43 protein-coding genes (1 of these 43 running past the window's edge) are annotated in these 57,671 nt (G+C 43.0%); 24 read left to right on the plus strand and 19 right to left on the minus strand.

Annotated elements, in window-relative coordinates:
• Positions 1 to 541, plus strand: the 3' portion of a protein-coding gene (locus I6E83_RS05860; RefSeq protein ID WP_227680827.1) for a 2-amino-4-hydroxy-6-hydroxymethyldihydropteridine diphosphokinase. Its footprint begins 35 nt before the window's first position; only the last 541 of its 576 coding nucleotides appear in the window; its start codon lies beyond the left edge, outside the window; it ends in the stop codon at positions 539 to 541.
• Between the two features lie 22 nt (positions 542 to 563).
• Here the strand turns inward: I6E83_RS05860 and cysE are convergent, their stop codons facing one another.
• The 4 genes from cysE to dnaE form a co-directional block, all read right to left on the minus strand.
• A complete protein-coding gene (gene cysE, locus I6E83_RS05865) occupies positions 564 to 1,445 on the minus strand; it encodes a serine O-acetyltransferase (RefSeq protein ID WP_197100345.1) in 882 nt (293 codons plus the stop codon).
• Positions 1,446 to 1,869: 424 nt separating this feature from the next.
• Positions 1,870 to 2,739, minus strand: coding sequence for an RNA methyltransferase (locus I6E83_RS05870; RefSeq protein WP_197100346.1), 870 nt, complete (start codon positions 2,737 to 2,739; stop codon positions 1,870 to 1,872).
• A complete protein-coding gene (locus I6E83_RS05875; RefSeq protein ID WP_197100347.1) occupies positions 2,740 to 3,117 on the minus strand; it encodes an Hpt domain-containing protein in 378 nt (125 codons plus the stop codon).
• 178 nt (positions 3,118 to 3,295) lie between these two features.
• On the minus strand, positions 3,296 to 6,994 hold the full coding sequence (gene dnaE, locus I6E83_RS05880; protein ID WP_197100348.1) for a DNA polymerase III subunit alpha: 3,699 nt from the start codon (positions 6,992 to 6,994) through the stop codon (positions 3,296 to 3,298).
• Between the two features lie 447 nt (positions 6,995 to 7,441).
• Between dnaE and I6E83_RS05885 the strand changes: the two genes are divergently transcribed.
• Positions 7,442 to 8,572: a restriction endonuclease gene (locus I6E83_RS05885; RefSeq protein WP_197100349.1), complete on the plus strand. Its 1,131-nt coding sequence runs from the start codon at positions 7,442 to 7,444 to the stop codon at positions 8,570 to 8,572.
• A gap of 69 nt (positions 8,573 to 8,641) precedes the next feature.
• On the opposite strand, the gene I6E83_RS05890 is transcribed toward I6E83_RS05885, so the two are convergent.
• Positions 8,642 to 9,043, minus strand: coding sequence for a hypothetical protein (locus I6E83_RS05890; RefSeq protein ID WP_197100350.1), 402 nt, complete (start codon positions 9,041 to 9,043; stop codon positions 8,642 to 8,644).
• Between the two features lie 18 nt (positions 9,044 to 9,061).
• Positions 9,062 to 11,014, minus strand: a complete 1,953-nt coding sequence (gene ggt, locus I6E83_RS05895; protein WP_227680828.1) for a gamma-glutamyltransferase — start codon at positions 11,012 to 11,014, stop codon at positions 9,062 to 9,064.
• Positions 11,015 to 11,405: 391 nt separating this feature from the next.
• On the opposite strand from ggt, the gene I6E83_RS05900 reads away from it, so the two are divergent.
• The 3 genes from I6E83_RS05900 to I6E83_RS14920 are packed head-to-tail and all read left to right on the plus strand — an operon-like array spanning position 11,406 to position 16,024.
• Positions 11,406 to 13,433: a hypothetical protein gene (locus I6E83_RS05900; protein ID WP_197100351.1), complete on the plus strand. Its 2,028-nt coding sequence runs from the start codon at positions 11,406 to 11,408 to the stop codon at positions 13,431 to 13,433.
• Positions 13,434 to 13,485: 52 nt separating this feature from the next.
• Positions 13,486 to 15,099, plus strand: coding sequence for a hypothetical protein (locus I6E83_RS05905; RefSeq protein WP_197100352.1), 1,614 nt, complete (start codon positions 13,486 to 13,488; stop codon positions 15,097 to 15,099).
• Between the two features lie 40 nt (positions 15,100 to 15,139).
• Positions 15,140 to 16,024, plus strand: a complete 885-nt coding sequence (locus I6E83_RS14920; RefSeq protein WP_197100353.1) for an exonuclease domain-containing protein — start codon at positions 15,140 to 15,142, stop codon at positions 16,022 to 16,024.
• Positions 16,025 to 16,145: 121 nt separating this feature from the next.
• Here the strand turns inward: I6E83_RS14920 and I6E83_RS05915 are convergent, their stop codons facing one another.
• Positions 16,146 to 16,688 (minus strand): Spy/CpxP family protein refolding chaperone, encoded by a 543-nt coding sequence (locus tag I6E83_RS05915; RefSeq protein ID WP_197100354.1) that lies wholly within the window; start codon positions 16,686 to 16,688, stop codon positions 16,146 to 16,148.
• 240 nt (positions 16,689 to 16,928) lie between these two features.
• Between I6E83_RS05915 and I6E83_RS05920 the strand changes: the two genes are divergently transcribed.
• The 3 genes from I6E83_RS05920 to I6E83_RS05930 all read left to right on the plus strand — a co-directional run bounded on the left by I6E83_RS05920 (position 16,929) and on the right by I6E83_RS05930 (position 25,227).
• Entirely contained in the window at positions 16,929 to 17,615 is a 687-nt protein-coding gene (locus I6E83_RS05920) for a response regulator transcription factor (RefSeq protein WP_197100355.1), read from the plus strand.
• 14 nt (positions 17,616 to 17,629) lie between these two features.
• A complete protein-coding gene (locus I6E83_RS05925) occupies positions 17,630 to 19,261 on the plus strand; it encodes a sensor histidine kinase (RefSeq protein ID WP_197100356.1) in 1,632 nt (543 codons plus the stop codon).
• Between the two features lie 521 nt (positions 19,262 to 19,782).
• Positions 19,783 to 25,227 (plus strand): YadA-like family protein, encoded by a 5,445-nt coding sequence (locus tag I6E83_RS05930; protein ID WP_197100357.1) that lies wholly within the window; start codon positions 19,783 to 19,785, stop codon positions 25,225 to 25,227.
• 291 nt (positions 25,228 to 25,518) lie between these two features.
• On the opposite strand, the gene I6E83_RS05935 is transcribed toward I6E83_RS05930, so the two are convergent.
• Positions 25,519 to 26,700: an acyl-CoA dehydrogenase family protein gene (locus I6E83_RS05935; protein WP_197100358.1), complete on the minus strand. Its 1,182-nt coding sequence runs from the start codon at positions 26,698 to 26,700 to the stop codon at positions 25,519 to 25,521.
• Between the two features lie 210 nt (positions 26,701 to 26,910).
• The gene (gene maiA / locus I6E83_RS05940) at positions 26,911 to 27,558 is read right to left on the minus strand and encodes a maleylacetoacetate isomerase (protein WP_197100527.1); all 648 of its coding nucleotides are present in this window, start codon (positions 27,556 to 27,558) and stop codon (positions 26,911 to 26,913) included.
• Between the two features lie 121 nt (positions 27,559 to 27,679).
• Here maiA and I6E83_RS05945 point away from each other — a divergent pair, with 121 nt between their 5' ends.
• Positions 27,680 to 28,537 carry an IclR family transcriptional regulator gene (locus I6E83_RS05945; protein ID WP_197100359.1) on the plus strand — a complete coding sequence of 286 codons (858 nt, stop codon included), beginning with the start codon at positions 27,680 to 27,682 and terminating at the stop codon, positions 28,535 to 28,537.
• A 67-nt stretch (positions 28,538 to 28,604) separates the two neighbouring features.
• Here I6E83_RS05945 and I6E83_RS05950 read toward each other — a convergent pair whose 3' ends face one another.
• From I6E83_RS05950 to I6E83_RS05970, 5 genes are all read right to left on the minus strand, one after another.
• The gene (locus I6E83_RS05950) at positions 28,605 to 29,657 is read right to left on the minus strand and encodes a TRAP transporter substrate-binding protein (RefSeq protein ID WP_197100529.1); all 1,053 of its coding nucleotides are present in this window, start codon (positions 29,655 to 29,657) and stop codon (positions 28,605 to 28,607) included.
• A 139-nt stretch (positions 29,658 to 29,796) separates the two neighbouring features.
• Positions 29,797 to 30,372 carry a VOC family protein gene (locus I6E83_RS05955; protein ID WP_197100360.1) on the minus strand — a complete coding sequence of 192 codons (576 nt, stop codon included), beginning with the start codon at positions 30,370 to 30,372 and terminating at the stop codon, positions 29,797 to 29,799.
• Between the two features lie 124 nt (positions 30,373 to 30,496).
• Complete coding sequence (gene fahA / locus I6E83_RS05960; protein ID WP_197100361.1) at positions 30,497 to 31,798, minus strand: fumarylacetoacetase; 1,302 nt, start codon at positions 31,796 to 31,798, stop codon at positions 30,497 to 30,499.
• A gap of 268 nt (positions 31,799 to 32,066) precedes the next feature.
• Entirely contained in the window at positions 32,067 to 33,263 is a 1,197-nt protein-coding gene (locus I6E83_RS05965; protein ID WP_110922861.1) for an aromatic amino acid transaminase, read from the minus strand.
• 271 nt (positions 33,264 to 33,534) lie between these two features.
• Positions 33,535 to 34,464, minus strand: coding sequence for a LysR family transcriptional regulator (locus I6E83_RS05970; protein WP_110923089.1), 930 nt, complete (start codon positions 34,462 to 34,464; stop codon positions 33,535 to 33,537).
• A gap of 161 nt (positions 34,465 to 34,625) precedes the next feature.
• On the opposite strand from I6E83_RS05970, the gene hppD reads away from it, so the two are divergent.
• From hppD to nhaC, 4 genes are all read left to right on the plus strand, one after another.
• Positions 34,626 to 35,726, plus strand: a complete 1,101-nt coding sequence (gene hppD, locus I6E83_RS05975) for a 4-hydroxyphenylpyruvate dioxygenase (RefSeq protein ID WP_197100362.1) — start codon at positions 34,626 to 34,628, stop codon at positions 35,724 to 35,726.
• Positions 35,727 to 35,882: 156 nt separating this feature from the next.
• On the plus strand, positions 35,883 to 36,812 hold the full coding sequence (phhA, locus tag I6E83_RS05980) for a phenylalanine 4-monooxygenase (protein WP_197100364.1): 930 nt from the start codon (positions 35,883 to 35,885) through the stop codon (positions 36,810 to 36,812).
• Positions 36,813 to 37,122: 310 nt separating this feature from the next.
• Positions 37,123 to 37,467, plus strand: a complete 345-nt coding sequence (locus tag I6E83_RS05985) for a 4a-hydroxytetrahydrobiopterin dehydratase (RefSeq protein WP_197100366.1) — start codon at positions 37,123 to 37,125, stop codon at positions 37,465 to 37,467.
• Between the two features lie 52 nt (positions 37,468 to 37,519).
• Entirely contained in the window at positions 37,520 to 38,908 is a 1,389-nt protein-coding gene (gene nhaC, locus I6E83_RS05990; RefSeq protein ID WP_197100368.1) for a Na+/H+ antiporter NhaC, read from the plus strand.
• 139 nt (positions 38,909 to 39,047) lie between these two features.
• On the opposite strand, the gene I6E83_RS05995 is transcribed toward nhaC, so the two are convergent.
• Positions 39,048 to 39,413, minus strand: a complete 366-nt coding sequence (locus I6E83_RS05995) for a DUF3817 domain-containing protein (protein WP_110924387.1) — start codon at positions 39,411 to 39,413, stop codon at positions 39,048 to 39,050.
• A 231-nt stretch (positions 39,414 to 39,644) separates the two neighbouring features.
• Positions 39,645 to 40,820 carry a siderophore-interacting protein gene (locus I6E83_RS06000; protein ID WP_197100370.1) on the minus strand — a complete coding sequence of 392 codons (1,176 nt, stop codon included), beginning with the start codon at positions 40,818 to 40,820 and terminating at the stop codon, positions 39,645 to 39,647.
• Positions 40,821 to 40,971: 151 nt separating this feature from the next.
• Between I6E83_RS06000 and I6E83_RS06005 the strand changes: the two genes are divergently transcribed.
• From I6E83_RS06005 to fhuB, 3 genes are read left to right on the plus strand one after another with little or no spacing between them, the layout of a single operon-like run.
• Complete coding sequence (locus tag I6E83_RS06005; protein WP_197100372.1) at positions 40,972 to 41,736, plus strand: ABC transporter ATP-binding protein; 765 nt, start codon at positions 40,972 to 40,974, stop codon at positions 41,734 to 41,736.
• Between the two features lie 60 nt (positions 41,737 to 41,796).
• Complete coding sequence (locus tag I6E83_RS06010; protein ID WP_227680831.1) at positions 41,797 to 42,843, plus strand: ABC transporter substrate-binding protein; 1,047 nt, start codon at positions 41,797 to 41,799, stop codon at positions 42,841 to 42,843.
• Positions 42,840 to 44,993: a Fe(3+)-hydroxamate ABC transporter permease FhuB gene (fhuB, locus tag I6E83_RS06015; RefSeq protein WP_227680832.1), complete on the plus strand. Its 2,154-nt coding sequence runs from the start codon at positions 42,840 to 42,842 to the stop codon at positions 44,991 to 44,993. Before I6E83_RS06010 ends, fhuB begins: the two co-directional genes overlap by 4 nt.
• Positions 44,994 to 45,124: 131 nt before the next feature.
• Here fhuB and I6E83_RS06020 read toward each other — a convergent pair whose 3' ends face one another.
• Positions 45,125 to 46,036: a LysR family transcriptional regulator gene (locus I6E83_RS06020; RefSeq protein WP_197100374.1), complete on the minus strand. Its 912-nt coding sequence runs from the start codon at positions 46,034 to 46,036 to the stop codon at positions 45,125 to 45,127.
• Between the two features lie 158 nt (positions 46,037 to 46,194).
• Here I6E83_RS06020 and I6E83_RS06025 point away from each other — a divergent pair, with 158 nt between their 5' ends.
• Entirely contained in the window at positions 46,195 to 47,385 is a 1,191-nt protein-coding gene (locus tag I6E83_RS06025) for an MFS transporter (protein WP_197100376.1), read from the plus strand.
• Positions 47,386 to 47,425: 40 nt separating this feature from the next.
• Positions 47,426 to 48,565, plus strand: a complete 1,140-nt coding sequence (locus tag I6E83_RS06030; RefSeq protein WP_197100377.1) for an MFS transporter — start codon at positions 47,426 to 47,428, stop codon at positions 48,563 to 48,565.
• A gap of 132 nt (positions 48,566 to 48,697) precedes the next feature.
• Here I6E83_RS06030 and I6E83_RS06035 read toward each other — a convergent pair whose 3' ends face one another.
• On the minus strand, positions 48,698 to 49,861 hold the full coding sequence (locus tag I6E83_RS06035; RefSeq protein WP_197100385.1) for a TauD/TfdA family dioxygenase: 1,164 nt from the start codon (positions 49,859 to 49,861) through the stop codon (positions 48,698 to 48,700).
• 172 nt (positions 49,862 to 50,033) lie between these two features.
• Positions 50,034 to 51,032: a formylglycine-generating enzyme family protein gene (locus I6E83_RS06040; protein ID WP_197100395.1), complete on the minus strand. Its 999-nt coding sequence runs from the start codon at positions 51,030 to 51,032 to the stop codon at positions 50,034 to 50,036.
• 453 nt (positions 51,033 to 51,485) lie between these two features.
• On the opposite strand from I6E83_RS06040, the gene I6E83_RS06045 reads away from it, so the two are divergent.
• The 6 genes from I6E83_RS06045 (at position 51,486) to I6E83_RS06070 (ending at position 57,489) form a co-directional block, all read left to right on the plus strand.
• The gene (locus I6E83_RS06045) at positions 51,486 to 52,889 is read left to right on the plus strand and encodes a hypothetical protein (RefSeq protein ID WP_110924379.1); all 1,404 of its coding nucleotides are present in this window, start codon (positions 51,486 to 51,488) and stop codon (positions 52,887 to 52,889) included.
• Positions 52,890 to 53,047: 158 nt separating this feature from the next.
• Positions 53,048 to 54,100, plus strand: a complete 1,053-nt coding sequence (locus I6E83_RS06050) for a hypothetical protein (RefSeq protein WP_197100397.1) — start codon at positions 53,048 to 53,050, stop codon at positions 54,098 to 54,100.
• Positions 54,101 to 54,169: 69 nt separating this feature from the next.
• Complete coding sequence (locus I6E83_RS06055) at positions 54,170 to 55,324, plus strand: DUF6708 domain-containing protein (protein ID WP_197100399.1); 1,155 nt, start codon at positions 54,170 to 54,172, stop codon at positions 55,322 to 55,324.
• 121 nt (positions 55,325 to 55,445) lie between these two features.
• Complete coding sequence (locus tag I6E83_RS06060; protein WP_197100401.1) at positions 55,446 to 56,648, plus strand: DUF6708 domain-containing protein; 1,203 nt, start codon at positions 55,446 to 55,448, stop codon at positions 56,646 to 56,648.
• A 118-nt stretch (positions 56,649 to 56,766) separates the two neighbouring features.
• Positions 56,767 to 57,120, plus strand: a complete 354-nt coding sequence (locus tag I6E83_RS06065; protein ID WP_197100403.1) for a hypothetical protein — start codon at positions 56,767 to 56,769, stop codon at positions 57,118 to 57,120.
• 159 nt (positions 57,121 to 57,279) lie between these two features.
• Positions 57,280 to 57,489: a hypothetical protein gene (locus tag I6E83_RS06070; RefSeq protein WP_197100405.1), complete on the plus strand. Its 210-nt coding sequence runs from the start codon at positions 57,280 to 57,282 to the stop codon at positions 57,487 to 57,489.
• The last annotated feature ends 182 nt before the right edge of the window (positions 57,490 to 57,671 follow it).

A 57,671-nucleotide genomic window follows, 5' to 3' on the forward strand; every position in this document is an offset into this window, starting at 1 on the left:
GGATTTGAATTTAGCAATGCTAAAACAATGCCTGCCTGAACAGCTGCAAATGCAGTCTGTGACGGCGGTGATGTTGGCACTGGGTAGTAATTACCAAGCCGATAAGCACTTGCCACGTGTTCGTAAGGATTTAGCAGCCCTAGGCGAGATACTGTTATCAACGCCGTTTCAAAACCCTGACTTTACAGCGACTATCGAGCTACCAAAACCTGACTATACCAATCAATGTGCCTGTTTACGTTTGGCCAAACCTGTGACATTACAACAGTTGCAAGCGTTGTTTAAGCAGATGGAAGGTGAGTGCGGTAGAGAACGTTTGGTAGTAGCAAAAACGCTCGTCAAAAAAGTCACCATGGATATCGATATTCTGTTGATAGAAACCTTTATCAATAAAAATAGCCTAAGCGATAATTCATCGTCTAATCAAAAATCCGAATGGCTAATTATGGCAGATCGCTATCCATTTAAAGCGCATGAACGCGCAGGAATTGAGGAATTGATTTCAGTCAATTCATTATTGTTAGTAACAACAAATCAGTAGCAATGTCTTAAGATTTGAATTGTTACTTGTTTTCATCAGCCTCATCTTTGCCAATCACATCAAACTCTTCTAAGCACAACTTATCATATTCTTTTTTACAAAAACTAGGGTCGATTTTGCACATGGCGGCTTGTAGCTGATCGAGGCGGTTTTCTGATTGCTGAATGTGTTCTAGCATTTTAGCAAACGCTTCTGCAACGGGATCTTGTGAGGTTGGATCGATACCATAAGCCTGAAATGCTGTATCGCGTGCAGTAGCTTGTTTTGAGGTCGCTGTTTTTTCTTGTGACTTAGTATCTTGGAGCTTAGCATCTAGTGATTTTTCGGCAATTGGATTGCCTTTTTCATCATGATGATCGGAAATCATACGAGCCGCATTGCCAACCATGGTAGCGCCTGCGGGTACCGGTTTTACGACCACGGCATTTGAGCCGATTTTAGCGTTTTTGCCGACTGTAAATGGGCCTAAGACTTTCGCACCAGCGCCAACCGTCACGCCATCTTCTAGCGTGGGATGGCGTTTGCCATTATTCCATGATACGCCGCCAAGGGTGACGCCATGATATAAGGTGACATCGTTGCCAATCTCAGCGGTTTCACCAATGACGACGCCGACACCATGATCAATAAAAAATCGTTTGCCAATCTTGGCAGCAGGATGAATCTCGATACCAGTCACGATACGTGAGCCATAAGAGACTACACGTGCCGCTAGTTTTTGTTCGTTATTCCAGAGACAGTGCGCCCCGCGATGTAAGATAAGCGCATGGATGCCAGGGTAGGTTAATATAACTTCCAGACTATTACGTGCAGCAGGATCACGTTTGAATACCGCATCGATATCTTCTTTTAAATCCTTTTTGATGCTGGTAAGCGTCTTCAAAAATTTGGTTGGCAATGACATAAAGCGTCCTATCTATTTATCGGTAGAGTGTCGTTACTGAAATAGCGATCTCTTTCATTTATAGTTGTTAGATTTTAATCGTTATTAAGTCTGCATAAGTATTGGGTTGTACTTACGCTAAGGTCTTTCAAGTTATAGCAGTTTTACACGATAAAATATAGTGATGAGCTATTAAATACTCACAAACCCATCGATTAATATGAGTTTGTGAGTGTTGATTTTATATTTGGTAGTAGTCCTAGGGCATGTCATCAATTAGCACATTGATACATTTAGTGGCCTTAAAATGGCTAAATTTTGTCAAAACATCGTCAGAAATCTTGTCAATATGTTCATATTTACGGCGAGTTCTTCCTTGTTTGACTGCAATTTTTCTCATTTTAAGCCACACAATCTAAATAATGACACGCCCTAGATAAGTTATCTAGTTTTTCGACAGTTTGGCAATCAATGCACTTAGTAATTGATACTCTTTTTGATCAAGCTGTACACGCGAACCCAGTCTAGACAGTCGTGATGGCAATGACTTTAGATGTTCGCTATCTGCCAAACCGCGCTGAACCATGAGGTCAGTCATACGCTGAGTAAGCTGTAGTAATTGCTGCTGAGTGATGGCTGGCTCGTCCCACTGCTGACGCAAATGAATATCTATCATTGGCTGGGCAGTTGTACTGATATCTGTATTTGAATGATTAGCAGGCATTTTCGTGTGCGTCTGTGCGTAAGCAAAGATAAAGCTGGCGATCACTTGCACTGCTGATGCGACATTCAATACAGGATAAGCAGGATTGGCATCGATTTGAATATGATAATCTGCATAAGCCAACTCTTCATTGGTTAAGCCGCGATCCTCACGACCGAACAATATCGCGATATTTGGTTTACCGTGAACAGCGGTGTCTTGCTGATCAATAAAGTCAAACATGATTTTGGCTGCCTGTGTGGGTGTGACCACAGGGCGAGGCAAGTGACGGCTGCGACTGCTGGCAGCGAACACGAGCTGGCAGTCTGCAATAGCAGACTCAAGATTTGGCGTAATAGTCGCTGATGAAAGCAGCTCACTGCCACCTGCAGCGTGAGAGACACTGGTGTCATCAATAGGCAGTTTGGGCTCAACGACCGTTAGGTGCGAGAGCCCCATAGTGTGCATTGCGCGTGCTGCTGAGCCAATATTAGCAGGTAAAGTCGTATTGACCATGACGACTTGCACAGCGTCTAGGTAATCACTCACGCTATGCGCTGACGGTTCTGAGAGAGTTGATAACGCTTCAGATGATGGAGTCTCGCTACGCATTTATTGCTCCAATCTTAAGTTTATTTCTTGTTCAGCGCGTTCTAATGCAGCTGCGATGTCTTCAATAAGTGCGGCCTGCTCACCGATACGGCGCTCACGGCAGCACTCTTGCAATTGACTGCTAAGCTTGACCAGTTGTGTCGTCCCCAAATTAGCACTAGCACCTTTTAGAGCATGAGCGGTCTCATAGCCATTGGCATGATCGTTTTCTTGCTGAGCGGTTCGCAGCGTTGCGACACGTTTTTTACTGTCTATGAGATATACTTGTATTAAGTCGGCAAAGTCTTCTTCGAGCAGGTCACGCATGTCTTCAAACTGCTCATGATTGATAATTTCTTCAGTTTGTTGAGTCATATTGTTATTTGGGTTGTTTTCCATGGTGTTATGTCCAATTGTTAAAAGTTAAAGCAATAAGGTTATAGTCAAATCCTCTATAAATTGAATACGGTGTCAGCCTCGCTCAGCTTCCTTGTATCTAAATTATATTGAACAGACTATAAGATGTATTGAGCGTGCCCTTAATTAATGATAATAGCTTTTTAAGCTGAGGAAGATATTAACTATAATGAAAGTGTAAATTGTCTTCACTAATCATGTTTTTCAACTGCTGTAAATTATCATCGTTAGGGTAGATACGCCAATGCTCGGATAGTCCCACATTAGCAATACCAAACGCTTCATAAATACTCAGCCCAAGTGGTAGGCAATTATCATTAATAGAAGTATCCGTATTGCTTAAGGCGCTATTAGCATAATTTTGGTCGGTAGGGCTGCCATTGTCTACTGCCAGTAAATCATTACCGTTTTCATCGTACAAACTGCCACCCATCGCAGGATCGTAAGCGCCATTACCACTGTTACTGTCTTGCTCATCCTGATCGCTATTATAAGCCAAGCGCGGTGTAGGTATGATGTCAGCTTGTGCTGATTTGAGTAGTGGTTGTAGATGCATGAGCAACTTAATGTCGCTACCATGCACTTTAATGCTTATTTTTTTGAGCCAACGCAGACGTGCATCGACCATACTCATGGCACTATCAAGACGGGCAAAGAGACGACCCTCACGCTCACGAATGCTGCCTTTAATGATGACCACTTCGTCGACTTTTAGCTGATCTTTTACGCGGTTAAAGCGCTCTGCATAGCAGCTGACTTCTAACCTTGAGGTACCATCGTCTAAGGTAATGACGTTACGAGTACCAAAGTTGGCAATATCAATGATTAAGCCTGCAAAATAGCAGCTGCCGTTATAGCCAGTGTCTGTCAGTTTATCGAGTCGAGCACCTGACGTGTAGCGTTTGAGCTCTTCTAAGTATTCATTGATTGGATGACCTGTTAAGTACAGTCCCAAGGTGTTCTTTTCTGCTTTTAGGCGATGTTTGTCACCCCAAATTAGCTCTGGTGTCATGACGAGTGGCGGCGCGGCGACGACACCATCCATTTCACCAAACAAATCCATCATGCCAATTTCGCGGTTCTGGCGATCTTGTTCAGCGGCCTGTACGGCGCTTGGCAATTGACTCATTAAGGCACCGCGAATCTCGTAAGCTTCGTCGGCTGGCAAGTCAGGTCGCAAGGTTGCGGCAAAGTCGTCAAAGCAGCCCGCACTGACCAATGCTTCAAGCGTGCGCTTATTGACCTTTTTGATATCAACACGGCGACAAAAGTCATATAAGTCTTTAAACGGACCTTCGCGGCGGCGTGCATCCACGATAGATTCAACCGCACCTTCACCAACGCCTTTAATTGCGCCCAAACCATAAATGATATTGGTTGGCGTATCAGCAACAAAGTGCCATTCACTACGATTCACGGATGGATTCACCACGGTCAATTCAAAGTTTTCGCGGCAGTCATTGATAAAGAACACAACGTTGTCCGTGTTGTTCATATCCGAAGTTAAGACCGCTGCCATAAATTCGGCAGGGTAGTACTGCTTTAGATAAGCCGTCTGATAAGCCAAGACACCATAAGCGGCAGAATGCGAGCGGTTAAAACCGTAACCGGCAAACTTCTCCATCAAATCAAATACGCCACCTGAGGTGACTTCATCGATGCCTTGCGCGGTGGCACCAGTGACAAAGATATCGCGCTGTTTAGCCATCTCTTCTGGTTTCTTTTTACCCATCGCGCGGCGTAGCATATCAGCACCGCCCAAACTATAGCCTGCCATCACCTGTGATATCTGCATCACCTGTTCTTGATAGACAATAACGCCGTTGGTATTTTCTAATATCGGTTCAAGATTGGGATGGTCATAGATAACTTCCTCGCGACCATGCTTACGGTCGATATACATCTCTACCATGCCCGCATCGAGCGGACCTGGACGATATAGCGCACACATGGCGATGACATCTTCGATGTTGGTCGGCTGCAATTTGGCCAGATACTTTTTCATACCCATGCTTTCTAACTGAAAGACAGCAGTGGTTTTGGCGTCTTGCAATAGCTTATAAGCTTTTTTGTCATCTAACGGCAAATCTTCTAGGATCAATGCATCTTTGCCTTCTTTAACACGGCGCAAGTTGATGTTCTCAACCGCAGCATTGATGACGGTTAAGTTACGCAGACCCAAAAAGTCAAACTTCACCAGACCAACGGCCTCGACGTCATCTTTATCAAACTGACTGACGCGATGTCCTTCATCATCACAGTAGATAGCACTAAAGTCAGTGATCTTATTCGGGGCAATCAGTACACCACCCGCATGCTTACCGACATTTCGGCAGACACCTTCAAGCTTAATCGCCATTTCCCAAACTTCAATGGCATCTTCATAATCCATATTATCAGGGTTAGAGATTAAGTCCTTAAGCTGTGGCTCTTGTTCGAGTGCTTGACTCAGTGTGATACCGGGTGTTTTCGGAATTAGTTTGGATATTTTGTTGGCTAAAAAGTACGATTTGCTTTGTACGCGAGCCACATCACGCACCACGGCTTTTGCGGCCATGGTACCAAAGGTAATAATCTGCGAGACCGCGTCACGACCATAAGTTTGCGCCACATAATCAATGACTCGGTCACGACCTTCGATACAAAAGTCAATATCGAAATCGGGCATCGACACACGCTCAGGGTTCAAGAAGCGCTCGAATAATAGATCGTAGTGGATAGGGTCAAGGTCGGTAATGTTTAGCGCATAAGCGACCAGCGAGCCAGCACCAGAACCACGACCAGGTCCAACAGGTACGCCATTGGCTTTCGCCCAACGGATAAAGTCCATAACGATTAAGAAGTAACCCGGAAACCCCATTGAGAGGATAATCTCAAGCTCATATTCTAGGCGCTCGTCATACCTCTGGCGAAAGTCGCTCCAATGTTCAGTACGCTCGGCGACAGGGAATAGCTTATCTAAGCGATTATTCAGACCACGTACAGACTCTGCCCGAAAAAACGATTCAATCGTTTCACCTTCAGGCACAGGAAAGTCGGGCAGGACGTTAATGCCCAGTGTCAACGTCACATTGCAGCGGGTGGCTAAGCGTAAGGTATTGTCAATAACCTGTGGAATATCAGCAAATAGCTGCTCCATTTGAGCTTGAGTCTTTAGGTACTGCTCATCCGAGTAAGTCTGTGGACGATTGAGGTCAGCCAATACATAAGAGCCTGCAATACAGACACGTGCTTCATGGGCATCAAAATCATCTTGCTCTAAAAACCGCACATCGTTGTGCGCGATGATAGAGATGTGGTGTTTGGCACCCGAGTGAATAGCAGCCTGAATAAAGGCATCTTCACCTGAGCGACTGGTGCGCTTGATGGCGAAATATAATCGATCGCCAAACTGTGACTGCCACTCGGTAATCAGTTCATCAGCCTTCTCTGGCATCGAGCTAATCAATGCTTGGCCGACATCAGATTTTTCGGTAAATAATACAATCACGCCTGCCGCATGTTCCAAAATATGGCTGCGTTTCACGACTGGCACACCGTGATTGGCATCATCGGCACGCCCTTCGGTAAAGCCAAGGGATACGATACGGGTAATGTTTTGATAACCTTCATTGTCCATCGCTAGTAAGGTCAGTCGTGTGTCTTCATTTTCCATGATGACTTCGCTGCCGATAATAGGCTTGATACCAGCGCCTAGGCAGGCACGGTAGAATTTCACCGTGGCATAAAGGTTGGATAAGTCGGTCAAGGCCAGTGCACGCTGATTATCAGCCGCCGCCGCTTTAACCATCGGCTTAATACGCACGATAGAATCAGTAATTGAATATTCGCTGTGAATGCCAAGATGTACAAATGCCATAGAAGACTCTTACGGATACGATCGGAAAATAGGCTGATAAGAAATAAATTTCTAATTATCAATGACTTAAGGTTTTAAATTAGTATGAAAACGAAGTTGGTTACCATGTTTTCTTGTGTCAAATCAGGTCGTTAATAATAGCATTGTTTGCCGCAGACAGCCACTGATTGAATTTATCAATCCCTATGAAATGGGGAGTTTTCCTGACTAACATAATCAAAGAATTTGTAAGTGGTTACAGTATTAACCTAGTTGTAGGTAATAGGGACTATTATTCACCCATGATTATCTTGTATTAATTTCAAACTACTTAGAATATAAAGGTGAACTATAGATGCTTTTTGTACCAATAGTTGGTAGCATAAACATTTGTCCTTAAGTTTTTGAAATACAAAGCCAAATTAATTATATTGACTGTTTACGCAGTCGAACAAAGACGATAAAACTATGAGTAATATTACTAAACTGCCCGCATTTGGCGACATGTTAAATGCAGGTATACAAACTATAAAAAACTTAAGTACGCGGAACACCGTGGGACGCACTGTATTTTATAGAGAGTTTGAAAAGTTAGCACAGATTGTAAATGATCATAAAGAAATCAATTACATGAGTAATTATGATATACGCCATGAGTGTCATGATGGCTCGCCTTGTTATGACGACATTATTGATTTAATTTTATTGTGTTTATCGGCGATGGGTTTGGTCAAAGAAGATAAGTTCAGCTTGGTGCCAAATTTAAATCAAAATTTCGCTAACTTTATTACTTTTTATGAAAAAGTAACACCTAAAAATATGATACGTTTAGATCCATTTGGTAAAATCTATTTTTGGTTAGCGGGCAATAATTTTACTCAATATATTGGCGAAGGTATCCCAAATAGTGATTATATTTCCAATTTGGCACGGTTCGATAGTAAAGCTTTTGCTGATTTGCAAAAAGTAAATATTGCTGCTTATGGTAAAAATGGTGATGCACTTATTAATCATTTAATTGAAGAAACTCAGCGTCGAACTTCTATTTTTATGAACAACTATGCAGACGCCGCTGTAGGTAATGACTTCGTCAAAGTAACGCCTGATATGATCATGGCTCAACTTGAAAGCTTATCACCTTTGCAGTTTGAGTGGTTTTGTTTAAAACTAATTGAAAGATCTTTGGAGATTGAAAGTCCCGAAAGTAATTTAACCTCTCGTCATACTGGTCGCTCAAACGATAATGGTATTGATGGTCTTATCATTCAAGATTTCCCCGATGGCGAGGTTCATAATTACTATATCCAAGCCAAGCTTTATAGTACGGGTAATAATATTTCAAATGGAGATTTAAGGAATTTTGTAGGCGCATACCCACCGCAAAAAACCAATCATCATGGCTTATTTATTACCACGACGAGCTTTACTAAACCTGCGCAGGAATATGCTAATACGACGGATTCACACAGTTTAATACTCATTGATCAAATGAATTTAATAGAATTAATGATGCAGCATCAGGTAGGGTTGAAAGAAGTTAATGCTCGTCCTAAGTTGTTATTGGATAATGATTTTTTCAACAAAATAAAATTATATTAAATATCTATTAAGCTGTCAGATATATATCAATCATAAAAAGCCCCTTTATTTTAAGAGGGGCTTTTTTAACTAGCGGTTCTTATATGACTTTGGGATACCGTTGTGACAATCAAACTCTACTGAACCGACCATTAAGTCATATTTTTTCCAATAGCGACGCAGCTGCGGCGTGGTCAGCTCGTTTCCTTGACAGTCCTTTGGTAATAAGGGTGTGCTCCCGTCACAGATAAAATACAGTGTGCCTTTAGGCAAGTTGTTGTCTTCCCAGTATCCTTTTGCCGATCTTTCGGGCAGTGGCGAAAAAAGCAGTCTGTCTGTTGCTGGATTGATCTCTGTGGTACATCTTCCTACTGCATTGCCAGAGTCAGTTTCTAAATAGTCTTGTTCATACATAAACCGTGCACCCAAATCGATACAGGCAGTGAGGCCTAATATACTGGTCAATATTAGTGTGAGTTTGATTGTCTGCATAATACCCTCTATTTATGATTAATACCCAACCACAGCCGCATCAACGATACGTGGATCAGACGAGCCGTACACACCGTTTGGTGTAATCATAATAGATTGCGTTGAGCCCATGGCTGATTGTGGGCTAACAGTATGACCCATAGATTCGAGCTTTCTGATGGTATCGATATTCAATGCTTTTTCGATACGGATTTCGTCGGGCAACCATTGATCATGAATACGCGGGGCATGCGTGGCTTCTGCAATATTCATGTCGTGATCAATCACGTTAGAGATAACCTGCGTCACGGTCGTAATAATACGACTACCACCGGGACTGCCCGTTACAATATAAGGCTTACTGTCTTTGAACACGAGCGTTGGACTCATAGAAGACAGCGGTCGCTTGTCTGCTTCGACGCTGTTTGCTTCACCACCTAATAGGCCATAACCATTGGGCACACCAGGTTTGGCAGAAAAATCATCCATCTCATTATTCAATAAGATACCTGTGCCATCAGCGACTAGCCCAGTTCCATAAGAGAAATTCAACGTATAGGTGTTGGCGACGGCATTGCCGTCTTTATCCACGATAGAAAAATGCGTGGTTTGATCGCTTTCATAAGGTAGCGGGTTATTGGCTTTAATGGTAGCGGCTGGCGTGGCTTTATTGGGATCAATCAGTGTGCGCAGTTTATCGGCATACGGTCTGGCAGTTAGACCGCTCACAGGGACATCTACAAAATCAGCATCACCCAAATATTCGGCACGATCGGCATAAGCCAATTGCATGGCCTCTGCCATTAAGTGAATGGTCTGGGCGCTATTTTGTCCGTAGTCTTTGAGTGGATAGCGTTCTAATATGTTTAAAATCTGAATGATATGAATGCCACCAGAAGAGGGAGGTGGCATAGAGACAATCTCATAACCACGATAGTTACCTTTTACAGGCGTACGGGCCACGGCATTATAGTTGGCCAAGTCCTGTAGGCTCATACGGCCGCCTGCGTCATTGACGGCTTTGACAATTTTACTGGCCGTCTCTCCTTTATAAAATCCATCAGCCCCTTGTGCTGCTATCAGCTTCAGCGAGCGGGCAAGCTCTGGTTGCTTTAAACGTTCACCCGGTTGATAGGCACTGCCGTCGGGTTTAAAAAACACCTTTTTGGTGCTGGGCCATTTTTGTAAGCGGTCACTTAAGGCTGTGAGCGACTCGGACAATCCCGCTGTGACTTCGATACCGTCCTCTGCCAGTGCAATCGCTGGTGCCATGACTTGCCCGCGGCTCATCGTGCCGTGTTCATCTAACGCTTTGAGCAGCCCTGCCACTGTGCCCGGTACACCAACGGCTAAACCATGATAACGAGACAGGTCGCTGACAGCATTGCCTTCGGCATCAAGATACATGTCACGTGAGGCACTACTGGGTGCTTTTTCACGATAATCTAACGCCACTGTTTTGCCCTGTTTGGCATCATAAATCATCATAAACCCGCCGCCACCGATATTACCGGCACGTGGCAAAGTAACAGCCAATGCAAAACCAACGGCAACCGAGGCATCAACGGCGTTACCACCTTGCTTAAGAATCTGTAAGCCAATATCTGATGCTAGCGCTTCTTGAGTCGCAACCATGCCATTTTTAGCCCAAACTGGATGATGAATCGCATCCGCAGAGTAGATGGCTTGATCGCTATTTGTGTTATTAGTCGTGTTAGTCGTAGCGGTGAGCTTACTTGATTTGGCGGTCGTAATGCGTTTGGTTTCAGACAGTACGGTTGGGTTATCAGCCATTACGGCTAGGTTTATTGCACTGGTATTAATTGAAGTGTTATTAATAGAATTAGTCGATGCCACTGGTTCCAGCGCATGAGCAGATACAGACAGTAATAACGCCCCAGTAATCAGTAGCGTACTAGGGTTAAGTAATAATTTTTTCTTGAGTTTGGGTTGCTGAGTAGTGTGATGTGGACGTGAGGGCATTTGTGACATCGTAAAGTCCTTTTTATGAGAGAGGTTAATCAACAAGTATATAGACAAGCAATAGATAGATTATAGAGAGGTATGTCACGCAAAATAACAGAATAACATGAGAATAGGGAGTTGCTATCTACATATGTCTATAAAAATATGAAGAAATGGTGGTTTTAAAATATATTTTGTTCATTGTGCTACTGCTTTTTATTTCCATAGAGACAGATAGCTGTCTAATACGAGAGCGTTTTAAGTGTTCAGTGAATAAATAGGATGGTTAAACCCAATGATTTACGGAAACTAAATGAAAAATTGCGCTATTATCGCTAGCGAGTAACGTTTTGTGATATAAATAACCCTACCAATACGATACTTACAATTGTTTGTCAGCTTAGATTAAGGAAGTCTCATGTCACCGCCTATTTTTCATAAAAATGACCAACCAACTTTACCTCAATCATCCGTTCATCAGTCATCGAGCACTAGTAAGCGTCAGTCTATAATGATTGCTGGCTGTGCCATTTTATCTGTGGGTGCGACGACCATGGTGACAGGCTGTCAATCAAACCCGACCGTCTCATCATCTGCTGCCGTATCAGGAAAGATGATTGATTTTGAAACGGCAGATACCGCACAAAGCCAAGCACAGGGCCGTGCATTTAATGCCAGTTTACATGCCAAGTCTGAACGCTATGCCCAGCTGTTTGACCAAGAAAAATATCCCAGTACAGAGAATCAAGCCAAATCGCATTTATTGACCGCTATTCGCCAGCATCTAGCAACGGAGCATGTGTCAGTCTCACAAGCCAACTATCAAGCAGCGCCTTTTATCAGTCCAGACAGTATCGATGCTGGCGCTAGCAGTTTACTTAAGACTATTTTAGAGACCTATGTTTATAAAAAAGAAACCTCAGGCGACTATGAGTCGGACTACGACTCAGATAACGGGGACTTTTATGAATCTGAATCAGATTATGATAGTTATGTCGATGCTGCAGATGAAGTCGTCGTCGAAGAATATGCTGAGGAGTCAGATGACATTGCATATGATGAAAATGGTTATGACTGGTATGGCTACGATAAAGACGGATACAACGAGTACGGCTATGATGATGAAGGTTACGACCAAGACGGCTATGATGAAAACGGTTATAGTCGTAGTGACTATGCTGCAGAATCTTATGAAACTGATGATTATGAATCGGACGGTGCTTTTTCAAAGTTATCAGAATTAAACCCCAAAAGCATGACAGAGCAATATGAAGCCATGCAGATGGCAAAACAACAAGCAGAAATGGCTGGTACAGCAAGCGCGTTCCCCCCTGAGTCAGCAGCAGGCGTGATTGGCAAGCTACTCAATATGATGAATCGTACGCCTGAGCAGATAGCTGCATCAAATGAATATCAATATAAAAACCTCATGTTCAGCAGTGTCAGTCAATACAATCCTAAGCAGCGACAAATACAAAGCGTCTACAGCTATGATTATGTGACACCAACGATTAGCGCATCGGTACAAATACCACTCGCGCTTGATTTTGACAACAGTCGTATCACGGTCGATCCTTCAGTCATTATGCCCATCATGGCAATTGCCAATCCTGACCATACGCCACTACCTAATGAGATGGCATCGCATACCGTCAGTTTTGGGTTGCCTGAGAGCATTACAGAGCAACTACCGCCAGCAGTACTTTATGATGCGGCGATTTCTGCGATACAGGACAGTATGGCAGAGCTGGCGCCTGAACATTTTAGTGCGGTCGATATTCGTAATGATCGGTTTGCCAAAGAAGTTGGTGCTAGCCGAGCCGTAAAAGTATATTTCGGTAGCCAACAAAGCGGTGAGATGATCGGTAAAACGCTGAAATACATGTCCAAGTCATTACAAGATTATGTCGACGCCAATCCAGAAAAGTATCCTGATGGTGCGATGCTAAAAACAGCCATTGATAAATTGCAGCTATACAATAAGGGCTATCAAAGTGCAGATGTGGGGTCGTTATTACAATTGATTGAGGCCATCGGTCCTATCTCTTTTAATCAAATAAACTACTACTATTTAGACAGCTCAGACCGTCTGCTTGCCAAGCAGCAACGTATGAATATAGGTGGCGACTTGATGGGCTCTACCACCACTGTACTAAACCAAGTGCGCTACGATAAAACCAGTTTTAAAAATCATGCATTAACGCCTTTATTGGCAGAATCTTTTGGTGAAAACGCCAAACCTGCTATCGATGGCAATGCGTGGATGGCAGAACAACGTCAAGCAGAAGATAGGCTAGATACCGCCCGTTATGCCCGTTATGATTACGATAGCGATTATACTGATGCCAGTGATGCAACAGAGTATGACTCTAGTGATTATGATGACTATGACACTGACTATAGCGAAGACTACAACGATGCTGAAGATGATACGGACAACCGATAGAGCGTCATTAGCACTATCGTCGGTTCAAGCCCATATTTATTAAGGACAAAAAATGAAAACAGTACAACAAGCCATCGTAGGTCGTCTGCCATCAATGCTCAAAAGCCACACTTTATTCACCAGTGCATTCATAACAGGCGCGCTATTACTAACAGGTTGTCAATCTACTAACCTAAATCAGTCTAATACTATTACAGCACAGCAAACGCCAACAGCAGCCAAAACTGCATTGGCAACAGCACTAAAAAAACAGCGTCGCCAATCATTTAGCTATCATGGCAATCTTGAGATTAGTAACGAGCAGTATTTTACCGATGTAGACGAGGCAGCATTGGTCACGGCAGATTATGTGGATACATACTGCGAAGACACACATGATCAAGCGTATGCCGATCTAGTGGCTAAAGCACAAGCGCAAAGTAACGATGTGATGGATGCAGATTATGATGCTCCACGAACAGTCATTAAAGACAACTATCTTGAGTGTTCAGATGCCTATGAAGCTTGGGTAGAGAGAAGGTACGATAGTGAGGTCGCCGTACCACCATCGTATCAGCAGTTGTTTGATGATTATGATGAAAAAACCAAACCGCTAGATATCAAAAAAGCCAAGCTACTGGATGCTTATTTACTAAAGCCGCTATCTATCAACTCACAAGGCCTCTATCAGCCAATGGCTGGCAAAGCTACTATGCTTATTAGTGCGCAGTACCAAGCGCGTAATCATCAGAGTAGTATCAATCAGCCTATTTATATCGATTTTAAAAACGGTGATGTTTATCTATGGGCTGATAATTTTGCGATGTTGAACTCAAAGCTATTAGATGACAAGCTTGGTACCACATGGCAAAATAAGTGGCTCAAAGTAGCACTGGATGATGGCACTTTGCCTAAAGGGTTTGGTAGTGAGGTGATTAAGGCTCATTTTGAGGCAGCAGATCGTACTTTTGAGGCAGCGCCTGTCAGCCAGTTTGACTATGTCGCGCCTAATACGTTGGCATCTCTCTCTCCTAAGTTACCAGAACACCAGCTACCTGCCATGCTAGCGAGTAGCCAAGTTATTCGCCGTGTACAAAGCATTAAGAGTTATGAGCAGTTCTATAAAGATTATATGCAGATTTTTTATGATCGTATCACTCAGCAGTATCCTGAACTGGTTTTAGATGGTGAGTCTGACCTAGGAAATGACACAGATATGGATGCTAGTGCTGGTACCTTTACCAGTAAAGCACTGGTGCAGCAAGCATTAGCTGTGATGAAAAGTAGCATGGATAGTGATGGCGATAGTAATAGTAATGGCGACGTTGAGACAGTAGAAGATGAGACAGGAGATAATATAGCGATACAAGCGCTATATGGCTTTGATAGACGTGGTCAGCTCAAGTGGGAGCATTCACGTAATATGATTCATCCCGCTAGTAATATGTCTAGCAAAGGCATGGTAATAGACACGTTACAGCAGTATTCCGATATTGGCTATAAAGAAATGGCGTTCCCTAATTTACCAAGTGATGTGCAAGTACCGAATGCGAGTAATAGCATTGATGCAAGGCAGTATAGTAAGGAGCTGTTGCAATATTATCGTGATGGTAACGGTACTGGGCTTGGGAGAATGATGTTTAATATGCTACCAATGGCCAAAGATCGGCTCGCTGCTATTGACTAAGGATAGGGTGTAGAGATTCTATTAAATTAGGAGATATATAGTGAATTTTGTGACCATTGATGTTGAAACTGCAAATAGCGATGTCGGGTCTATTTGTCAAATAGGGTTAGCTAAATATTTAAACGGTAAGTTGATTGATACCTATTGCACTTTAGTTGCACCTCAGACCTCTTTCAGTCGTCAAAATATAGAAGTGCATGGTATTACCAGTAGTATGGTGAAAGATGCCCCATCCATGCATGATATCTATGGAAATATACTGAAGTTTATCGGTGAAAATATTGTTGTTAGCTATACGAATTTTGACCAAAGAGCTCTAAGGCAAAGTCTTGACAACCATAAGTTACCGGTACCAGAACTACAGTGGGTAGATGCGACTGTATTAGTGCGTAGGACTTGTCAGCGCTTTGCGGTTCAAGGTTATAATCTAGCGAATGTATGTAAAGAATGGAATTATCGATTTACTCATCACGATGCCTTAGAGGATGCTAAAGCATGTGGATTTATTACCGTAACTATCCTCAGAGAGAATAGTCTGTCGATGCATGATTGGGTGGAAGATAGTGAATATAATAATACTTATCATCAGCAACGACGTGTAAACAATAAGAGTTATCCACGTAATATTACCAAAACTGGAGATGAAGCAGGTCAATACGCAGGACTTAATATTTGTTTTACGGGAGACTTAAGTATTAGTAGAGCAGAGATTGCTGAGATAGCAGCCAAGAATGGGTTTAATGTGAAAGCAGGTGCTTCAAAAAAGCTAGATTACCTAGTGGTTGGTGTTCAAGATTTAACATTGCTGGCAGGCCACGAAAAAAGTGGTAAGCATCGAAAAGTAGAAGAGCTTATACAGAGTGGAATGGATATTAAAATTCTTGCAGAAAAAGAATTCTTAAAGTTAATCAAAATATCTAATTGATTGAAATTCCATTTAAGAAAATAAAAAAGCGCACTTATCAACGGTGCGCTTTTTTATTTTACATATACAGCTGGGTAAACATAACACTTTTCCGGAGTGAATTATTACATACCTTACGGTCTTACTGTGCACGCTCGCCGCGTTGCTCACGATGGTCTGGACCACGACGGCCGTTATTGTCACCTTTTCTATCTTCTTTCATTTGTGCCAGTTCAGCACGCTGCTCAGCAGTTAGTACTTGAGCAATTGCATGCTGGGTTTGTACGCGTTCAATAAAGCGCTGCTTTGTTTTAGCAGCTTGGTTATCGGCCAGACGATTGACAGCAGCACTATTCAATGTGCGTGCATTGGTCAATGCTTGAATCTGCTGATGCATTTGAGCGCGTTCTGCTTTGTTTTCTGTACGATCCGCTTTATTATCGCCATGCTTCGCTTCCATGATGGCTTTGATTTGTGATTTCTGTGCTGCTGTGAGATCTAGCTTAGATAGTGGGCCTCTCATTTCACCTTTTTTCATGCCGCCCTTTTTCATACCGGCCTTATGCTGCTTTTGCATTTTAGTCGTCGATGGCGTGGTATCAGTGTTGGCATTAACACTGGTACAGGCAGTGACGGTAAACACGCTAGATAGTGCGATGACCGAACCCAATAATAATTTTTTCATAATGATGTCCTTTATTTAACTTCATGTTGTTTGATTGAATACTTAACGTTTCATCTGGCAATTATTGTTTTTAAGCATTGAATACAAACACAATACTTGCTGTTGATAGGTGCTATCTTACGACAGTTGAAGGTTACGAACATTTATGAAGTATTAAGAAAAGTAACATTTATGGCATAACGATAAGCTCTTGCCTGATAATATAAATAACAACGCTATTTAATGCTCAAGGAGACAAATGTGCCACATATACTGTTAGGTGATGACGACGAAGAGTTAACGCAATTATTAGAAGAATATTTAGACAATCACGGTATCCAATGTGACTGCGTCCATGATGGCGAGGCAGTCATAAAAAAACTGAAAACCGCGAGTACTAAGGCGCCTATTTATGATTTGCTGGTGCTCGATATTATGATGCCAAAAATGGACGGGCTCAGCGTACTGCGCCAATTACCGAATATTATTGATATCCCTGTCATTATGTTGACAGCAAAAGGAGAGGAGATTGATCGTATTATCGGCCTAGAGCTAGGCGCTGATGATTATATTACCAAGCCATGCAATCCTCGAGAGCTGCTGGCACGTATCAATGCAGTGATTAAACGCACCAATGCGGCGGTGTCAGATCACACACCATTACCAGAAGGTCGCTTGCATCTCGATCAAAATCAGCGAAGTTGTCAAATAGATGGTGTTGAGTTGCAAGTGACGGGTACAGAGTTTGATCTATTGGTAGCGCTCCTCAAACAAAAAGGCGAGGTGGTGAGTAAAGAATGGCTATCAGAGCATGTATTGCAGCGTGAACTTCAACCTTTTGATCGTAGCTTAGATGTGCATGTGTCACGCCTGCGTAAAAAACTTCAACCTTTTCATGACGAGCCAATAAAAGCGGTTCGTGGTAAAGGTTATCAGCTAGTACTTTAATAATGGAATCATTGATGAATACTCCTAAATTTAAGGTGCGAATCACCCTGTTCTGGCGACTGTTTCTGAGCTTGTTAGTCACCATCCTTATCACTTCTATCTTATCGGTCGTGGTAGAGCGTTGGTTGAGTGAAAAAGCGCTCACCGCTCTTATGGATGTGCAGGTCGATACGTTATTGACTAAGCGTCAAGAGATGGTTACGGCACTACAAGCTGGCGACTTGACAGCCGTCAAACAGATGTACTATCAAGACCGATGGCTAATGAATCAGATCAGAGTCTATGATGAGCAAGGTGCCATTATATTTCCGCGTTATCGCGATAGAGAGGAGCTTATACCAGAGCGTCAGCAAGATGGTCAGCAGGCGATAGAGCCAGACTATTATCGTGATGGAGAGGAGCCAAGACCAAAAAATAGACCAGAGGGTCAGCAGGCAACAGAGCCACCATCACTAGAGCCAAAGTTGCTAGTACAGCCTAGACGTGATAAAGGTATGCCAAATGGTCAATCATCGGCATTAAGCTATCTTTTGCTGCCTATGATGCCGAGTAGCGCGACGATAGCTGATTCTGAGAATCGTCCTGAACTGGCTGATGTGGCTGTCGCTCTACCAGATGAGCAAACCGTTATTATACAGTTGCGTCCGCATTTGCGTTTTTCTGACGTAGTGGAGCTGCAGCATAGTAATTTTCCCATACGTTTGCTACTGATTATCCTGTTTAGTATTCTGGTTTGTATTTGGCTCAGTCGTACGATGACTCAGCGTATTCGCCGTGTACAAAACACCGTGCACCGTATGATTGATGGTGACTATCAAGCCCATCCAAATTTATCAAAAATGGGAGATGACGAATTGGGTTTATTAGCGAATGATGTGGCCGAGTTATCCACCCGTTTGGCTGAAAGTGAGTTGGCGCGTAAGCAGATGTTGAGTGATATCTCGCATGAATTACGCTCACCATTGGCACGTCTCGAGGTCGCGACTGAGCTGACTCGAGATTTTGCGCCCAACGCCAGTCGTTATCTCGACCGTATTGATAAAGAATCTGCTCGAATGAATGAGTTGATTGAGCAAATTATTCATATTCAATCTTTGCAAATGCAGCAATATACCATCGATAATTTGGAAACTGATATGGTTGATATGGCTGAAATTATCAGCGATATTGGAAAAGATGTTTGTTTTGAATTCCAACATAAAGATGTGCGCTGGCAATGGCAGTTACCTGAATCGTCACCACTGGCTGCATCGAGCGCCTCTTGGACAGTATTGGGCAATCAAGAGCAGTTGCATAGCGCCCTCGAAAACATCATTCGTAACGCCTTCATGCATACAGCAGCAGATTCAGAAGTGACGGCTGAAATCAAAAAAGTGGAGATGAAGAATAAGGTACCCGCTATTCAGATTAGCATAACGGACGAGGGCGGCGGTGTAGCAGAAAAAGACTTAGAACGTATCTTTCAGCCTTTTGTGAGACTGGACTCCGCTCGCCATCGCGAGACAGGTGGCTATGGATTGGGATTGGCTATCGTCCATGCAGTAGTGACGGCTCATAAAGGACATATCAATGCCTATAATCGTACAGATGGGGTACAAGGGTTGGTGGTACAGATAGTATTGCCGATAGGATCTAAAGAGGGCTAAGAAGTCATTTTAATCAATTCTATATAACTTGAGTACAGTATGATGCTTACTTATTTTAAATTTCTATAATGCTCTCATTTGTATTATCTATAGTTAAATTCTAAAGCCGTAAATATATTGAACCGACTATCATTAGCATAGTAAATACGCTCTTATCGATATATCTTTGATATATCGATAAGAGCATATTTTTAGGTAAATAAGTGGACAATTGTATTTTTTTATGATTTTATACCATTCTTTATATTCATTTTTCGACATATATAAGACAGTCGGTATTAAAGTCAAGACAAACGGCATTGTCTCTCTGTATATATTCGGTAATACTAATATATACAGAGAGTAATAAAGATTTCAAGAAATAAAATGTCTTATTTTTCAACGATTAACACAAACAATAACCCATAAAGGCCTCACTGCTATAAGCTCATAAATCATTTTATTTCGTCATAACAACTCTCTACAAGATGGATCTTGTCTTTGGTTTTTAATTCTAACCATTCTGTAAGGGAGTACATGTCATGAACCGCATTTATAAAGTCATCTGGAATGAAGCCTTAAGTTGCTTTACCGCAGTCGGTGAGTATGCGAAGGGGCGTGGTAAGTCTTCCAAATCTAGTGTGAGCGCTAATGCTACCATCAATACAACATCTAACCTGTCTTCTATTCATACCTTGCGCTTGAGCGCGATAGGGCTTGGGCTGCTTGCGGCTGGTTTTGGTATGCAAGCAAATGCTGAGGTCAATCATTCCAATATCATTCATATTACGGGTCACCAAAGCCATGGCAACGGAAATGGTTATGGCCACGAAAGCCATGGAAATGGTAACGGTTATGGTCATAATAACAATGGCAACAATGGCAACAATGGCAACAATGGCAACAATGGCAACAATGGCAACAATGGCAACAATGGCAACAATGGCAACAATGGCAACAATGGCAACAATGGCAACAATGGCAACAATGGCAATAATGGCAACAATGGCAATAATGGCCTGAAATTTGATGGTGATACTGGTGGCACCATCATACGAAAACACGGCAAAACGTTAAATATTAAAGGTGGCGAAGCTGATACCACCAAGCTTGCTAGCGGCAATAACATAGGTGTGGTGGCTGATGGAAGTGATACCTTAACCATCAAACTGGCAAAAAATCTAACCGATCTAGAAAGTGCGATCTTCAATGGCGGCGTTGTCATTTCATCTACTGGTATCAATGCTGGTCATAAAAAAATCGTTAACGTAGATAGTGGTTTGATTAGTGCTAGTAGCAAAGAGGCGGTTAATGGCTCGCAACTGCATAGCTTAAGCAACACAGTAGCAGCGAATAAAACCAAATACTATAGCGTAAATTCAACCGCTAGCGGTAATTTAAACAATGATGGGGCAACAGGTTATAACGCCATGGCGATGGGTGGCAATGCAAAAGCAACTGGCAGTCAAACCATTGCGATTGGTAGTTCGGAATCTGGGCAACAAACGCTGGCGAGTGGTGAGCAATCTATCGCTATCGGTGCAAATGTCGTCTCACGAGGTGGATCTTCTATTGCCATTGGTGGAGACGATTTAAACTTAGCATCGATATATAATCTCGATGGTACTATCACTGACACTACTCTGAATAGTGGGACAGTGAATACCGCGTTTAACGAATATGCTGGTCGAGATTTATTGGATCTAAACGATCCCTATACTGGGCACACCGAATCGGGTGGTGCGGCTTCCATAGCAATCGGTGTTAAAGCCCGTACAGAAGGTCATCTTGCGACAGCGATAGGTACACATGCTAGCGCTTCTGAAACCGCTTCATCCGCATTTGGTGTGGCATCTTCCGCTACCGAAAAAGGTGCGTTGGCGCTTGGTGCAGGTGCTCAATCTGCTACCCAAAATGGCGTGGCACTGGGATCAAAATCCATTGCTAATGTCGCAGGTGGAGCCACTGGATTTGTGCCAATAGGAACTTTATTAATTGATGAAAATGCTATTATGGCGACAAAAAGTGTGACACTCGGCGCTGTATCAGTTGGTACTGGGTCAGAGGGTGGCAATCGTCAGATTGTCAACGTTGCTGCAGGTACGAATAATAGTGATGCAGTGAATGTCGCGCAGCTAAAGGGGCTGCAAAACGGTATCAACAGCACACTTGATAAAGGTATGGATTTCGGCGGTGATACTGGTACTCCTATCAACCGTAAACTCGGTGAACAGCTCATTGTAAAAGGTGGGGAGACTGATAGTGCAAAGCTGTCTAATAACAACAATATCGGTGTGGTTGCTGATGGATCTGATACTTTGACTCTTAAACTGGCAAAAGACGTCACAGGTTTAGATAGTGTTACTACAGGTAATATATTGCTAAACACAGATGGTGTCAGCTTCTTGGGTGGCAGTACTGTTAGATTAAGCAGCAGTGGTCTTAATAATGGCGGCAATCAAATTACAAACGTCGCAAGTGGTGGTACAACAGCATCCAACGCTGCGAACATCGGCGACTTGAACAAAGCGATTACTGATGTGTCTGACTTGGGATTTGCATTAAAAGCTGCTGATGGCAACACTGTATCTAAGCCACTGGGACAAGCAGTCGAGGTGGTTGGCTCTAATAACAACATCGACACACGAGTAAATAATGGCAAAATCGAAGTTGAACTCAATGACAACCTTGATCTAGGTCATTATGGTAGCGTGAAAATGGGTAGTAGCTCACCCTTTGGACTGGGACCTGTCACGACCGTTAATAAACTGGGCCTGAAAACAGGTAATGCACTGCTTAATACTACTGTTAGTGGTTTGGGTATTGCAGTCTCCTCACCTTTATCTACGACTCTTATATCTAGTAATGGTGTCAATATTATTGGTGGTCCAAGTGTCACTAAGAGTGGTGGTATTGATGCTGCTAATAAGAAAATCACAAACGTCGAGGCAGGCACAACTACTCTTGATGCAGTGAATTTTGGTCAATTAGAAGATGTATCAAATGTGGCAGATAGCGCTATACAGAATGTCATTACTCAAATAGATAGTACTGATGTCAAAACACTCAATAAAACTGACAATACCGCCAATTTCCTAACAGGTGATAATATCGTTCTCACCGCTGAGGATGGTGGTATTAAGGTCGCTACAAAAAATGAAGTTGCTTTCACTAGCGTCACTACAGGGGATACATTGCTAAACACAGCTGGTATCAGCTTCCTTGGTGGCAGTACCGTCAGATTGAGTAGCAGCGGTCTTAATAATGGTGGTAATCGAATCACCAATGTAGCGGATGGTAGCGCATTAGGCGATGCCGTCAATGTTAGTCAGCTCAACAGTTCATCTGCCGCTGCTAGAACCAAGGTTGTCAAAGGAACCAACGTATCTAGTGTCGATTTTTCAACCGATGGTGTCACAGGGCAAGACGTTTACACAGTCAATGCCAATGGCGTGACTACCTCAGCAGGATCTTCGGCCGTTACAGTTACCGCAGGTGACAAAGACATGGCGACTAATACGACTGACTATGCAGTTGACTTGAGTGAAGCTAGCAAAGCCAGTTTAGTGAAAGCTGACAGTGCCATACAAACGGTCATTACTCAAATAGATGGCGCTGAGGTAAAAACGCTTAATCAAACTGACAACACGGCCAACTTCCTAACAGGAGATAATATTGTCTTAACCGCTGAGAACGGTGGTATTAAAGTGGCGACAGCAGATGAAGTTGTTTTCAATAACGTTACTACAGGCGATACATTGCTAAACACGGATGGTGTCAGCTTCTTGGGTGGTAGTACAGTTAGCCTAAGCAATAGTGGTCTCAATAACGGCGGGAATAAAATCACTAACGTAGATAATGGTGAGGAAGATACAGATGCTGTCAATGTTGGCCAGTTAAATGCAACCAATAGCACCGTTGATTTGGGTTTGAACTTTACCGGAGACGATACAGCAGTTGTCGTCAATCGCAAACTAGGTCAGACATTGACAGTTCAAGGCGGCGCAACAGAATTAACTGAGAACAATATCGGTGTCATCGCTGATGATGAAGGCAATCTAAACGTTAGATTGGCTGAAGATGTGGTACTTGGTAAAAATGGTAGCGTGAGAATGGAAAACACGGTACTGAATAATGCAGGTATCACCATAACTGATGGCCCTAATCAGACCATTACGCTTAGCAATGAAGGGCTTGATAATGGTAATAATAGAATTATCAAAGTCGCTGAAGGAATTGCACCAAGTGATGCCGTCAACTTTGCACAGCTCACAACGACCAATGATGAAATTGCCAAAGGTATCAAAATAGGTGACGGTAATAGCGACAATGATCAGCAATTTGCATTGGGTGATACTATCAATGTCACAGGTGATAGCAACCTGACTACTATTGCTTCTGAGACCGGTGTTCAGGTCAAGCTAAATAACCAACTAGACCTAGGGGATACTGGCAGTATGCAAGTAGGTAATAGCATCATGAGTGATGCAGGCTTTACCTTCGTTAATAATGGCTTAGGTAGAATGGTTTCACAGGTCTCATTGAGTAGCCGTGGCTTAGACAATGGAGGCAACACTATCCGCAACGTTGGGGAAGGTGTGCTAGATACAGATGCTGTAAATGTTGGGCAATTAAAAGAAGTGACTATTGCCTTAGATCAAGGGTGGGGAGTTACGGCTCAAGGTGATATTGCTACCATGGTCAAACAAGGAGATGCTCTCGATCTGAACAGTAGAGATGGTAATATCAAAGTATCTAGAACATCAGTGAATGATGCCAATGCCTTTGCTGCTAGTACGGGACTACAAGATGCAGCAATACCTACCAATGCTAATGATATTAGCTTTGATCTAAACCCAGATATCATCTTAGATAGTGTAACCACTGGTGATACCATTATGAATGACAATGGGTTGACCATTGCAGGTGGTCCAAGCGTCACGAAAAGTGGCATTGATGCCGCTAATAACAAAGTCACCAACGTCCAAAATGGTGAGGTAACAGCTGGCAGCCAAGATGCTATCAATGGCAGTCAGCTTTATGCACAAGGGAGTGGTATCAGCAGCATTATCGGTGGTGACACTGTTTACAATTCTGAGAGTGGTACGTTCACCAATAGCAACATCGGTGGAACAGGTGAGGGCAATATAGATAGTGCGATTGCTTCTATCAGACAAGGCACCATTGAAATCAATGAAAATGTGCAGGTCAACACCACGAACATTGCCACTAACACAACCAATATTTCTACCAATACAAATGATATCGCTACGAATACTAGTAATATCACGACCAATACAACTAATGTCGCTACGAACACTAGCAATATTATGACTAACACCACGAACATTAAAACCAACACGGACAAGCTTGATGCTGGACTTAACTTTGGTGCAGACAGTGGCGCTAATATCAGTAAGCCAGTTGGAGACGGTAGTGTCCTGAGCTTTACAGGTGGCAATAACATAACCACTACCGCAGAGGGCAGTAGTATCAAGTTTGATTTGAACGGTAACATCAGTGTTGATAGTGTCACAGTGGGGACGACGGTTATCAATAATAGTGGCATCAGCATGCAAGATGGCCCAAGCATGACTGCTCAAGGTCTATATGCTGGTAATCAGCGCATAACAGGTGTCGCTGATGGCGTCGAAGCGACTGATGCTGTCAACTACAGTCAATTGAGCGCGCTAGATAGCAGACTCAATAACAATATGAGCGATCTAGGCTATAAAATTGGTGAAGTCGAAGAGAATGCTAACGCTGGTATTTCAGCAGCAATGGCGATGTCTTCATTACCACAAGCTTATATTGCAGGTAAGTCAATGATCAGTGGTGGTGTTGGTACGTATAATGGAGAAAGTGCGGTTGCTGTTGGTTTCTCCAAATTATCGAATGATGGTCGTTGGGTCATGAAGATAAATGGTACCGCAGATACTCAGGGCAATGCAGGCGGCGCGATTGGTGCAGGCTTCCATTTTGATTGAAGAGGTTGTTCAATTATGATTGTCAATCAAATACAAAAAAGCAAGACATCGAATGTCTTGCTTTTTACGGGTAAGTAATAGGTGTTTTACGCAATTGTTAAGCAGTAAATTCTAAGCAATAAAAAGCGCTTGTACTTTACGTTGTACAAGCGCTAGTACCTATTATAGAAGTCACATTCATATAGTTGAGTTCAAACAATTTCGATACTTTTGATACAAGGAAGCCGAGTGCAAACTATACATGAGTATGTTTAGCGAGGATGACAATGTAGCGGATTTGTATGGGTTTGACTATACTCTAAACATCGCAGCATTTGGTGTTAATCCAACATAGGCCATGCCTGCTTGATTCATCCAATGAGGCTGCACAATGCCGTGTTGCAAAATCGCATGAATGTCTCTATGCGCTCTTTCTATTTTATGTTGTTTATACAATGAAGCAGTGCCCGCAACCGCATAGATTTCAGATACCATCGCTCGAGCTTCTCTGGCAGCCTCACATGATGCTGCCCAGACATCCGCAAGTTGCACATCGGTAAAGGTATTCTGTTGCTGCGCTTCATTCCATAATGTCTCGACGCTATCCTGTAACTGTAAGCGCCTAGATGCTAATAGGGTTTTACTCTTCGCGATGGTAGCTTGTACGGTGGCGCGGTCGCGTAGATCTGGGTTCTTACCAGGCGTGACTCTCTCAAGACACATATCAATCAAGTCGTCCATTGCGGCCTTTAATACACCTAGAGACATGGCAGCACAACCTGCTGCATTGATACAACCAATAGGCAGGCGACTATAAGCATTGTCGATGGTGACAGGGCTATCAAACCCAACAGCATAAGCTTCTTTTACAAAGGCATCTTTGATGACTATGTCGTGACTGCCTGTACCATTCAATCCGCCAACATTCCACGTATCAATGACTTCTACTTCTGTCTTTGGAATAAAAAACAGTTTTAGATTCGCTCCTGGCCCCAGAGTGGTTGGAGAACCTTCTGAGACCACCAAACAGCGCAGCACAAACCAATCAGCCAATTCACATCCGGATACCAGTGTCCATCGACCAGATACCATATAGCCATTATCGACCACTGTGGCAACGCCCTCGGGACGTGCTGAGTTGGCATAAACGTGGGAGGGGTCGTTGTATATCTCTTTCATACTAGACTCGTCTAAAAACCTGCCAAACGTACACGCTAAATGGTTATTCCAAACGATCCAAGCCACTGAAGCTTCAGCACTGGCTAATGTCTCATACACTTTCAAGGTTTCTACAGGGTTGCCTTCCCATCCTCCCAATGATTTTGGCAATCCCATTCTAAATAGTGCCGATTCTGAAAGCTGCTTGACCACGGTCGGTGCAATTTTTCTAGCGGCTTCAGTATCCTCTCTAGCGGATACAGCTAATGGGCAAATTTCATTGGCTGCATCAGAGGGTAGAAGGTCTGTCTTGTTTAGCGAAGTGTTATCGTCCATTATCCCCAACCTTTTATAATTGATAAAACAGTGTAATTATTTATAATCAATGAATTTTAATTAATTCTATATTTGATATATAAAGTATTTTATCAAAAATATCCAACAGTTGCTCACTATATAATCAATAATTTGCATATATGCCATACTGTATTGAGAGAAGAGCGATTAGAAGGGATGTAATGATATTGGTTAGTCATCTTTAGCGACTTATTGAGACTTTGGTGCATCAGGTTGCTGCATAGGTTCTGCGTCTGCAAAGGCTTTTAGCGTGCGGCAATGCGCATCAATGTCTATAATATTGGGATAAGCGCTGAGGTCTACTTTGAAGCGGCGAGCAGAAGCGACTTGCGGAATGAGATAGCAGTCTGCAAACGTAGGGCTGTCACCGTAGCAAAACTTTCCACGAGTTTTATCTTTTGCCAGTATTTTTTCCAAAGCGGCAAATCCTTCGCTAATCCAGCGATTGCACCATGCAATCACATCTTCCTCGTCTACCGACAGCTCCTTGCGCAGGTACTGTAAGATGCGGCGGTTATTAAGTGGGTGGATATCGCAACCAACCATAGCGCTTAACGCGCGTACATGCATACACCCAGCAGCATTATTAGGCAATAATGGCTGCTCAGGGTAGACCTCTTCTAACCACTCCAAGATAGCTGGACTTTGATATAATAGTAAATCGTCAGTCTGTAGGACAGGCACCAGTCCTTGCGGATTAATCGCTTTGAAGGCAGATTCTAACTGTTCATCCTGTGCCAGATTGATCGTGATATCATCGTAATCCAAGCCTTTTAGGTTCATCGCGATACGAGTGCGGTAAGACGTGCTACTACGAAAGTAGCCATAAAGTGTCATCATGATTCATGTCCTTATGGGGATGTGTTTTTATAAGAATAAGTGTTATTTCGATTGAAAAAACCACTATCAAGCAAACCATCATTAAAAAATAATCAAGCACACCAGAATCGAGCAAATCATGCCAGCAGACAAAACCCTTATAGACAGTTCTATCACCAGTAAAAACCAAAGTGGCGTCCAGTCGCTTGAGATTGGGCTGTCGATTCTAGATGTGCTGATCGACCGCAATGAGCCTATGATGCTAAAGGATATCGCTGAAGCCATGCAAATGCATCCAGCAAAATCCCATCGTTACTTGGTCAGCCTCATCCGCAAAAACTATGCGCGTAAGCTCGATGATGGTCGCTATGGGCTTGGCGATAGAGTCAATGCATTGGCATCATTAGGACATACTGGACTCAACCAAAACAATCTATTGGCACGCCTCACACAAGTGGCTAATGAAATCAAAGACACTTTAAATTGCGGTGTGCAAATTGCCAAATGGTTTAGTGAAGGCCCTATTATTATTCAGTCCGTTGAGCCAGACAGTCCGATTAGCATCATCACTCGCATCGGCTCGCGTATGCCCTTGACGACATCGGCCACAGGGCAATTATTTGCCAGTTATCAACCTGAAGCCGTCATTCAGCCATTGGTCACAGCTGAATGGTATCCAAGCGATACCGCAGCAGATATGGCAGGGAAGTGGCAGCACTTTGTCCAGCTGCAAGCCAACATTCGTACTCAAGGCTATGCGACAGTGACGGGCGATATGCTCATGGGTATTAACGCCATTACGATTCCTGTCATATTGCCACAGCTTGCCAGTAGCGCTGTTAACCTATCTGCGAGTAGTGATAAAACTGTTAACGAAGCGCTACCGCTAGAATATGCCATCACTATCATTGGAACGACAGAGCAGTTACCGATGAGCGAGCAACATAACGTGGTTAAGCAAATACTGGCGATAGCACAGCGTTATCAAATTGCCTAGCCAGTATGTGGTGCTATAAGCTAGGGCGTGCCTTCAATTCACGCCATAGTCATTTGATATGTATCCTTTAGACCATACAGGCGCTACTGGCCGCTTTTGCTTTTTCGTATACGTTGTCAGCGTCTAGGCCAGTCGCATTCACTTCATCAAGGTAATGTTGAGAGCCTTCCATTAATGGGCCTCTCCAATCTGGGTCATTGAGTGGATCAGGAATATCAATCATAATATCGCCTTTTGCTTTGGCGGCGGCCATCGCTTTGGCATTGCTGACGTCAAATACTTTAGAGATATGTGCTGCCAGCTCTGCGCCAGAATTGTCATCAATCACTTTTTTGAGGTCATCAGGCAAGCTGTTATATTTCTCTTTGTTCATACTGATCACAAACGTAGAATTATAAAAAGGAATGTTGGTGTGTGTATTGATTAACTCATCAAGGCGAAACGCTTGAATAGGTTGCCAAGTAAAACTGAGTCCATCAATGACACCGCGCTGCAGAGAGGTATAAGTATCACTGGCAGGCATGCCGACAGGTGCAGCACCAGTGGCTTCGATAATATGGCTCGCAACCGCAGACGGTTGGCGAATACGGAGACCTTTCATATCAGCTGGTGTACGAATCGGTTTATCAACCGTATGAAGTGCACCTTGTCCAGTGCCTATCAGCGCTAGCAAGTGAGTGTCTTCGTACTCGTCTTTAATGACACCCTCGTCATATAGTTTATGAAGTATACAGCTCTGCTGCTGTGCAGTATTTGTGATGCCTGGCAACTCTACGATTTGAGTCAAAGGGAATCGTCCTGCTGTATATCCTTGCGCTTGCATACCAATATCCACACTACCTTTCGCTGTAGCATCATAAGTAGACCCTGGTTTGCTGAGCGTCGCAGAAGGGTATATCTCAACCTTTAATCGGCCTTTTGAATCCGCTTCAATTTTCTTTGCCCATGGTTCTAACGCTTCGGTGTTTATATTGTCAGTGGCAGTCATAAAATGCGAGAAGCGCAATGTCGTCACTTCACCTGTATTCGTAGATGTGCTGACCGATTGGTCGTTATTGGAGCAGCCAGTCATCGCAATCGAGGCAGCTAAGAGTATTCCTAAGGGTGCTTTTACTTTCATCATAGAATCCTTTCATGATGGTTAGATATCGTGTGCTATCTTTTGCTACGTAGGGTGTGTCACTAATCATCACTTTTAAGCTTAAAGCGATGATTAATTAGTCATATGAAAAAAGGTAGCAAACAGAATGATAGGGCAATTACTCACCGACAGGCGCGATTTCTCTTGCTTCAGCCAACTCTTCACTGTGCAAAAACTGCGTATGTGCTGGGGCGCGTTTGGTACGAGACCACTCATCTAGCATGTCTTGCTTGATGGCGTCTGTAATCATCGAGACTTTGTCTTCTGAGGTCGGATCGTCATAGGTCAACTCAAGACGATGCCCATTGGGATCAAAGAAGTAAATTGAGTGAAAAATGCCGTGATTGGTCACGCCAATGACGTCAATGCCACCTTGTTCTAAATGCTCTTTGGCAACTAGTAGCTCATTACGATCTTTGACCTTTAGCGCCAAATGCTGCACCCAATTTGGGGTATTTGGATCAAAGCCCATTTCAGGTTGGTTGGGCACTTCAAAGAAAGCTAAAACATTGCCACTACCAGCATTCAAGAAGACATGCATATAAGGGTCAAAGGCTTTGGTTGAAGGTACATGGTCTTCTGCGAATGCTAAGATGAAATCCATGTTTAGGTGTTCTTGATACCATTCGACGGTTTCTTTGGCATCTTTGCAGCGATAAGCCACATGATGAATTTTTTCAATGGTAAAGCTCATATCAAACTCCTTTTGATAGGGCGTATCGTTAATATCAGTAGACAAACTGCCAGTGCTTATAGACGGTATATCATCGTTGTCTGACAGTTTACATCTACTTTTACGCCTTTTTTATATACGGTTGTTATTTATCAAAATCAAAGCTAAGCGCTGGTAATACCTTGCCGCGCACTTCACCAAACCCAACACGAATGCCATCTTTTTCGCTATAGCCTTTCATAATGACCGTGTCACCATCTTCGATAAAGCTGCGTGTCTCGCCGCTTTTTAGCGTGACTGGTTTGGTAGCGTTCCAAGCAATCTCTAGCATCGAGCCATAAGAGTCAGGCGTTGGGCCTGAAATCGTACCTGAGCCCATCATGTCACCGACTTCAACTTTGCAGCCAGTGATGGTGTGATGGGTAAGCTGCTGTGCCATGGACCAGTACATGTATTTAAAATTGGTCTCGCAAATGACCGTCGCTGCTTCTGCATCTTTAGGTAGTAACTCAACCGATAGATGGATATCAAAGCTGTTATCGCTCGCTTTTTCGTTCAGATAAGCAAGCGGCTTGGGTTCTTGTGCTGGACAAGCTGTTTTAAACGGTGCCAGTGCATCCATGGTGACAATCCAAGGAGAAACCTCAGAAGCAAAGGTTTTGGCATTGAATGGCCCTAAAGGCACATATTCCCATTTTTGGATATCTCGTGCCGACCAGTCGTTGAGCAGCACCATGCCAAAAATATGATCAGAGGCCTCATCTACGGCGATTGGTTGACCGATATGATTGCCTTTACCAACGACAAATGCAGTCTCTAATTCAAAATCCAAGCGCTTACAGGCAGAAAAAATAGGACGGTCATCAGGATTGGGTTTTAGCTGGCCTGATGGGCGTACGATATCCGTTCCGCTCACGATGACGGTGCTGGCGCGTCCGTTATAGCCGACAGGCATTTCAGTCCAGTTAGGCAATAGGGCGTTGTTTGGATCACGGAACATGGTGCCGACGTTGGTCGCGTGCTCTTTAGAAGAGTAAAAATCAGTAAATCCGGGCACTCGTACAGGCAAATGTATGGTGACGTCTGCTTGTTTAAACAGTGCCTTTTTCTGCAAGTCTGCATTGTCACGTAAGATGTCATTGTCGCTGGATAGTAGCGTTTGAATGGTTGTACGTGCCTGCTTCCAGTTGTCTCGACCTGAGTCGATAAAAGCATTTAGAGTGGATTGATCAAAGTATGGGCCACCATCTAAGCTTAATAAGCCTTCGGCTTCGAGTACAGATAGATCCAATACGTGCTCACCGATGGCAACACCAGCGCGGCGATTGTTATCACCAGCCGTATCTTTGGTATCGCTAAAAATACCATAAGGGAGATTGTGGATTGAAAAGTCAGAATCAGCAGCGATATCGATAAAAGAGGTGAGGCTTGTGTCAATCGTTGACATGGGTTTGCTCCTTGCTAATATAAATTATGAATTACGTTATAATTAACTACTTACGTATAATGTAATTTATTGGTATATCGATTGCAAGTTTTTTTGTGCAATGTCTTTCGTAAAAAGCTTCTTTAAACAGTTATTACCGTTGTTTTGACTACATGGTTTTGACTAGGGCATGCCCTAAATACTGCACACAAAAAAAGGCTGAGCAATCGCTCAGCCTTTTTATTGATATCTGTTCTTTACTAGGTTACGTTTTTAATGCGTGATTAAATCAGTCTTTTAAGACTTCAACCATTGCATTGGCAACATAATCGATATTGCTGCTGTTCAAGCCCGCAACACACATACGCGAGTTAGATACCATGTAGATACCAAACTTGGTTTGTAGCTGTTCGACTTGCTCAGGAGTGAGACCAGTAAAGCTGAACATACCGTTTTGATCGGTCAAGTAATCAAAGCTACGACCAGGGATTTTAGCTTCTAATACTGATTTTAGCTTGGTACGCATAGATTTGATACGATCACGCATCGCGTAAACTTCACCAACCCATTGCTCATGTAATACTTCGTCGTTCATCACGATATCGACGACACGGCCACCATGTGATGGTGGGCTTGAGTAGATGCGGCGCACAGTCGCATTTAGCTGACCGAAGACGCGTTTGGCTTCATCTGCTGTTGGGCAAACGACAGATAGACCGCCGACACGCTCGCCGTATAGCGATAAGTTTTTAGAGAATGAGTTGCTCACAAACAGTGGCAGACCCATATCTACGGCTTTACGAATAGCATAAGCATCGCTGTCCATGTCTTCGCCAAAACCTTGGTAAGCAATGTCCATGAATGGAATCAATTCACGAGCTTGAATGACGTTTAGCACGGTATCCCACTGCTCACGGGTCAAGTCCATACCAGTTGGGTTGTGGCAGCAAGGGTGTAACAAGATGACGTCGTTTTTGTTCAATGTTTCAAAAAACGCAATCATCTCGTCAAATTTGATGCTACTGGTTGTTTTGTCGTAGTACGGATACTTACCGACTTCAACATCAGAGCCTTCAAAGATAGCAATGTGGTTGCCCCACGTTGGATCACTCACGTAGCACTTGGCTTGTGGGAACCATTGATGCATGAACTCTGCACCTACTTTCAACGCACCAGAACCGCCGATAGTCGCGATGGTCGCAACCAAATCGTCTTTTAAGATTTGAGCGTCTTTACCAAACAGCAATTCTTGACAGCCTTTACGGTGTCCTGGTAAGCCAGCCATCGGTAAGTATGGACGAGGAGATACTGGGTCTGCAATACGCTGCTCAGCGATTTTTACACACTCGAGTACTGGCAACTTGCCATCCTCATCATAATAGACGCCCACGCCTAAATTTACTTTATCTGGGTTGTTGTCTGCTGCAAACTTGTCCATCAATCCTAGGATTGGATCACCCGCATAATAATCGATACGTTCAAACATTTTTTTTCCTTACAAGAGATATAAATTGAGGCGTTAAAAAGAATAGAGCAAATCGGCCGTTAACTCAATATCAGATTCAGTTATTCTGGTGAATTTATAAAATAATTAACGAAGGAATGCCCTCAACTCAATCAATGGCCAGCTAGATGGGTTAAAAATGATCAAATCTTGCCAAACAGCATCAAATAGCCAGTTAGCGTTTCGATATTATCTGCGTCATCTTATCATTTGCTTTACCTTGCTCATTTTCTGAGTCGCCCAACAATAATACTCAAATACGCTGTAAATCGTTAAAGTGGCTCGAAAAATACGTTTGCAAAAACATCTTAAACGCGATGGTCGCTGGTGACAAAGCACGAGACGCCCGTTGATAGATAAAGAACTGACGCATTCTAACAGGCTGTGCCAGTGGCCGCATCTGTAACCCGTTGGCACTTACCCAGTCGATAACTTCGGGCATGTAGGGCAGGCACAGCGTAATGCCAAATCCTTGACGGGTCATCTCAAGCGCCGTGGACATAAAATTGACTTTATAGCGCGCTTGCTGGATATGAGTGGTGATACGCTCGTCCAGTTCCGCGGTCACTTGCTCTATAAATGGCCCTTGCAGCGTGATGAGTGGAATGTCTAATAAATCCTGCCATGTAATTTCACTCTTTTGTGCCAATGCATGGCTATCTGGCATGACCACGCAAAATGGCAACTGATATAACAAATCTGCCCTGATGTTATCCTCCGTCTCCGTAAAGTCAAGCTCGGTACCGACTCCTAAATCTACTTCGATATCTTGGATATGTCTCAGTAAGTTCTCTGCAGAGCAATCTACCAACGACACGCTAATCTCGGGATGTTTTTTGGCAAACTGAGCGATCACTGCTGGCATAGAGGAAGCTGCGAACTGGGAAACGGCCAGTCGCACTTGACCTTGCGCTAGGCTGGTCAAGCTACTCGCTTCATTTTCAAACAGTTGCATCTCATTCAAGATGCGCCGTGCTTGTGGCAATAGATGCCGTCCGACTGCGGAGAGAGATAGCTGGCGGGTCGTACGGTCGAATAACACGATGCCGAGGCTAGATTCTAATTCTTTGATCAAACCACTAACGGCAGATTGGGTCAAATGCATCTGATCGCTGGCACGAGTGAAACTGCCGTTGTCAGCAACTTGGATAAATGCGGTAAGTTGGCGAATGCTGATATTCATAAGTAAACCTGATAAATAAATCATAAAAAACAATTAGTCTTATAAATAAAGCTAATCTAATATAAATACAACGTCAACAATAAAGATTGATTACCAATCGTTTTATGGACTTTTACTACTAACCGACTGTTTACCACCAATTGAAATTAAGGATGATTACAATGGCAGATTTATTTGAAAACCCGATGGGACTAAATGGGTTTGATTTTGTTGAATTCGCCTCGCCTAAACCAGATGCTGTCGATGCACTATTTAAGCAGCTTGGCTTTGCACATGTGGCCAATCACCGTTCAAAGGACGTTGCGCTCTACCGCCAAGGTGACATCAACCTTATCCTAAACCGTGAACCAAAAAGCCAAGCCAGTTACTTTGTTGAAGAGCATGGCGCTGGTGCTTGTAGCATGGGCTTTCGCGTACAAAACTCCCAAAAAGCTTACGAGCGTGCTATCGAAATGGGCGCGCAGCCAGTAGACGTACCGACTGGTGTGATGGAGCTGAGATTGCCAGCAATTAAGGGCATTGGTGGTTCACTGATTTATCTGATTGACCGTTATAAAGATGGTGAGTCTATCTATGACGTCGACTTTGAATTTTTTGCAGACATCGATAGACGTCCTGTCGGACATGGTTTCAAAGTCATCGATCATTTAACCCATAACGTTTACCGTGGTCGTATGGCTTATTGGGCCAACTTCTATGAACGTATCTTTAATTTCCGTGAGATTCGCTATTTTGATATCAAAGGTGAATACACAGGGCTGACCAGTAAAGCCATGACGGCGCCTGATGGCAAAATCCGTATTCCGCTAAATGAAGAAGCCAAGCAGGGCGGTGGGCAAATCGAAGAGTATTTGATGCATTTCAATGGCGAAGGCATCCAACATATTGCATTGGCTTGCGACGATTTGTTTGGCAGTATCGATAAGCTCAAAGCGGCTGGTATTCCGCTCATGACCGCACCAACCGCTGCTTACTATGAAATGTTGAGTGAGCGCTTGCCAAACCATGGCGAGAACGTTGATGACCTGCAAACGCGTGGTATTTTATTAGATGGCACGACTGAAGGTGGCACACCACGTCTACTGCTCCAGATTTTCTCTGAAACCATCTTGGGTAGTCCAGTGTTCTTCGAGTTTATCCAACGTAAAGGCGATTATGCAGACGGCTTTGGTGAAGGTAATTTCAAAGCATTGTTTGAGTCGATAGAACGCGATCAAGTACGTCGCGGCACGGTTGGTCAGCCAGAGACTGAAACACCATAAAACCACTCTACACTCAAAAAATTCAACAACTGGACAAGACAAAAGGAGTTTGGCTTGTCCTCAAGTACTCTTCAATAAGTACGTTACCTAAAAGCACGAGTACAAATGTCACAAGTGCAAAGGTAACGTACGGATTTCGATAAAAGGAATGCAGGCATGGAACGCCTATCACATATAGACCTTCTCAATACAGCCATCGGTACCAATAGCGTTGCAACTAACAAGCAAAGCGACGATGCGCCCAGTCGTCCTAACGCGACGAATAAAAAACAACCTTACATATCGCATCAGCCAGATAGTAATGGTCATATTCACTACAGTGAGGATGAGCATGCGATGTGGCAAGCGTTGCTAGCGCGTCAAGCTCAGCATATACCCAATCGTGCTTGTACTGCATATCTAGAGGGTTTGAACAAATTAAACCTACCGACCACACGTATTCCTCAGCTACGAGATATTGACGAGGTATTACAAGCGACCACTGGCTGGCAAACGGCTGCTGTTCCTGCTTTAATCAGCTTTGGAAAATTCTTCAAATTATTGGCTAACAAATCTTTTCCAGTCGCAACCTTTATCCGCCGATTTGATGACATGGACTATATCGAAGAACCTGATATTTTTCACGAAATCGTCGGACATTGCCCACTATTGACCCATCCCGCGTTTGCGACGTTTAACGAGACGTATGGCAAGCTGGGTCTGAATGCCAGTAAAGAAGAAAGATGGTTTTTGGCAAGGCTCTATTGGTTCACCATCGAGTTTGGACTGGTCGGTCGTCACACTGAAAATCGTCGAATCTACGGCGGCGGTATATTAAGCTCGCCTTCTGAGACAGTGTATGCGCTCAGCGATGCATCTCAACAGCACCCAGAGCGGCAGCCCCACTCTTTACCAGAGCATCGGGCATTTGATTTACTTGATGTGCTGCGTACCCCTTATCGTATCGATCATATCCAGCCGATTTATTATGTCATTGATGACTTGGATACGTTATTTGACATCGTCGATAGCGATATCATGGGTACGGTCAAGCAAGCCATGTCACTTGAGTTGTTTGAACCAACATATCCAGAAAAAATCCGTTAAACCTCAAACGTAAATACAGTCATTTCAGTACGGAGTATTGAGATAGCAGCAAAGCTATCTCAACATGGATGTACGAGTATTAAAAAGATAGTTATTAGGGCATGTCCTCAATTCAATCGATAGTCATCTAAATGGGTTAAAAATGGCTAAATCTTGCCAAACAGCGTCAAATAGCTGACTAATATCTCGATATTATCTGCGCTATTTTCCTTGTTTGACTGCGATTTGTCTCATTTTTATCACCATTTTTAAAATGAGGGCACGCCCTAAAAACCGACATTAAAAATAGCCACTATAAAAGGATTTTATTATGACGACATTATCACAAGACAGCTGCGAAGCCTGCCGTATCGGCGCACCGAAAGTTGATGATGCTGAGGCGCGTGAGCTGTTACAGCAGATTCCTGATTGGTCGTTGATTGAAGTGGATGGTATCAAGCAATTACAACGTCAATATAAATTCAAAAACTTCGTCACCGCAATGGCATTTGCCAATCAGTTGGCAGACATTGCAGAAGCAGAGGGGCATCATCCGGGCATGCTGGTAGAGTGGGGCAAGGTGACCGTCACTTGGTGGTCGCATAGTATCAAAGGTCTACATCGCAATGATTTTGTCATGGCGGCTAAGACCGATCGCTTGCTAGATCAAGCGTAAAACGACTCGTCAATTCGAAAACTAAATTTAACTGGCAACATAAGGATGTGTGATGCCTCCAAGAATTCTCACCCATATTTCTCCTCAGCAAGCCTTCATCATATCAGCCATCGTCATCGGCATCATGGGTGTTACCATGATTGGCTTTGGTTGGGTGCCGCATTTATCATTGATACTCGCTATCTGTGTCTTACTGGGCATTGGCGCCTTTAAAGGACTGAGCTTTGATGACATGCAAGCACAAATGGCCTCAGGCATCATGCGCGGTATCGGTGCCATCTACCTCTTCTTCTTTATTGGTCTGATGGTCGCCGCTCTCATGATGTCTGGTGCCATACCCACCCTCATGTACTTCGGCTTTCAACTCATATCACCAGAGTACTATTATATTTCTGCCTTTGTGCTTACTTCTATCATTGGTATTGCACTGGGTAGTAGTTTGACTACCGCTGCGACCCTTGGTGTGGCGTTTATTGGCATGAGTAATGCCTTTGATGCCAATGTAGCAATTGCGGCTGGTGCCGTCGTCTCAGGAGCGTTCTTTGGCGATAAGATGTCACCCTTGTCTGATACCTGTACCATCGCCTCATCCGTTGTTGGTATCGATCTGTTTGAGCACATTCGCAATATGATGTACACGACGGTACCTGCTTGGATACTCACGGTTATCTTGTTCTGGATGTTTTCAGGCCAGACAGCGGGTTCTGATCTTAGTCAGGTGACTATTCTCCAAGGGCAGCTCATCGACAGTGGCTTGGTACATAATTATGCGGTATTACCGTTTGTGGTATTAGTTGGACTGGCTGTCTTTCGTGTCAATGCCATCTATACGATTATTTGCACCATTGCGGTGGCGCTTATCATCACTTATATACATAGCAGTCCAAGCTTTGGACAATTAGGTGGTTATCTGTTTGCAGGATATGCACCGGCTGAGTCACTAGAGCTGGGTGAAGTAGGGGGTATGCTATCGCGTGGCGGTGTACAAAGTATGTTCTTTACGCAAGCGATTGTGATATTGGCACTCAGTCTCGGCGGGTTACTCACGGCATTGGGTGTGTTACCGGCGCTGCTATCTGGTATTAAAGACACGTTAACGACATCAGGACGGGCGATCTTTGCGGCTGCGATGTCAGCACTGAGCATCAATGTACTTATCGGTGAGCAGTATTTGAGTATTTTACTGTCAGGGACGGCGTTTCGTTCGACGTTTGAGCGTTTGAATTTACATCCTAAAAATCTGTCTCGTACTATTGAGGATGCGGGGACGGTGATTAATCCGCTGGTGCCTTGGAGTGTGTGTGGGGTGTTTATCAGTCAGGCGCTAGGGGTGCCAGTATTAGATTACCTGCCTTATGCGTTTTTCTGTTATTTGTCGCTGCTATTAACGCTGCTCTTTGGCTTTACGGGAGTGACTATTAGTCGAATAAAGAGTCATTAAGTAGTAACTACCTTACTCATTACAAGAAATAAAATATCGAAGAGGATATTGATAAACTGGCAAAAAAATACCCCGATGAGCCTTTCATGAGAGGCATCGGGGTATCTTATTTAGCTGTATTAGAAAGATGTTTTTACGCTTACTTTTCTGCATTTTTGTTCAAAGTTTTTTTCAGAAAATGATCGAATACAAATGGTCCAAAGGGTAAAAATGATCCAAGGACGCCTGCAGGCATGGCCCAGAGTGGCATTTTTATTCTACCGACAGTAATTAGTAGGACAAGGATATAAGCGATAAATAATATGCCGTGTGCCATACCGATATATTTTACCGCTTCGGGCATGCCCATCATATATTTAAGTGGCATGGCAATACCCATTAACAATAAGAAAGAAGTGCCTTCTAGATAGCCGACAACGGTTAATATCTTTAACGATGAATGCTGTTCTTTGCTAAGGCCAGTTGTTTCACTGCTAGTGGGGCTGTTGGTCTGAGCTTGTGACACGTTGTGTTCCTTTCGGTATTATTGAATGCACCATATGATACTGGCTTTGTTCCATGCTTTGAAGGATTGCTTTGTGTCAATGACTATATAGTCCATTCTTAGGGTAGACCCCAGAACATGTTCTCACTTCAATCTGCTCAAAACGTGTATATTTCTCATCTGCTCAGCATCATTCATATAGACTCAGCTTTTACTGCCTCAGCTTTTATTATAGTAGTCTTTATGCCTGCTTCAGTCCTTACGCCAATAGACTTTAACGACCGCATCAGCGCGCTCTAATGTGAGTCTTTGTTTGAGTAACCGACGCAGTGATTTTGCAGCACCTGCTTCAAGCGCTCCCCAGACCTTATCAATTTTTAGCGGATGCGTGGCTAGATAGTCGCCCACCGTATTGTCTATCAACGTGGCTAACTCTTTTCCTGAATTTACCTGATCTGTCACTAATGGCAGTACTATAAATTTATTATCTGTATTGCTTTCTATGTCACTGCTCATGTTATCAGCGTTTATTTTAACGTCATTAAAATAAGCCTGATCTTTTTCATCTTGAGTAACACAGAGGATGAGTGGTGGTAGAGGATTGTCCCACAGCTCCAGTAAGCGTGCCACGGTTGGCATCGAAGTCTCATCTGCTACTAGCAGCGCTTGGCCTTCATGCAGATGCTCAACTTTCTCTGGAAACTCACGCTTACTGATCACGCTATCACCTGCTTGCAATGAGCTCGCCCAATTACCACCAGAAGTATCTCCGTGTAGAAACACATCAACCCATGCCTGCATGCAATCCGAGGTTGACCATGCTTTTCTTAATGTGTAATAGCAATGGGAGCGCGAAGGTCGATCATGCTCATCAGTGACGTTATGCTCTAAATCAAATAAGTACGCATAACCTGCTTCATTGACGGGTACTGGATTAGAGGTATTGGTTTCTGGTGCTGTCAAGACCAGACGCAGCATGTTTTCGCTGACCTGATAGCTGTCTTGTACGATAAATTTTTGCTCAGTCAGTTTGATGGTTTTTTTGCCGAGTTTTTTATCTGCGCGTTGTTTAAGCAAAATGTATTGCGTCTGTAGTTCGCTAAGCTGTGTGATAGGCGCGGTAAAGGGGATAAAAAAATCATGATATTGAACGGCTGTATTTTGATCGTCTGCGCGCGGATGCGCTGAATTGTTCGGCTGTACCCGTAATGCGACACCTTCAGCATAAATATCAGTCAACTGTATATCTGCGTTATCCATCTCATCGGTCGTCAGGGAAGTAAACGCCTTCAAAAATCCGAGTAACTCGTCGAAATGCTCTTCATTGATATGAGCAATAGTATGGGCAAGTTCTGGGATATCTAGGGAAGTGTAGACGTTTGATTGAATATCAGGCTCATTTTTAGCAGGGGAAATAGAATAGGTCATATATGTACTCACGAACAATTATGCATAAAAGATTAAAAGAGTTGTATTTTATCTTAATGATAATTGTTTTTATTACGGTTTACGAGTAAAATCGGTTTTTATTGGCTTTCCAATATAAATACCACGACTTAAATTAATGACGAGTATCGCTATGTTACGTGCAAACCAACTGACTATCAGTCGTCAAGGAAACACCTTGCTAGACAATGTGAGCTGTGAAATTGATACCAATCAATTGGTTGCTTTGGTGGGACATAATGGCTCTGGCAAGTCAACTTTGATCAAAGCGTTGGCAGGCGAGATGATAAGTAATGGCGGTAGCGTCAGCTTAGATGATCGTCCTATGAGTAGCTACAGTAGCAAGGAGTTGGCACGACAAATGGCATACTTGCCGCAGCAACTGCCTGAGGCTGCTGGGTTTACGGTACGTGAGCTGGTCATGCTAGGGCGTTATCCTCATCAAAAATGGCTACAAAAGCCTACTCGGATAGACAAAGATAAGGTCGCAGAAGCGATGCGTACCACACAAGTTGAGGCGTTCGCTGACCGTATTACGGCCACATTATCAGGCGGGGAGCGCGCGCGTGTTTGGCTGGCGATGTGTCTGGCGCAAGACACTCGATACCTGTTATTAGATGAGCCTTTGGCGGCACTTGATATGCATTATCAGCTTGAAGTGATTCAACTGATTCGTCGTTTGGTGGATGAGCAGGGCTTGAGTGTGATCATTATTGTCCATGATATCAATCTGGCCGCGCAGTATGCTGATCGAGTTATCGCACTGAAAAACGGCCAAGTGTGCCACAACGGTGATATCAAAAGCACCATGCAATCAGACATATTACACAATATCTTCAATGTCGATATGCAATTGCTCAGTCATCCTATTACTGGGCAGCCTGTCGCTATCGCTTAATATTTGCCTCATCTTTTTTACTCGCCTGTTTCATCTTATTCGCTCAAAAGATAGGTCGCTATGTTCCCTGCTCTTTATCAAAATAACCATTCTAAAAATGTCTCCAGACACGCCGTAAAACCGTCAAGCAAAAACTGCTCACCAGACTCTCCAAAGGTGCGACTAAAGAGGTTGTCTCTTGTCGTCAGCTTGGCATTAACCACTATGCTAACCGCATGTCAGGAGCCAGTGACTGAGCAAAAAGACGTTCAGGCAACTGCTCAAACAGCTGCTCAGGTAGACGGCGCACCGCATGTGAAAATTAATATTGCCTCGCCTGATTGGGGCAACGCAGCAACCTTGACGGCCATGGGCTATCCACCGATTGCCACGGGCGATGTTAGAGTATGGGACAGATGGGTAGGGACGCCGACATTACCGCCAGCGACGATTGATTTGGGTATTCGTTATCAACCTAATGCCGAGTTGGTAGCGCAGTTGCCAGTTGATTTGGTTGTAGATAATTCATTTTATCAACATGCCCGCAATTTATATGGTGATGTCCCTGCTGAATCTGTGATGTTCGCAGCCAAAGGGGATACCGCGACATGGGCCGATTATACTGAGCCAACTCGCAAATTAGGTAAGCTGATTAATGAGCCAAAATTGGCTGAAGATTATATTGTAAAAAGTAATGATGACATAGGCATTGCTAGTGAACGGTTGCAACAGCGCTATCCAAATGTAAAAAAATTCGCTGTGGTTCAGTTTGCTGATGCCAATAATATGCGTATGTATGTGGCAAACAGTTTGTTTCAGCCTGCATTGGCGCACATGGGCAAAGAGCTCGATGTGTTGGGTAAGGGCAATCAATGGGGTTTTGTACCGATACGTATGGGTGATTTGGCCACGTTAGATAATGATACTTGCCTATTGATTATTAATCCTTTGAGTCCAATCACGCGTGCTGAGATTGATGACAGTTTGATTTGGCAGCGTCTAAGCTATGGTCATGCTCGTTGTGTGGGCGAGTTACCGCCAGTATGGATCTATGGCGGCATGGCATCACTGGTCGGTTTGGCAAATAATTTATCAAATGTCACACTAAAAGGTGGTGCAGCCTCATGAGCATCCATACCGCCGAGCATCCTCATAACCTGCCTGCTGACAATACTACTAATAATGTTGATTCTATGTCCTCACTTTCATCGCCTTCGTTGTCTAAGCCGTTAAAGAACACGAAAAATCTACCAGACCCATTACCTCCATCTCCAGAGTCACCTCGGTCAGATGCTTCTACCTCTAGTGGTCTGTGGCGACTATGGAGCATGTTCATTGTGCTTCTGGCCTTGTCTCTATGGAGTGGTTGGACGTTAATCGCTCAAGAGTGGACACGCCCGATTGGTGATCTGTTGATGCCAAGCTCACAGTTAGATATTGCCAGTATGGCGAAACAGCTGCATTTGGTTGCAACCAGTATCGTGGCAATATTGGCAGGTGGACTGCTTGGGGTCGTCAGTATTTTACTCCAGCAATTGGTCAAAAACCCATTGGCATCAGATACCACTTTGGGTGTCGGTGTGGGTGCGCAACTGGCCATGCTAATCGTGACCTTGTTTTTGCCAAGCTTGGCAATTTATGGTGGTATTTATGTCGCGTTTGTCGGTGCGATTATCAGTATGGGTTTGGTATTTGCCTTGTCAGCACCCAGTCGCTTTAACCCGTTGATTTTAATACTTGCCGGCTTAGTGGTAAATATCTTACTCGCTGCTGTGGCCAATGTATTGGTGTTGTTTTTCGCGGAGCGCAGCAATGGTATGTTGTCATGGGCTGCAGGGTTTTTGGCACAGAATAGCTGGCATACCAGTACGACGCTATCGATAACCTCAGTTGTGATGCTGGTCGTATGCCTGCCATTGTTAAAACCACTGACGCTAATGAGCTTAGACGACTTACAAGCCAAGCGTTTAGGCGTACCTATTAATAGTATCCGCGCGTTGGTGGTGTTGCTCGTCGCGATCGTAACTGCATTGGTCGTGAGTGAAGTTGGGCTGATTGGCTTTATCGGATTGGGTGCTGCTAGTCTGGTCAATGCGCTGGGTATTTCTTCTATTAGCAAGCGTTTAGTCGTCGCCTTCGTATTGGGTGCGCTATTACTATGGCTGACCAGTAATGTTGCGCTATTGCTAGAGCCTATACTTGATATGCAAATTCCAGCAGGTGCAATGACGGGTATCCTCGGTGCTCCGTTAATTATCTGGCTGATTTTGCGTCAGCGCCGTGAGCAGATAGAGACCGTAACCCCAATGATTACCGGTAAGGATAAACCGGTCGTATTATGGCGTTGGGGTATTGGTGTGGTTGCGCTCATCGCGTTGGCATGTTTGTTCGTCCAAGATATCAATGGCTGGGTATTCAGTACCGACTGGGCCATTACTCAGCAATATCGACTGCCTCGCAGTTTGAGCGCGGCGGCAACAGGTCTAATGCTTGCCATTGCTGGTGTGCTATTACAAACGCTCACGCGCAACCCAATGGCAAGCCCAGAAGTATTGGGGGTCAGCTCGGGCGCTGCGCTTGGCGTTATTTTAGGGTTTTTACTGCTGCCTAGTTTGGGGTTGTCCGCAGGTGCGGGTACGTTGCTCATCTCAGGATTGTCTGGTGCCATGGCGGTGTTGCTATTGGTTATTTGGCTGGCACGTCGAGTAAGCTCGGGCTATCTATTATTGGTCGGTATTGGGATCGCTGCCATGATGGATGGGGTGATGCATATGGTGAAGATATCTGGCGACCCGCGTCTAGAAGCGATGCTTAGCTGGCTATCAGGAACGACCTATAGCGCCCAGCCTAGTACGGTTTGGTATCTTATTACGATTGCCTTTATTCTGTTTGCACTCAGTTTGCTGGTAGTAAAACCTTTGCGTATCCTAGGTTTGGGTACAGGTGTGGCTCGTAATTTGGGCGTCGCCGTCAAGCCCGTGACCCTTGCATTGTTGGTATTGGTAGCGGCACTGAGTACGGCCAGTACATTGGCTGTCGGGCCACTGAGCTTTATTGGCTTGATGGTGCCACATTTGGCAACGTCGCTAGGTGCGATAAAGATTGAGCGTCAATTGCCATTGGCCGCCTTGCTCGGTGCAGGTGTGATGGTGATAGCAGATTGGATAGGGCGTTATGTTATCTTCCCTTATGAGCTGCCTGCGGGTACTGTGGCGGCCATTATTGGTGGCGCATATTTCTTATGGCTGATTCGCAAAGTGCCTGTTTCTGCTAGTTGATGGTTCTCGTATTGGTAAATCTGTTCAGTGCTAAAGATATAATGAGTAACCTTTGAGCTTGTATGTTGATATGTGAATAGTATTAAGCCCCATTTTTCTATAAACCAGACGAATGGGGCTTTTTTGTGGGTTTAATACGCCATGCTTTGCTGTATGTCATCTGTCGCGCTCAACGCAACCGCTACGAAAGCGGCAGCCGTTGCACTGTTATTGGTACGCTTGTATTGGATATGCACGGGTATGTGTGTGCTGACGTTGTTTAGCATCATAAAGTGACAGCCCTCGCTATACAGTTTGCGTACGCAATAAGGCGCAATCGCCACGCCTAAGCCTGCAGCTACCTCGGTTACCAATGTCTGCATGTGCTTGGGTTGACTGATAATATTGGGCGAAAACCCAGCTTGTTTACATAGCATGATGGTTTCATCAAATAGACCAACCGCTTCATCACGGTTAAAAATAATAAACTTATCATCTTTTAGCTGCGCCAAGTCAATAGTTTGTTGATCGGCTAAGGCATGGCTCTGGTTCACAATCGCCACCAATTTATCGATATAAATACTGTGGCTAACAAAGTCATTAGCAATAGCGCTCGGTAGCGGCCGTGAAAAACCAATATCGATGCGGTCATTATTAAACGCTTCTATCTGTTCGGTCACCGTCATCTCAAACAAGGACACATGCACGTGCGGAAATTGGGCTTTATAACTGCGTACCAATGTGGCCATAAAGGTCAGACATGCTGAGCTTAAATGCGCAATATTGAGCGTACCTACCTGTCCGTCATGTGCTCGTTTAACTTGTGTTTTCGCTTGCTCTGTTAAGCTCAAAATAACAGCAGCGTCTTTCAGTAGTTGCTCGCCAGCGGGTGTGATAGTCACCTCACGAGAAGTACGGTTAAACAGAACAACCCCCAATTCTGTCTCTAACGATGAGATATGGCGACTGATGGCAGGTTGTACGGTATACAGCTCACGCGCCGCTTCCGAAAAGCTCTGGTGCTTGGCAACGGCCATAAAGCTTTTGAGTGTTTTTATATCCATATCATCAATCCCTTTTATTAATATCTTTCATCAAAATCTTGCTCAATCTTAACTTTTTATCTATACAGTACTTGTATGGATTCAATCATATACTATCATTTTTGTTATGGCTTGATAGGCTCTATACTTGCGGCATGATTTATTAAGCCGAGATAACAATGGATAAGCCAGTACCAGTACTAAACCAATCATCAAGCCAATCATTAAGCAGATTTATTCTACTGTTAATGACCGCAGCGATTGCCGCAACCGCCGCCAACCTTTATTACAATCAGCCAATTTTACCGCTCATTGGCCATGAATTTGATTTGACCGACTCACAACTGGGCAGTATTCCGGCATTGACACAGTTTGGTTATGCCTTTGCTTTACTGTTCCTCTCACCTTTGGGCGATTCGATTGCGCGTAGACGCCTGATTGGTATTCTGTCGTGCTTATTAGTAGCGGCTTGTGTTTTTGCAGCGATATCACCCAGTTTACCCGTACTGCTGCTATCGGTGTTTTTGATTGGTGTCAGCGCCAATATTACCCAGCAGCTCATTCCTTTTGCCGCATCCATGGTGTCTCCTGAAAACAAGGGCGCAACCCTTGGTACTCTCATGATGGGATTGACCATAGGTATTCTGCTGTCTAGAACCTTAAGTGGGTTTGTAGGGGAGCAATTCGGTTGGCGCAGCGTGTTTGTGATGTCTGCAGCACTTGCCGCTATCTTTGGGATATTACTGCGAGTATTTTTGCCAACCAACACCCCACAAACCACACTGCGTTACTTTCCGCTTATCAAAAGTAGCTTGGCACTGTTTATAAAACACAAATCCCTGCAAAAATTCACCCTTGCAGGCGCATTTTGGTTTGCCTCATTCAACGTACTGTGGGCAACACTGGCGATTTATGTCAGCGATGCGCCTTTTAATTACAATGCACAGCAAGCAGGACTATTTGGTGTGATTGCGTTGGCAGGCGTGATAGGGGCTAAATCCTCTGGCAAATGGGTCAATAAATTGGGCTCTAAAACCTTAGTCATGATTGCGTTGGCACTGGCTGCCACAGGCTTCGCTATTACAGGGTTGTTTGCAGGTAATTTGGTGTCGTTGATTGTCGGTATTATCTTAATCGATTTTGCTGTATTCAGTGCGCAAGTGGCCAATCAGGTTCGCGTTTTTAGTATCGATCCGGCAGCTCAAAGCCGCATCAACGGTATTTATATGTTGGGTTACTACACAGGTGGGGCATTGGGGTCTATGGCGGGTGTCAAAGCCTTTGCCTTATACCAATGGCCAGGAGTAGTGGTGGTCAGCATCGTCTTTATCATCATCAGCGCAATATTTAATTCATTCGCCAAAAAATAAGCGATATCAGTAATAGATATCGAATCGACTAGGAACACATATGAATCAATTAAAAACGGCAGGTAGTTTTACCTTACTGTGTATTGCCAGTTTGACCATTATGGTCGGCACGTTACTGGCACCCGGCTTGGTCAGTATTTCGGCAGGCTTGGGCATTACCGACAACAGCGTGCTATTGATCACCTTGCCGTCATTGGGTGCGGTGGTATTTGCGCCACTGGCTGGCAAGTTAATCGATAAATATGGCGCGTACAAACTCTTGATAATCGGTTTGTTTTTATACGGACTTGCAGGTGCCAGTGCTTACCTTTTACATGGGCCAGCGCAGGTGTTTAGCAATCGGTTTTTATTGGGCGGTATAACATCGGTTGTCATGGCGAGCTGTACGGTACTAATCTCCACGTGGTATCAAGGCGAAGCTCGCTTAAAGATGATTGCTAAACAAGGCATGGCAGTAGAGCTGGGCGGGGTCATATTCTTATTTTTAGGTGGGTTGCTGGCCTCACAGTTCTGGGCATTACCGCTATCGATTTATTTAATGGCGTGGGTATTTTTGGCCATGCTATTACTGTTTGTACCACGGCATCATGCCGCTACAGCAGAGAATACACAGATTGCTGAAGACGATAGCAAAACCATCATTAGTGGCCTATCGCTAAAAAATGTGTATCTTATCTCAACCTTAGCGATGACCATCTTTTTCACCTCAACCGTGTTATTGCCCATCACTATGAATGAGTTGAGCTATAACGAATCACAAATCGGTCAACTATTGGCCTTTATCTCTTTGGTTGCTGTCGTTACCGCAGGCTTTATGCCAAAAATTATTAGATGGTTGAATGAACCCAAAGTTTTGGCACTGGCATTTTTAGCATTTGCATTGTCATATATTTGCTTTACGCAAACCAGCACCTTGCTATTAACATTAGGCGCACTATTGATCGGCATTGGCTTTGGTTTTAGTATTCCGCTGTTGAACCATATGACTGTCGAGCTAAGTGCTGCTAAAGTACGTGGCCGTAACTTATCTTACTTTACGATGGCAGTTTTTTCTGGGCAGTTCTTCACGTCATTTATGGAGTACATGCCGGGCGGCGCGCACAACGTGTTTATTATGTGCAGCGTGTTCAGTGTCATTATTAGCATGGTTTTATTTGTGAAAGGTCGCAAAGCTGCTTGATATAGCATTTATGCTTTCTATAAGAAAACATGAAGGGAAGCAGCTTAGAGTCATCAACAGACCTTGAACCAAGTACTGATGCTGTTGGCTACTTATATCACAATCACAGCATCCGTTAGCTTGCGGATCATTTTAAGCAAGCTGCTTTTCGAGGGTTCGTAAACGGCTTTTAAATTCTGAGCGGTCGACATAACAGCCTTTGAGACGACGCTCACCGACGTTTTCATCAAAGGCGTTACGCCCATGCAGGACTCGGCGGTTATCAAAGACCACCATTTGACCAGCTGCTAGTTTTAACTCAATTTTATAGCGATTGTCTTTTAGTCGAGCCATCAGCTCTCGATAAGCAAGGTAGTAGTCGTACATAATATCGCTCGGCAAATCAAAAACATCTGCCAGATGTGCGTTGTATTTGATTTCCACAATATTACCAAAGTTGTCTAGATTGATGACGGGGTGGTGCTCACGGATATCATGGGCGCTGTCATGAAAACGAAAGGGGATGGCATATTCGGCCAGCAAGCGAAAATACTCAGGCTGCTCTTCTCGTAACCCTTCTAACACCTTTAACCCATCTACGAAAGTAGATTCGCCACCTATACTTTCATTACTCAAAAAATGCAAAAATTGATAGCCTGGAGGCAATTCCTGATTTGGCAAGTCGGTATGCAAAGGTAATGAGAGCGAGGTATAAGCCAAATTGATTGGTGACTTTTCTGATATAACATCAAAGGTCATACCGAAGTTAGTCTGACGCAGATAATCGACTCGCATGGCGGTCTGTACGCCAGCATCAGAGTCATCTGGCATATTATCAATGATAGTAAGCCCATATTTATCCAGTGCACTCATCCACTCATATAAAGCGCTGTCACTGGTCATGATGCTCTGCTGGTCATACATGGGGATGTGGTCAATAAACGTGCCATCCCAACTTTCATAAGGACTGCTATGGTTTTTTGCCAATGCACTAGAATACCCAAACTCACGTAACCAGCTTTGTTCAAAGTGGCTGAGATGCGCTTGTTCTGACCATTCAATCGTCAGCGTTGTCTCATCAAAAGAGACGGATAATGGATGGATATCTTTTGAGATACTCAGTAAATCAAAGCTACGCTCGCCAGTTTGCGGATGAAAAGCAGATGAGCAGTTATCACGCAGCCAGATATAGTGATAGGTGCTGTCGACACCATCATTCCAGCGTATTTGAATGGCGCGGTCAATGAGTGCAATTGAGTCTATATGGTAGTCAATTGCTGCTATGTCTAGAGATGGTGTTGCTTGAGGCGTTTCCATTGGAGCAGACCCTACATATACATGAAGTAAAAATATATTTTACGGTATATTGCTAAGATCGGTTATTCAAACAATGAATTACGAATCACCTAATAGGTAATATCAATTATGGTGTTAAGTCTTTTGCTTAATTTTTATTGTTGAGAAACAAGAGTCATGATACTAAAGGTGATCAGCTTATATCCTGCGAGCTATTAGCGACGCAGCGAGCTGATGTATTATAATCATAATTGGTCTTACCTTCATTCTCTTGCTTTTCAAACTCATCAACAGGCGCTGTTGGCAAGCGTTTGATTCGCATGATAGTAATTGACCCGTTGGCTCGTACATTTTGTGCATCTCCCCAATCAGCATTGACAGAGCGTACGACTTTTTTAGTGCCTGTCTTAGGGCCTTTTGGGTTATGCTCAGGACTGTTAGCATAATAATCCTCGCTATACCAGTCAGTCATCCACTCAAGGTTTTGATTGGTCATGTCATACAGTCCTAATGTATTGGGCGGGTACAGACCGACAGTAGGTATAGCTAAACTGGTGCGATACTTACTTGAGAGTTCACTCATTTCGTCAAATGTAGCTATATTACGCCCACCGTTTATCCATCCGTTATCAGTTGGGAATAGCACATATTTACCACGATTACGCGCGGCATACTCCCACTGAGCTTCAGTCGGTAGACTCATAGGTACATCTAGCTGCTGACCAAGCCACTGACAGTAGTTTTGAGCAGTTTGCCAATTAATACCAGCTGCTGCATTAGGTTGACGTATTGCTTCCATGTAGACCTGAGTACCGACTTTCTCTTGTCCCGTTGCCATACTATAGATATCAAAATCACCATAAGTCGCTTTGTAAGCATTCATACTAAAGCCATCAAGCGTTACTTTATGAAGAGGCTTATTATTTTTACTGGTGCTAATAGGACCACCACCATTGATAGTGACTTTATGCCCAAAGTCACCCATCTCATAACTACCACCTTCGATGAAGCGCATATTAGCCTTTTGCTTAACTATAAAATCGTCTAACTGCTGTTGTTCATCTGCCGTTAGATTGCTACGAGTTTGCGGTACGCCATTACTGTCCGTTGAGGTAGTAGGCGTGTTAGCACAGGCAGAGAGGGTACATAAAGGCAAGATAAATAAAGATACGAGCAGGGGCTTTAAAGTCATAGAAGTAGGCAGTTATATGTTATAAAAAAATAAGGCGAAATATCTAATCTTAAATCATTTTCGTTTGGTCTAAGTATATTTAAGATTGGATAATAGTCGAAAAACTGATCAATATATTGCGACAAATTTCTATATATAACAAGTCTCATTTAAAACGAAACATTGAATTGACGTTGTATTTCATAAAAACTGGGCGTTGATAGCCTTGCTTTGCTATATAAATAAAACTAGAATATAGTCGATTAAATATAGCATGTATGTGAATGATGATTCCCAATAGCCAGCCTAAAGATATCCAAATAAAAAAAGCCATATATAAATCCTTACCTGCATTGGTCAAGCATAGTCGCCACTGACGGCGGACTTGTCTCATTTGCGCTGGTTGGTTTAGGTCAAATCGACTACGGTAGCAATAAATATGAATGTACCTTCGATGATGGAAAGGCTCTCTAAATGTCAAAAATTTTAAAACCGTTATTCATATGTTTTTCGATAATGTTGGTCTCTTGTTCAGTTAATTCTCCTGCTAACGATCCAAATGATAGTACTCTAGAGAATACTGACCGCACACTAGGGCAGGATAAGGCAACTATCGTTAAAAATCAGAAAGTGTCTTTTGACAGCATAATCAAATGTAATGGGAATAATTTATTCACTTTCAATGAAGGTCATTTTTATTATCCTGACTACGGTTGTATATATAGTGATAGCAACAGGTTTGGAGATATTCAGGTCTTTTTGTTTCCTAAAAATAATCTCTTTATTCCAAATAAGATGTCTGAATTTGACTCAGTTGTAGATGATGTTAATGCGTTAACGCTGAACGAAATAAAAAATAACTTTGAGATCTTTGTTAGGGTTATTGATAAAAGTGACTTAGTTTTCACTAAGGATCTCGACTCTCCCTACTATATAAAAGACAATCCAAAAAAATTGGTTTATTACTTTGATGGTACGTGGAAGCTTATTAATACAAAAGAGGATATAGACCAAGATCCTTTTAAGTTTTATGTAAATTTTGCTAAATCAAATAACAAAGGTTCAAACAAAATTAATTCTGAAGAAGTCTACAAGGCTAAGGATATAGAAGATGCTACTAAAGCAGCAACTGAAATATATCCTAAGCAGCCAATGTATGGCACGATTGAAGCGTTCACCTTTAATGGGCTGCTATCTTTGCAGGAAATCAAAAAAGACTTACCAAAAGATCAGTTTGAAATATTTACTTTCGATGTCAATGCGGATGACATAGACGACTTAGTGGTTAGTCGTATTAATGACGATAATGATTTTTTTCAGGGCAATGAACTCTATGTACTTACTCGAGACAAAAGTGGTAAATACACACTGAGCTTGAGTACGCAAAGCTATACCACTGAGACAGGTTGGTCTTTATCCAACATATTACCGCGTCGAGACCACTCGGGATTTATTATAAGTACTCAATATTCTACAGGGAGATCTGAATATACTTTTTACTATACATTTGAAAACGGTAAGTGGTATATAGCAAACGCATCAACTGAGGGTTCTATAGCAACTGGTGAAGAGTATTATTGTATTGACCACAATAAGTCTAGTATAGATAATTTTATTACCCTGATTGGTTCATATCCAACAGAAGCTGATGAGCTTGTCAGAAACTGTCCTTTGCCTCCGACCAAGTACACGGTCAAAACAGATCAAGCAGAAATTCTCAATGAAAAATTCAAGTCTAGATCCAAACCGAATTATTACATCAAAGGTGATTTAATTGAAGCTGTTGATCAAAATGAGGACTGGGTGAAAGTTGCTTATAAAGAGGGTACTAAGTTCGGTTGGATAGATAAGCGTGATTTGAGTCCGATTTCTGATTGATGAAGAGGCTCAAAAAGCTTTTGATGGTAAAAACTGGCAAATAAATATCAGATGGATAGTGGCGATCGCGGTTAACGCCAGTCTCGTTGCTTGGATAGCACTTAATAATGTTTAGTAAAAATAAGCTAATTGATAATAAAGTTTAATTGAGTTCCGATATGATATTACCCATACCTCGACAGCTTCCTATAGGTAAAATAATTGGCCGTCCTTACAAAGGTAAGATTACTGACTTCAACGAGCAAGAATACAGTGTATATAGGCTAAGTGGGCTTATACATGAAATTAACCCAGATTATTTATTATTCCACCCGTCAATAAACTCTATCCAAAATGTATCCTTGTTGGCATCTTATGGATCATTATGGCTGTTTGGCCAAATGCTTTTTATTTTTACTACTATAGCATTACATCCATCACCTAACTATATAATCGAATGGATAGATATAATACTTTTTTTTAGTATTATTTCAATTTTTGGGTTTGCACCTATTCTAACTTTAAAACAGCTTAGAACCAAAAAGTCTCGCTACTACAAAATTCTGCTACTAAAAAGTACTCAACAAATTGCCTATTATGAACATAATAAAAAGCAAGAACCTATCTTTCATTTGATTGATTATCAAAATATTATTGCCTCTGTCAGAGGTAATGAAGGTACTAAATTTGAGTCTCTTAACTTGCATATTGTTGATAAAACAACAGACGAATTGATTCATTCGATTAAATTTGATGATCATAGACTCAACCCCTACGACCAATGGGCGTTTATCCGTACCTATATGGAACGTCCAGCCGATGAGCTACCCTTAGATATCGAATACGCTCAGGAATGCCCAACAGACATGAGCAGCTCATTACTTGCCTGTGCTGACATTGTGCATGTATCCAAGGACGCCTATCACTCTAATGCCATTCATGACGTAAGTCTAATGGAGTGGTTGCGAGCATGCACGGTGAGTTATTTAGATCTAGCAGAAGGTAATATATACCAGTCCAGTGCCAATCCTGCATTACATCCTGAAGTGCAGCGTCGGCTTAAGTGGGATGGAAAAAACAACCCATATAACGTGTTGCCTGTCACCGCAGAGCGCCAAGCAGCCTTTGACAATAAAAACATAAAGGTCAAACTAAAGTGGTATTCAGGCATAGCCGTGAATGCGACATGGTTTATCGTCTCGATACTATATGTGATGTTGGTGATTGCTTAGATGAAAACAACAATAAACAAGCCATCCAAGCATATGAAAATGCTTTAATAAAGACGGCGGAGTAAAACGATGATCGACATGATAGGCCGCGGAAAAAACGGAACCTACGATACCTTAGGTAAAGCCTATAAAGTAGATAATTTACAACATGAGCTGCGCCCATATCAGAAGCTTGATTATCCACTACGTCCGCAGCGTACTGTCGTACAGTTTAATAGCACCTATATGGAGCTGGTAGACATGTGGGACTTTATCCGTGGCGAGATTGTTTGGAGTCAATTATTTATTTTGATAGTTGTATTATTTGGCATCGGTACTTTCTTTTTAATGCTAAGAATGATGTTTATTCAAGATGGTATAAGTCTATACTTTGTTGCATTTATACTTCTCACTTCAATACTTTTTGCTATTTTCTATGGATTATTAAGACGTCTTAGCAGAGAACTGTTTACCTACACCTATTTTCCCGTTCGTTTTAATCGCAAAGAGGGCAAGGTCTATGTCATGGGTGCCAATAAAAAAGTAGAAACCTATGACTGGGGTCGTCTAAAGATACAAATGCAGACCGATGCCAATGCACCTTGGGATATTCGCTGCAGCGATGTGGATGACAAGGGTATTATCCAACGCACTTTTAGTCTGCCTTTTCGTTATCTTGATGTAGATGAGGCACTATACGGTCATTTTGAATTTGTTAATCGCTATATGTCTGCCAAAGATGATAGCGAGCTCGCTGAGGTAGCCAGTAGTATCCGTCATATCTTTCCCGTCCATCAACGTAAAGAAACCTTTAAAGAAAGTGTACAGCGTTCTTTATTTGAATATCATCAAGATTTCTATGATATGGAATATCCAGAAGACACTTTAAAGTTAGACTGGACGTTTATGATTAATATTCCTTTTTGGTTTTTAAAGCTATTGGGACGTCGTTTAGCCGTATTAACGTCTACCACGCCGCATTTCCCTTTTGAAATAGAAGTCCAATGTGATGTAGATCCCAACGATAAATTTGATTTAAATAAAAACCCGCCGATACCAGCGCTCATGAAGCCTGCCACCTTGTTAGAAAAAGTGTTTTATGTCGTAATGATGGTAGTTGCAACGCTTGCTTCTTTATCGATAATCGCCATTATTATTGATATCATCGGTGCTGCGCGACCACATGGTGATTATCCTAGTTTCTTTAAAATACTGTGGGATTTGCTGTTGTTGCGATGGATTTAGACTGGATTTTTAGTTGCAACGCCTAAAGTATAAAATTCTGATGATATGGGCAAAAACATCTTCTAGCATGTCTCTGTAAAGCAGAAAACAGCGCAGCCATAGAAATTTAGGATAATGAATAATGAGTGGATATGTTGTAGATATGGAAGGGCGGTTTCGACTGACGAAGAAGCCACCATTTTTGACCCCTGGTTATCAGGCAGTTGGGCAAAAGCTCGACGATGTGAAAGGCATCCGTAAAAGAGTGCCGCTGGAAAAAGATAAAAACTATGATGTGCCGTTACAGCCACAGCAAACGGTGGTACAGTTTAATTCAACTTATCTAGAAACCACGGGTCGCAATGAAAGAAGACGTGGTGATGCGGTAGGATGGGGATTGTTTCTATTGTTTATTACTCTTTCAATTACCACTCTTTATAAATTTGTTTTAGCAGATTTAATAAATAATTTTGATGTTTTCTCTTTAGGAGTAGCAGTATTTTTCTTTATTTCTATGTTCATAACAATTATTTTTCTAATAAACATACTCTCAACCGAGTTATTTACCACATGGCATTATCCTATCCGCTTTAACCGCAAAACCCGTAAGGTTTATGTCCGTCAATATGACCGTAAAGTAGAGGTGTATAACTGGGACGAATTGACCTTTTTTATTGCCTATATTAGTGAAGACAGAGACATCAGAGCGGTTACCTTTGATAAGGATGGCGAAACCGTGACAGGTATGTTTGCACTCGCTTTTCAAAACAATGTCATAGATCAGAGTTTAATCAGTTATTTTGAGTTTATCCGTCGTTATATGGAAGGCGATGATCAGCAACTAAAAGAAGTCAAAGAAGCCATACGTTATATCTATCCCATTCATAAGAAACGTGAAACACCGCTCATGTCATTTAAGCGCTTGATACTCAATGTACTATATTACTCTCACGAAAATATAGAGTATCCTGAACGCACGTTTAGATTTTATCCAGTGACATTGGTTATTCTGCCTTTATTGGCACTGCGCTATGCAGGACGAGTAATCTCTATGCTGACCAGCTACCGTCATTGTTTTAGTCCAGATATTCAGGCGGAATGTCAGATTGATCCCAGTGACCCTTATGATTTGAACAAGCATTTACCAGCAGGCAACCTTGAGCAGCGCAATCAGCCTATGTGGAAGATAGTGGTTTACAGCTTAGGTATTACTATTGCGACTATTGCCATGATATTTGTGGGCGCCTTTATGATAGATATGATGGGCACGGCAAGACCACATGGTGACTATCCAAGTATGGTCGGCAAAATCTGGTATTTGTTTAGTTTGGGATGGTTGTCTTGATAAGTCTGATCTATGCTGTCACATCTGCAGACATTAATTGGAGAGGTTTTAGCCATTTTAAGGCCACTAAATATATTAATGTGCTAATTGAGGACACGCTATAACTAAGGAAAAATAAATGAGCAATATAAACAACGTCTGGCTGTCAGGCTTTAATATGACGACTTCTGTCAATTTTTATGATATCTATCCTGCCAATAGTAAAAAATATGGTTTTCCTAAGTATTGGAAAATATTTGAAAGTAGGGAAAAAACAGCTGATCCTAAGTTATTAGAAATAAAAAAAATGTATAAAGAAGATAGGCTGGAACTATCCAAAGCTAGCAGTGGTTTTTTTGAGACCGAGCACTTACCAGACAGCTTGTGGGTAGAGAGTAGTGACACCAAGCTACCGCCGTCGTCTGAACATATCTTTTTTGTGAGAAGTGGTGGCGTTGTGCTTACTCAAGCCTGTGCCCAGCTGCTACAGTAGTTTCGCTTAGGGGAAAGTACGCTCACGCCAGTACAAATCTACAACCTTGAGACCCAGCAGCTGTGTAGTGAGGAGACTTTTTACTTTCTTAATCTGTGTGAAAGACGAGAATACATTCAATACCCACAGGTCGATAAGGTTTTTAAGCGATTTCCAACTATGGAAGGTAGAGATAAGTACGGCACTAGTGGTGTACCTGTTAAGGATAAACAACTATTAGTTAATAAGTCAGCACTAAACTGCGAGCTAGACCTATGGCATGACCCCTTATTGATGAGTTATGTATTTGTGTCCGAAGCACTGCATGATGCCTTGGTACAAGCGAATATGGCTACTCAATGGAATATGGTGTCTTGTCAACTGGTTTAGATAAGATTACCCGCCAAACCTGCTTTGACTATGACCAGTGAGTACGATATCGAATATCTTAGTTGACATGATTATTTCTAGCGCTACTAAAAATAATCTGTTTATTTTGAAGTATATTAAAGCATAATGAAAAAAATTGAGGCTTCGCGAACGAAACCTCAATGTTTAATAACTATTTTTAT

It is taken from the genome of Psychrobacter sp. SZ93C1 (genome assembly GCF_015864635.1).
GTDB classification, from domain to species: Bacteria; Pseudomonadota; Gammaproteobacteria; order Pseudomonadales; family Moraxellaceae; genus Psychrobacter; species Psychrobacter fozii.

Excerpts from the sequence above, each read along its gene's own strand:
- nhaC (WP_197100368.1), top strand. The coding sequence starts at position 37,520 with ATGCCTCCAAGAATTCTCACCCATATTTCTCCTCAGCAAGCCTTCATC.
- I6E83_RS06050 (WP_197100397.1), top strand. The coding sequence starts at position 53,048 with ATGATATTACCCATACCTCGACAGCTTCCTATAGGTAAAATAATTGGC.
- I6E83_RS05970 (WP_110923089.1), bottom strand. The coding sequence starts at position 34,464 with ATGAATATCAGCATTCGCCAACTTACCGCATTTATCCAAGTTGCTGAC.
- I6E83_RS06065 (WP_197100403.1), top strand. The coding sequence starts at position 56,767 with ATGAGCAATATAAACAACGTCTGGCTGTCAGGCTTTAATATGACGACT.
- I6E83_RS06035 (WP_197100385.1), bottom strand. The coding sequence starts at position 49,861 with ATGGAAACGCCTCAAGCAACACCATCTCTAGACATAGCAGCAATTGAC.
- I6E83_RS06000 (WP_197100370.1), bottom strand. The coding sequence starts at position 40,820 with ATGACCTATTCTATTTCCCCTGCTAAAAATGAGCCTGATATTCAATCA.
- fhuB (WP_227680832.1), top strand. The coding sequence starts at position 42,840 with ATGAGCATCCATACCGCCGAGCATCCTCATAACCTGCCTGCTGACAAT.
- I6E83_RS06025 (WP_197100376.1), top strand. The coding sequence starts at position 46,195 with ATGGATAAGCCAGTACCAGTACTAAACCAATCATCAAGCCAATCATTA.
- I6E83_RS05885 (WP_197100349.1), top strand. The coding sequence starts at position 7,442 with ATGAGTAATATTACTAAACTGCCCGCATTTGGCGACATGTTAAATGCA.
- I6E83_RS06055 (WP_197100399.1), top strand. The coding sequence starts at position 54,170 with ATGATCGACATGATAGGCCGCGGAAAAAACGGAACCTACGATACCTTA.
- I6E83_RS05945 (WP_197100359.1), top strand. The coding sequence starts at position 27,680 with ATGCCAGCAGACAAAACCCTTATAGACAGTTCTATCACCAGTAAAAAC.
- I6E83_RS05955 (WP_197100360.1), bottom strand. The coding sequence starts at position 30,372 with ATGAGCTTTACCATTGAAAAAATTCATCATGTGGCTTATCGCTGCAAA.
- I6E83_RS06010 (WP_227680831.1), top strand. The coding sequence starts at position 41,797 with ATGTTCCCTGCTCTTTATCAAAATAACCATTCTAAAAATGTCTCCAGA.
- I6E83_RS06020 (WP_197100374.1), bottom strand. The coding sequence starts at position 46,036 with ATGGATATAAAAACACTCAAAAGCTTTATGGCCGTTGCCAAGCACCAG.
- I6E83_RS05875 (WP_197100347.1), bottom strand. The coding sequence starts at position 3,117 with ATGGAAAACAACCCAAATAACAATATGACTCAACAAACTGAAGAAATT.
- phhA (WP_197100364.1), top strand. The coding sequence starts at position 35,883 with ATGGAACGCCTATCACATATAGACCTTCTCAATACAGCCATCGGTACC.
- maiA (WP_197100527.1), bottom strand. The coding sequence starts at position 27,558 with ATGACACTTTATGGCTACTTTCGTAGTAGCACGTCTTACCGCACTCGT.
- I6E83_RS05950 (WP_197100529.1), bottom strand. The coding sequence starts at position 29,657 with ATGAAAGTAAAAGCACCCTTAGGAATACTCTTAGCTGCCTCGATTGCG.
- ggt (WP_227680828.1), bottom strand. The coding sequence starts at position 11,014 with ATGTCACAAATGCCCTCACGTCCACATCACACTACTCAGCAACCCAAA.
- I6E83_RS06005 (WP_197100372.1), top strand. The coding sequence starts at position 40,972 with ATGTTACGTGCAAACCAACTGACTATCAGTCGTCAAGGAAACACCTTG.
- hppD (WP_197100362.1), top strand. The coding sequence starts at position 34,626 with ATGGCAGATTTATTTGAAAACCCGATGGGACTAAATGGGTTTGATTTT.
- I6E83_RS06045 (WP_110924379.1), top strand. The coding sequence starts at position 51,486 with ATGTCAAAAATTTTAAAACCGTTATTCATATGTTTTTCGATAATGTTG.
- I6E83_RS06070 (WP_197100405.1), top strand. The coding sequence starts at position 57,280 with ATGGAAGGTAGAGATAAGTACGGCACTAGTGGTGTACCTGTTAAGGAT.
- I6E83_RS05985 (WP_197100366.1), top strand. The coding sequence starts at position 37,123 with ATGACGACATTATCACAAGACAGCTGCGAAGCCTGCCGTATCGGCGCA.
- I6E83_RS06040 (WP_197100395.1), bottom strand. The coding sequence starts at position 51,032 with ATGACTTTAAAGCCCCTGCTCGTATCTTTATTTATCTTGCCTTTATGT.
- I6E83_RS05965 (WP_110922861.1), bottom strand. The coding sequence starts at position 33,263 with ATGTTTGAACGTATCGATTATTATGCGGGTGATCCAATCCTAGGATTG.
- I6E83_RS05900 (WP_197100351.1), top strand. The coding sequence starts at position 11,406 with ATGTCACCGCCTATTTTTCATAAAAATGACCAACCAACTTTACCTCAA.
- I6E83_RS06030 (WP_197100377.1), top strand. The coding sequence starts at position 47,426 with ATGAATCAATTAAAAACGGCAGGTAGTTTTACCTTACTGTGTATTGCC.
- I6E83_RS05870 (WP_197100346.1), bottom strand. The coding sequence starts at position 2,739 with ATGCGTAGCGAGACTCCATCATCTGAAGCGTTATCAACTCTCTCAGAA.
- cysE (WP_197100345.1), bottom strand. The coding sequence starts at position 1,445 with ATGTCATTGCCAACCAAATTTTTGAAGACGCTTACCAGCATCAAAAAG.
- I6E83_RS06060 (WP_197100401.1), top strand. The coding sequence starts at position 55,446 with ATGAGTGGATATGTTGTAGATATGGAAGGGCGGTTTCGACTGACGAAG.
- I6E83_RS05930 (WP_197100357.1), top strand. The coding sequence starts at position 19,783 with ATGAACCGCATTTATAAAGTCATCTGGAATGAAGCCTTAAGTTGCTTT.
- I6E83_RS05890 (WP_197100350.1), bottom strand. The coding sequence starts at position 9,043 with ATGCAGACAATCAAACTCACACTAATATTGACCAGTATATTAGGCCTC.
- I6E83_RS05905 (WP_197100352.1), top strand. The coding sequence starts at position 13,486 with ATGAAAACAGTACAACAAGCCATCGTAGGTCGTCTGCCATCAATGCTC.
- I6E83_RS05915 (WP_197100354.1), bottom strand. The coding sequence starts at position 16,688 with ATGAAAAAATTATTATTGGGTTCGGTCATCGCACTATCTAGCGTGTTT.
- I6E83_RS05925 (WP_197100356.1), top strand. The coding sequence starts at position 17,630 with ATGAATACTCCTAAATTTAAGGTGCGAATCACCCTGTTCTGGCGACTG.
- fahA (WP_197100361.1), bottom strand. The coding sequence starts at position 31,798 with ATGTCAACGATTGACACAAGCCTCACCTCTTTTATCGATATCGCTGCT.
- I6E83_RS05935 (WP_197100358.1), bottom strand. The coding sequence starts at position 26,700 with ATGGACGATAACACTTCGCTAAACAAGACAGACCTTCTACCCTCTGAT.
- dnaE (WP_197100348.1), bottom strand. The coding sequence starts at position 6,994 with ATGGCATTTGTACATCTTGGCATTCACAGCGAATATTCAATTACTGAT.